The 57,671-nt window shown below is 34.2% G+C and carries 56 protein-coding genes and 2 pseudogenes (1 of these 58 running past the window's edge); 18 read left to right on the plus strand and 40 right to left on the minus strand.

The window, feature by feature from the left end:
• Positions 1 to 1,500, plus strand: a 1,500-nt coding sequence (locus tag ACUXEY_RS09070) for a Gly-Xaa-Xaa repeat protein (RefSeq protein ID WP_461300533.1), incomplete at its 5' end; no start/stop codon positions are given.
• A 79-nt stretch (positions 1,501 to 1,579) separates the two neighbouring features.
• On the opposite strand, the gene hfq is transcribed toward ACUXEY_RS09070, so the two are convergent.
• Positions 1,580 to 1,804, minus strand: coding sequence for an RNA chaperone Hfq (gene hfq, locus ACUXEY_RS09075; protein WP_000813896.1), 225 nt, complete (start codon positions 1,802 to 1,804; stop codon positions 1,580 to 1,582).
• Positions 1,805 to 1,825: 21 nt separating this feature from the next.
• Positions 1,826 to 2,779: a tRNA (adenosine(37)-N6)-dimethylallyltransferase MiaA gene (gene miaA / locus ACUXEY_RS09080; protein ID WP_461300534.1), complete on the minus strand. Its 954-nt coding sequence runs from the start codon at positions 2,777 to 2,779 to the stop codon at positions 1,826 to 1,828.
• Positions 2,780 to 2,961: 182 nt separating this feature from the next.
• Between miaA and ACUXEY_RS09085 the strand changes: the two genes are divergently transcribed.
• On the plus strand, positions 2,962 to 3,207 hold the full coding sequence (locus ACUXEY_RS09085; RefSeq protein WP_071757749.1) for a hypothetical protein: 246 nt from the start codon (positions 2,962 to 2,964) through the stop codon (positions 3,205 to 3,207).
• A gap of 62 nt (positions 3,208 to 3,269) precedes the next feature.
• Here the strand turns inward: ACUXEY_RS09085 and entD are convergent, their stop codons facing one another.
• From entD to gabP, 8 genes are all read right to left on the minus strand, one after another.
• Entirely contained in the window at positions 3,270 to 4,202 is a 933-nt protein-coding gene (gene entD, locus ACUXEY_RS09090) for a cell wall-binding protein EntD (protein WP_461300535.1), read from the minus strand.
• A gap of 347 nt (positions 4,203 to 4,549) precedes the next feature.
• Positions 4,550 to 6,406, minus strand: a complete 1,857-nt coding sequence (locus ACUXEY_RS09095) for a PTS fructose transporter subunit IIABC (protein ID WP_461300536.1) — start codon at positions 6,404 to 6,406, stop codon at positions 4,550 to 4,552.
• Positions 6,407 to 6,419: 13 nt separating this feature from the next.
• The gene (gene pfkB, locus ACUXEY_RS09100) at positions 6,420 to 7,331 is read right to left on the minus strand and encodes a 1-phosphofructokinase (protein ID WP_144614373.1); all 912 of its coding nucleotides are present in this window, start codon (positions 7,329 to 7,331) and stop codon (positions 6,420 to 6,422) included.
• Positions 7,328 to 8,080 (minus strand): DeoR/GlpR family DNA-binding transcription regulator, encoded by a 753-nt coding sequence (locus ACUXEY_RS09105; RefSeq protein ID WP_071757753.1) that lies wholly within the window; start codon positions 8,078 to 8,080, stop codon positions 7,328 to 7,330. Before ACUXEY_RS09105 ends, pfkB begins: the two co-directional genes overlap by 4 nt.
• Before the next feature lie 158 nt (positions 8,081 to 8,238).
• A complete protein-coding gene (locus tag ACUXEY_RS09110) occupies positions 8,239 to 9,402 on the minus strand; it encodes an iron-containing alcohol dehydrogenase (RefSeq protein WP_429599268.1) in 1,164 nt (387 codons plus the stop codon).
• Positions 9,403 to 9,518: 116 nt separating this feature from the next.
• The gene (locus tag ACUXEY_RS09115; RefSeq protein ID WP_000228316.1) at positions 9,519 to 10,061 is read right to left on the minus strand and encodes a DUF420 domain-containing protein; all 543 of its coding nucleotides are present in this window, start codon (positions 10,059 to 10,061) and stop codon (positions 9,519 to 9,521) included.
• Between the two features lie 318 nt (positions 10,062 to 10,379).
• Positions 10,380 to 10,718 (minus strand): hypothetical protein, encoded by a 339-nt coding sequence (locus ACUXEY_RS09120; protein ID WP_116746294.1) that lies wholly within the window; start codon positions 10,716 to 10,718, stop codon positions 10,380 to 10,382.
• Positions 10,719 to 10,851: 133 nt separating this feature from the next.
• Positions 10,852 to 12,246: a GABA permease gene (gene gabP, locus ACUXEY_RS09125; protein ID WP_151632465.1), complete on the minus strand. Its 1,395-nt coding sequence runs from the start codon at positions 12,244 to 12,246 to the stop codon at positions 10,852 to 10,854.
• Positions 12,247 to 12,516: 270 nt separating this feature from the next.
• Here gabP and ACUXEY_RS09130 point away from each other — a divergent pair, with 270 nt between their 5' ends.
• Positions 12,517 to 13,599 carry a chitinase gene (locus ACUXEY_RS09130; protein WP_166702099.1) on the plus strand — a complete coding sequence of 361 codons (1,083 nt, stop codon included), beginning with the start codon at positions 12,517 to 12,519 and terminating at the stop codon, positions 13,597 to 13,599.
• A 120-nt stretch (positions 13,600 to 13,719) separates the two neighbouring features.
• On the opposite strand, the gene ACUXEY_RS09135 is transcribed toward ACUXEY_RS09130, so the two are convergent.
• Positions 13,720 to 14,613: a metallophosphoesterase gene (locus ACUXEY_RS09135; protein ID WP_429599275.1), complete on the minus strand. Its 894-nt coding sequence runs from the start codon at positions 14,611 to 14,613 to the stop codon at positions 13,720 to 13,722.
• A 195-nt stretch (positions 14,614 to 14,808) separates the two neighbouring features.
• Here ACUXEY_RS09135 and ACUXEY_RS09140 point away from each other — a divergent pair, with 195 nt between their 5' ends.
• Entirely contained in the window at positions 14,809 to 15,624 is an 816-nt protein-coding gene (locus ACUXEY_RS09140) for a formate/nitrite transporter family protein (protein ID WP_166702097.1), read from the plus strand.
• Positions 15,625 to 15,766: 142 nt separating this feature from the next.
• The gene (locus ACUXEY_RS09145) at positions 15,767 to 16,039 is read left to right on the plus strand and encodes an HU family DNA-binding protein (RefSeq protein ID WP_001043904.1); all 273 of its coding nucleotides are present in this window, start codon (positions 15,767 to 15,769) and stop codon (positions 16,037 to 16,039) included.
• A gap of 83 nt (positions 16,040 to 16,122) precedes the next feature.
• On the opposite strand, the gene ACUXEY_RS09150 is transcribed toward ACUXEY_RS09145, so the two are convergent.
• The 6 genes and pseudogenes from ACUXEY_RS09150 to ACUXEY_RS09175 form a co-directional block, all read right to left on the minus strand.
• Entirely contained in the window at positions 16,123 to 16,539 is a 417-nt protein-coding gene (locus ACUXEY_RS09150) for a GNAT family N-acetyltransferase (protein WP_461300537.1), read from the minus strand.
• Positions 16,540 to 16,700: 161 nt separating this feature from the next.
• Complete coding sequence (locus tag ACUXEY_RS09155; protein ID WP_461300538.1) at positions 16,701 to 19,121, minus strand: heavy metal translocating P-type ATPase; 2,421 nt, start codon at positions 19,119 to 19,121, stop codon at positions 16,701 to 16,703.
• A 96-nt stretch (positions 19,122 to 19,217) separates the two neighbouring features.
• Positions 19,218 to 19,424 carry a copper chaperone CopZ gene (gene copZ / locus ACUXEY_RS09160; protein ID WP_166702093.1) on the minus strand — a complete coding sequence of 69 codons (207 nt, stop codon included), beginning with the start codon at positions 19,422 to 19,424 and terminating at the stop codon, positions 19,218 to 19,220.
• Positions 19,425 to 19,626: 202 nt separating this feature from the next.
• The gene (locus tag ACUXEY_RS09165; protein ID WP_000509876.1) at positions 19,627 to 19,929 is read right to left on the minus strand and encodes a metal-sensing transcriptional repressor; all 303 of its coding nucleotides are present in this window, start codon (positions 19,927 to 19,929) and stop codon (positions 19,627 to 19,629) included.
• A gap of 291 nt (positions 19,930 to 20,220) precedes the next feature.
• Positions 20,221 to 20,448: a hypothetical protein gene (locus ACUXEY_RS09170; protein WP_000849106.1), complete on the minus strand. Its 228-nt coding sequence runs from the start codon at positions 20,446 to 20,448 to the stop codon at positions 20,221 to 20,223.
• Between the two features lie 302 nt (positions 20,449 to 20,750).
• Positions 20,751 to 21,077: pseudogene (locus ACUXEY_RS09175) on the minus strand (helix-turn-helix transcriptional regulator); the annotation flags it as partial.
• Here ACUXEY_RS09175 and ACUXEY_RS09180 point away from each other — a divergent pair.
• Positions 21,068 to 21,298, plus strand: a pseudogene (locus ACUXEY_RS09180) (class I SAM-dependent methyltransferase); the annotation flags it as partial. The pseudogenes ACUXEY_RS09175 and ACUXEY_RS09180 overlap by 10 nt on opposite strands.
• 33 nt (positions 21,299 to 21,331) lie before the next feature.
• Here ACUXEY_RS09180 and ACUXEY_RS09185 read toward each other — a convergent pair.
• The 6 genes from ACUXEY_RS09185 to ACUXEY_RS09210 all read right to left on the minus strand — a co-directional run bounded on the left by ACUXEY_RS09185 (position 21,332) and on the right by ACUXEY_RS09210 (position 27,063).
• On the minus strand, positions 21,332 to 22,150 hold the full coding sequence (locus ACUXEY_RS09185; protein ID WP_461300539.1) for an alpha/beta hydrolase: 819 nt from the start codon (positions 22,148 to 22,150) through the stop codon (positions 21,332 to 21,334).
• A gap of 17 nt (positions 22,151 to 22,167) precedes the next feature.
• Positions 22,168 to 22,989 (minus strand): ABC transporter ATP-binding protein, encoded by an 822-nt coding sequence (locus ACUXEY_RS09190; RefSeq protein WP_166702089.1) that lies wholly within the window; start codon positions 22,987 to 22,989, stop codon positions 22,168 to 22,170.
• A gap of 14 nt (positions 22,990 to 23,003) precedes the next feature.
• A complete protein-coding gene (locus ACUXEY_RS09195) occupies positions 23,004 to 24,026 on the minus strand; it encodes a FecCD family ABC transporter permease (protein ID WP_166702088.1) in 1,023 nt (340 codons plus the stop codon).
• Positions 24,019 to 25,026, minus strand: coding sequence for a FecCD family ABC transporter permease (locus ACUXEY_RS09200; protein WP_078419143.1), 1,008 nt, complete (start codon positions 25,024 to 25,026; stop codon positions 24,019 to 24,021). Before ACUXEY_RS09200 ends, ACUXEY_RS09195 begins: the two co-directional genes overlap by 8 nt.
• 27 nt (positions 25,027 to 25,053) lie before the next feature.
• Entirely contained in the window at positions 25,054 to 26,019 is a 966-nt protein-coding gene (locus ACUXEY_RS09205) for an iron-hydroxamate ABC transporter substrate-binding protein (protein ID WP_461300540.1), read from the minus strand.
• Between the two features lie 285 nt (positions 26,020 to 26,304).
• On the minus strand, positions 26,305 to 27,063 hold the full coding sequence (locus ACUXEY_RS09210) for an exodeoxyribonuclease III (protein WP_461300541.1): 759 nt from the start codon (positions 27,061 to 27,063) through the stop codon (positions 26,305 to 26,307).
• A gap of 154 nt (positions 27,064 to 27,217) precedes the next feature.
• On the opposite strand from ACUXEY_RS09210, the gene ACUXEY_RS09215 reads away from it, so the two are divergent.
• Genes ACUXEY_RS09215 through ACUXEY_RS09225 form a run of 3 tightly spaced genes read left to right on the plus strand, consistent with a single transcriptional unit; the run spans position 27,218 to position 29,233 of the window.
• Positions 27,218 to 27,814 (plus strand): bifunctional transcriptional activator/DNA repair enzyme AdaA, encoded by a 597-nt coding sequence (locus ACUXEY_RS09215; protein ID WP_461300542.1) that lies wholly within the window; start codon positions 27,218 to 27,220, stop codon positions 27,812 to 27,814.
• Positions 27,795 to 28,325, plus strand: a complete 531-nt coding sequence (locus ACUXEY_RS09220) for a methylated-DNA--[protein]-cysteine S-methyltransferase (protein WP_461300543.1) — start codon at positions 27,795 to 27,797, stop codon at positions 28,323 to 28,325. Before ACUXEY_RS09215 ends, ACUXEY_RS09220 begins: the two co-directional genes overlap by 20 nt.
• A complete protein-coding gene (locus ACUXEY_RS09225; RefSeq protein ID WP_429599302.1) occupies positions 28,322 to 29,233 on the plus strand; it encodes a DNA-3-methyladenine glycosylase family protein in 912 nt (303 codons plus the stop codon). Before ACUXEY_RS09220 ends, ACUXEY_RS09225 begins: the two co-directional genes overlap by 4 nt.
• 37 nt (positions 29,234 to 29,270) lie before the next feature.
• Here ACUXEY_RS09225 and pepT read toward each other — a convergent pair whose 3' ends face one another.
• Positions 29,271 to 30,503, minus strand: a complete 1,233-nt coding sequence (pepT, locus tag ACUXEY_RS09230; RefSeq protein WP_461300544.1) for a peptidase T — start codon at positions 30,501 to 30,503, stop codon at positions 29,271 to 29,273.
• Positions 30,504 to 30,698: 195 nt separating this feature from the next.
• Here pepT and ACUXEY_RS09235 point away from each other — a divergent pair, with 195 nt between their 5' ends.
• Complete coding sequence (locus tag ACUXEY_RS09235) at positions 30,699 to 31,343, plus strand: YczE/YyaS/YitT family protein (protein ID WP_166702082.1); 645 nt, start codon at positions 30,699 to 30,701, stop codon at positions 31,341 to 31,343.
• Positions 31,344 to 31,433: 90 nt separating this feature from the next.
• Here ACUXEY_RS09235 and ACUXEY_RS09240 read toward each other — a convergent pair whose 3' ends face one another.
• The 4 genes from ACUXEY_RS09240 to ACUXEY_RS09255 all read right to left on the minus strand — a co-directional run bounded on the left by ACUXEY_RS09240 (position 31,434) and on the right by ACUXEY_RS09255 (position 34,040).
• Positions 31,434 to 31,751 (minus strand): hypothetical protein, encoded by a 318-nt coding sequence (locus ACUXEY_RS09240; protein WP_270672833.1) that lies wholly within the window; start codon positions 31,749 to 31,751, stop codon positions 31,434 to 31,436.
• Positions 31,752 to 31,977: 226 nt separating this feature from the next.
• Positions 31,978 to 32,586: a histidine phosphatase family protein gene (locus ACUXEY_RS09245; RefSeq protein WP_461300545.1), complete on the minus strand. Its 609-nt coding sequence runs from the start codon at positions 32,584 to 32,586 to the stop codon at positions 31,978 to 31,980.
• Positions 32,587 to 32,605: 19 nt separating this feature from the next.
• Positions 32,606 to 33,433 carry an alpha/beta fold hydrolase gene (locus tag ACUXEY_RS09250; RefSeq protein ID WP_461300546.1) on the minus strand — a complete coding sequence of 276 codons (828 nt, stop codon included), beginning with the start codon at positions 33,431 to 33,433 and terminating at the stop codon, positions 32,606 to 32,608.
• 217 nt (positions 33,434 to 33,650) lie between these two features.
• Positions 33,651 to 34,040, minus strand: a complete 390-nt coding sequence (locus ACUXEY_RS09255) for a VOC family protein (protein WP_166702079.1) — start codon at positions 34,038 to 34,040, stop codon at positions 33,651 to 33,653.
• 422 nt (positions 34,041 to 34,462) lie between these two features.
• Here ACUXEY_RS09255 and ACUXEY_RS09260 point away from each other — a divergent pair, with 422 nt between their 5' ends.
• The 3 genes from ACUXEY_RS09260 to ACUXEY_RS09270 all read left to right on the plus strand — a co-directional run bounded on the left by ACUXEY_RS09260 (position 34,463) and on the right by ACUXEY_RS09270 (position 38,888).
• Positions 34,463 to 37,186: a putative bifunctional diguanylate cyclase/phosphodiesterase gene (locus tag ACUXEY_RS09260; protein ID WP_461300547.1), complete on the plus strand. Its 2,724-nt coding sequence runs from the start codon at positions 34,463 to 34,465 to the stop codon at positions 37,184 to 37,186.
• Between the two features lie 147 nt (positions 37,187 to 37,333).
• Entirely contained in the window at positions 37,334 to 38,500 is a 1,167-nt protein-coding gene (locus tag ACUXEY_RS09265; RefSeq protein ID WP_429599318.1) for a DUF2515 domain-containing protein, read from the plus strand.
• Positions 38,406 to 38,888, plus strand: coding sequence for a CBO0543 family protein (locus ACUXEY_RS09270; protein ID WP_429599322.1), 483 nt, complete (start codon positions 38,406 to 38,408; stop codon positions 38,886 to 38,888). Before ACUXEY_RS09265 ends, ACUXEY_RS09270 begins: the two co-directional genes overlap by 95 nt.
• Positions 38,889 to 38,939: 51 nt before the next feature.
• On the opposite strand, the gene ACUXEY_RS09275 is transcribed toward ACUXEY_RS09270, so the two are convergent.
• Positions 38,940 to 39,695, minus strand: a complete 756-nt coding sequence (locus ACUXEY_RS09275) for an HAD-IIB family hydrolase (protein ID WP_000668602.1) — start codon at positions 39,693 to 39,695, stop codon at positions 38,940 to 38,942.
• Positions 39,696 to 39,773: 78 nt separating this feature from the next.
• Here ACUXEY_RS09275 and ACUXEY_RS09280 point away from each other — a divergent pair, with 78 nt between their 5' ends.
• The gene (locus tag ACUXEY_RS09280; protein WP_429599325.1) at positions 39,774 to 40,463 is read left to right on the plus strand and encodes a Crp/Fnr family transcriptional regulator; all 690 of its coding nucleotides are present in this window, start codon (positions 39,774 to 39,776) and stop codon (positions 40,461 to 40,463) included.
• Between the two features lie 60 nt (positions 40,464 to 40,523).
• Here ACUXEY_RS09280 and ACUXEY_RS09285 read toward each other — a convergent pair whose 3' ends face one another.
• The 8 genes from ACUXEY_RS09285 to ACUXEY_RS09320 form a co-directional block, all read right to left on the minus strand.
• Positions 40,524 to 40,949: a YfmQ family protein gene (locus ACUXEY_RS09285; protein ID WP_429599328.1), complete on the minus strand. Its 426-nt coding sequence runs from the start codon at positions 40,947 to 40,949 to the stop codon at positions 40,524 to 40,526.
• 13 nt (positions 40,950 to 40,962) lie between these two features.
• A complete protein-coding gene (locus ACUXEY_RS09290; RefSeq protein WP_461300548.1) occupies positions 40,963 to 41,640 on the minus strand; it encodes an LrgB family protein in 678 nt (225 codons plus the stop codon).
• 23 nt (positions 41,641 to 41,663) lie between these two features.
• Positions 41,664 to 42,020: a CidA/LrgA family holin-like protein gene (locus tag ACUXEY_RS09295; RefSeq protein ID WP_166702074.1), complete on the minus strand. Its 357-nt coding sequence runs from the start codon at positions 42,018 to 42,020 to the stop codon at positions 41,664 to 41,666.
• Positions 42,021 to 42,053: 33 nt separating this feature from the next.
• Positions 42,054 to 43,487 (minus strand): MocR-like pyridoxine biosynthesis transcription factor PdxR, encoded by a 1,434-nt coding sequence (pdxR, locus tag ACUXEY_RS09300; protein ID WP_461300549.1) that lies wholly within the window; start codon positions 43,485 to 43,487, stop codon positions 42,054 to 42,056.
• Between the two features lie 173 nt (positions 43,488 to 43,660).
• Positions 43,661 to 43,852 carry a hypothetical protein gene (locus tag ACUXEY_RS09305; RefSeq protein WP_166702072.1) on the minus strand — a complete coding sequence of 64 codons (192 nt, stop codon included), beginning with the start codon at positions 43,850 to 43,852 and terminating at the stop codon, positions 43,661 to 43,663.
• A 213-nt stretch (positions 43,853 to 44,065) separates the two neighbouring features.
• Positions 44,066 to 44,773, minus strand: a complete 708-nt coding sequence (locus ACUXEY_RS09310) for a GntR family transcriptional regulator (protein ID WP_461300550.1) — start codon at positions 44,771 to 44,773, stop codon at positions 44,066 to 44,068.
• Positions 44,774 to 44,803: 30 nt separating this feature from the next.
• Positions 44,804 to 46,213, minus strand: a complete 1,410-nt coding sequence (locus ACUXEY_RS09315) for a GH1 family beta-glucosidase (RefSeq protein WP_461300551.1) — start codon at positions 46,211 to 46,213, stop codon at positions 44,804 to 44,806.
• A 191-nt stretch (positions 46,214 to 46,404) separates the two neighbouring features.
• Positions 46,405 to 47,391, minus strand: a complete 987-nt coding sequence (locus ACUXEY_RS09320) for a phosphatidylinositol-specific phospholipase C (RefSeq protein ID WP_461300552.1) — start codon at positions 47,389 to 47,391, stop codon at positions 46,405 to 46,407.
• 333 nt (positions 47,392 to 47,724) lie between these two features.
• Between ACUXEY_RS09320 and ACUXEY_RS09325 the strand changes: the two genes are divergently transcribed.
• The 3 genes from ACUXEY_RS09325 (at position 47,725) to ACUXEY_RS09335 (ending at position 52,431) form a co-directional block, all read left to right on the plus strand.
• The gene (locus ACUXEY_RS09325) at positions 47,725 to 48,522 is read left to right on the plus strand and encodes a cell wall hydrolase (RefSeq protein ID WP_461300553.1); all 798 of its coding nucleotides are present in this window, start codon (positions 47,725 to 47,727) and stop codon (positions 48,520 to 48,522) included.
• A 255-nt stretch (positions 48,523 to 48,777) separates the two neighbouring features.
• Entirely contained in the window at positions 48,778 to 50,115 is a 1,338-nt protein-coding gene (locus ACUXEY_RS09330) for an NAD(P)/FAD-dependent oxidoreductase (protein ID WP_166702067.1), read from the plus strand.
• Positions 50,116 to 50,511: 396 nt separating this feature from the next.
• Positions 50,512 to 52,431: an LTA synthase family protein gene (locus tag ACUXEY_RS09335; protein ID WP_461300554.1), complete on the plus strand. Its 1,920-nt coding sequence runs from the start codon at positions 50,512 to 50,514 to the stop codon at positions 52,429 to 52,431.
• A 98-nt stretch (positions 52,432 to 52,529) separates the two neighbouring features.
• Here the strand turns inward: ACUXEY_RS09335 and ACUXEY_RS09340 are convergent, their stop codons facing one another.
• Entirely contained in the window at positions 52,530 to 55,343 is a 2,814-nt protein-coding gene (locus ACUXEY_RS09340; RefSeq protein ID WP_461300555.1) for a dynamin family protein, read from the minus strand.
• A gap of 453 nt (positions 55,344 to 55,796) precedes the next feature.
• Here ACUXEY_RS09340 and ACUXEY_RS09345 point away from each other — a divergent pair, with 453 nt between their 5' ends.
• Positions 55,797 to 55,982: a hypothetical protein gene (locus ACUXEY_RS09345; protein ID WP_000461128.1), complete on the plus strand. Its 186-nt coding sequence runs from the start codon at positions 55,797 to 55,799 to the stop codon at positions 55,980 to 55,982.
• 361 nt (positions 55,983 to 56,343) lie between these two features.
• Here the strand turns inward: ACUXEY_RS09345 and ACUXEY_RS09350 are convergent, their stop codons facing one another.
• Positions 56,344 to 57,330, minus strand: a complete 987-nt coding sequence (locus tag ACUXEY_RS09350) for a choloylglycine hydrolase family protein (protein WP_461300556.1) — start codon at positions 57,328 to 57,330, stop codon at positions 56,344 to 56,346.
• A 211-nt stretch (positions 57,331 to 57,541) separates the two neighbouring features.
• Positions 57,542 to 57,671 carry the 3' portion of an ATP-binding protein gene (locus tag ACUXEY_RS09355; RefSeq protein ID WP_461300557.1) on the minus strand. The gene runs 1,232 nt beyond the window's last position, so the window shows 130 of its 1,362 coding nt (coding positions 1,233-1,362); its start codon lies beyond the right edge, outside the window — the gene reads right to left on this strand; its stop codon occupies positions 57,542 to 57,544.

The raw sequence follows: 57,671 nt of genomic DNA on the forward strand, positions 1-57,671 counted from the left end.
CAAGGGGTTCAAGGTAACACGGGTGCTACTGGCGCTACCGGTGCTACTGGGCCTCAAGGTAACACAGGCGCTACTGGTGCTACCGGCGCTACTGGGCCTCAAGGTAACACAGGCGCTACTGGCGCTACCGGTGCCACTGGACCTCAAGGGGTTCAAGGTAACACGGGTGCTACTGGCGCTACCGGTGCTACTGGGCCTCAAGGTAACACAGGCGCTACTGGTGCTACCGGCGCTACTGGACCTCAAGGGGTTCAAGGTAACACGGGTGCTACGGGTGCTACTGGTGCTACCGGCGCTACTGGGCCTCAAGGTAACACAGGCGCTACTGGCGCTACCGGTGCTACTGGGCCTCAAGGTAACACAGGCGCTACTGGTGCTACTGGACCTCAGGGACCTCAAGGTAACACGGGTGCTACGGGTGCTACTGGTGCTACTGGTGCCACCGGACCTCAAGGTGTTCAAGGTAACACGGGTGCTACTGGTGCTACCGGTGCCACTGGACCTCAGGGACCTCAAGGTAACACGGGTGCTACTGGTGCTACCGGCGCTACTGGACCTCAGGGACCTCAAGGTAACACGGGTGCTACGGGTGCTACCGGCGCTACTGGACCTCAAGGGGTTCAAGGTAACACGGGTGCTACGGGTGCTACCGGCGCTACTGGACCTCAAGGGGTTCAAGGTAACACAGGTGCTACTGGTGCTACCGGTGCTACTGGTGCTACCGGTGCCACTGGACCTCAAGGGGTTCAAGGTAACACAGGTGCTACCGGTGCCACTGGACCTCAAGGTGTTCAAGGTAACACGGGTGCTACTGGTGCTACCGGCGCTACTGGACCTCAAGGCGTTCAAGGTAACACGGGTGCTACTGGTGCTACCGGTGCCACTGGACCTCAAGGCGTTCAAGGTAACACAGGTGCTACTGGTGCTACCGGCGCTACTGGACCTCAAGGCGTTCAAGGTAACACGGGTGCCACTGGCGCTACTGGGCCTCAAGGCGTTCAAGGTAACACAGGTGCTACCGGCGCTACTGGACCTCAAGGTGTTCAAGGGCCAACGGGCGCTACTGGTATAGGGGCTACCGGACCTACTGGGCCTACTGGACCTAGCTTCCCTGTAGCAACAATTGTTGTAACAAACAACATTCAACAAACAGTACTCCAATTTAACAACTTCATTTTTAATACCGCAATTAATGTAAACAATATTATCTTCAACGGTACAGATACAGTTACTGTTATCAACGGTGGTATTTATGTAATTAGCGTATCCATCTCTACAACTGCACCAGGATGCGCTCCACTCGGAATAGGAATTTCAATAAATGGAGCAGTCGCAACTGACAACTTCTCTTCAAATCTAATAGGCGACTCACTTTCATTTACTACAATCGAAACATTAACTGCCGGCGCAAACATTTCTGTCCAATCTACTCTTAACGAGATTACGATCCCCGCAACAGGAAACACTAACATTCGCCTTACTGTATTTAGAATCGCTTAAATTCACTATGTATTGTTTATGGCAAATAAAAAAAGAGCGAGAAAATCGCTCTTTTTTTGTTATGTACAATAATTCATTACTACTCTAATTCAATTGAAACATTTTTTTGTGGAACAAATGTAGAAATTGCATGTTTATAAATAAGCTGTTGCTTACCTTCTGTTTCCAGTAGGACTGTAAAATTATCAAATCCTTTAATTAATCCACGAAGCTGGAAACCATTTAATAAGTACAGCGTAACAAACGTATTCTCTTTACGGAGTTGATTTAAAAACTGATCTTGAATATTGATTGATTGCTTCATGTCGAATCCTCCTCTTTTTCTCTACTTACTATTATTCGACTTTAGTTGTAACTTTCCTTCTATGTATCGTAAAATTTCTGACGTTTTTTCACCGTCTGTAACATCAAACCATGTGACATCCATCTTATTACGGAACCACGTTAATTGACGCTTTGCATAACGACGTGAATTTGTCTTTAATTGTGATACCGCTTCTTCTAAAGAGACACGATCCTCAAAATAATCATATATCTCTTTATACCCAATCGCTTGAATAGATTGACAATCTCTTATCCCTCTATTATACAATCCTTCTACTTCTTCTAATAAACCTTGTTCCATCATTATATCAACTCGTAAGTTAATGCGATCGTATAGCATTTCTCGATCCATTGTCAAGCCAATCAAGGAAACATCGTATAATAACTCATTTTCTTGTTTTTCAAGCTGATCACTCATTTTTTCACCCGTCGTGTGAAAAATTTCTAAAGCTCTAATGACACGGCGGACATTATTTGCATGAATACGCTCAGCGCTTTCCGGGTCTACTTCTTGTAATTTTTTATGTACATATTCCACACCATGTTCTACTGCTACCTTTTCCATCTGTTCTCGGTATGTAGTATCACCAGCATCATCCGTAAACTGATAATCGAATAAAACAGATTGTATATACAGACCCGTTCCACCAACGATAATTGGCAATTTACCACGTTCTGTAATTTCTCGAATATGCTTACGAACACGTGCTTGAAATTCGGCAACAGAAAATGATTCTTCCGGATTTTTTATATCGACCATATAATGTGGAATTCCGTCCATCTCTTCTTCCGTCACCTTTGCAGTTCCAATATCCATCGTACGATAAATCTGCATGGAATCTCCACTTATTATTTCACCATTCAATGCTTTGGCAAGATCAATACTTAACTTCGTCTTTCCAACAGCAGTTGGTCCAATGATGACAGCAACTTTTTCACGTTGCACTTCTCCCATATCATTCAACTCTCTTTATGTGATGTACTCCATCTATTGATTATATCCAATCTTACCAATTTTAACGGCATGATTGCAAGTTCTTTCATTCCGGTACATGAAATTATAAACAAAAAAAGAACATAGTTTGTCCAATTCCGCATATACATGAGTAAAAATACCTTTGAGAGGATGAGTTGACTATGGAACAATCTGCCATCAATTTTTCATCATTAACAAAAGACCTTATTTTAGCTACTGCTACAAAAGAACAAAATTGTTCACAAGAAGAATTATACTTCGCCTTAAATTGTTTACTACGTTCTTTTCATTCTACTCTCCAAGAAACTACATTACATCCAGAAAATCAAAATACAGAGTATATACAAAATCAATTTTGCAGTGCATATAAAATTATTACAGGTAAAACGATTTATCCTTTTCAATAATTCATAAAAGGCGGTTGCTTACACACTTTCAAGCAACCGCCTTTTATATTAATACTTATACACTACTCTATAACTTTCACTTTTACAGATTTGCGCCCCCAGCTATTAGCACTACCGTCTGAACCTACTAAAACATCGATACGATTTCCTTTAATCGCACCACCAGTATCACCAGCAATCGCTTCTCCATATCCTTCTACCCATACTTTTGACCCAAGTGGAATTACTTTAGGATCAACAGCAATTACTTTCATATTTGGATTCGCTGTTAAATCATGCCCCATTGCAGTTAATACACGACCACCATACGTACCATTCTCACTTGGATGCGCTGTATACGCTGTCGCTTCTACTGTTATTTCACGTCCACCAGCAGGTGCACTTGTTTGAGTAGATTTCGCAACTTGTTTCGTAGTTGATCGCTGTTTTACCACAGGTTTATTTGATTCTACATTCTTAACAGACTCTTTATTCTTAACCACTTTATTATTCTTAACCGGCGTATTTACTCTTACTGGCGCTTCTTCTTGCGTTACAACTTCTTTCTTTTCAATTACAGGTGCCGTTCCTGTTAAAAATGGCACGTGAACATATCCTGTTTTTCCATTGTAGTCAAATTGCAACCATTCATTTTGAACTTGATTTGTTGTTTCAATTACATCATCTTTATTTAGTTTACCAAGAATTTCAGAATCAGTATTCGCTCCAGCCCGAACATTTAACACGCCCGCCGTCACATAATATGTACTTTTTGTAAATTCAGCACTTACAAACGCTTCTTGACCATTTAATTTAATTTTTGTCCATCCGTTTTCTGTATTTACAACATCTAATTTATTTCCACTTAACATTTTACCTACAAGCTTAGACTCTACAGTTGGGTTTTCTCTAACATTTAATACGTCTGTTGTTACAATCGTTTCTGCTTTCGCAGAACCTGCAAAAATCCCAAGACCAAAAACTGCCGCCGTTGCTATACCTAATAATTTTTTCATGAATAGCCTCCATTTGCTTTGTTTTCGTATTTTCATTATAGCAACAGATTTTTAGGATTTTTAGAAATCACACAATTACAAACCATTCGTAATATGCGATTAATGAGTTGTAACATAAATTTCCATATTAACGAATCTCATTTCCAATAGAATCCTCAATAGTTTTCATATATTTTCCACATACAAGCACCAGAATTTTTTCCAGAAAAAATTACAGTATTACTTTTTTGTTACAAAAAAATCATATTTCATTACATCTTTTACCAAAATTCATCATACTCCAATTATTAACCCCTTTTTTTGTAATAAAAAGGAGCAGCTAATAAAAGCTACTCCCTTTACATCTGTTATTTAACTTTCTTTTTCCAAATCCCCATCATAAGAGCTGAAACAACTGTCCCTATCAATATTGAGAAAATATAAAGCACTGGTTTATTTACTAATGCGATAACAAACAATCCACCATGCGGTGCTGGTAATGTAATTTGGAATAACATAGATAATGCACCCGCAATACTTGAACCAACAACACAACTTACTATTACTCGAATCGGATCTGCTGCTGCAAATGGAATTGCACCTTCTGTAATAAACGACGCGCCCATAATATAATTTGTTAAACCGGATTTACGTTCTGCTTCAGTAAACTTTGATTTAAATAAAGTAGTTGCGAATGCAATCGCTAACGGCGGTACCATACCACCAGCCATAACAGCAGAGTGAACGCCAAAGTTCTGCGCTTCTATTGCAGCAATACCAAATGTAAATGCAGCTTTATTGATTGGACCACCCATATCAATTGCCATCATGCCGCCTAAAATAAGACCTAATAATATAGCATTTGTACCGTTCAAACCATTTAACCATCCTGTTAACATTTCATTCAATGCTACTACAGGTGGGTTTACTACTTTTTGCATAACAACTCCTGTAATTAATAATCCAAAGACCGGATATAACAATACAGGTTTAATTCCTTCTAACTGTACTGGTAATCCTGAAAACAATTTTTTCAATCCTAAAACAACATACCCAGCTAAGAAACCAGCAATTAATCCACCTAAAAATCCAGCATTCGCATGTGCTGCTAAAAATCCACCGACAACACCAGGCATAAAACCAGGACGATCAGCAATAGAACTCGCAATAAATCCAGCTAAAATTGGTACGAGGAATAAAAACGCCCCTGTTTTACCTCCACCAATAGACATTAACAACTCGGCCAACGGTCCTTCTGCTTTTATACCACCAACCCAAAATGCTAGTGCAATTAAAATTCCTCCACCAACAACGAATGGAAGCATATTACTTACACCGTTCATTAAGTGCTTATAAATCCCTAACCCTTTTTCCTTCTCTGTGCTTTCCGTCTTTCCATCTTCTTTTATTCCTTTAAAGATTGGCGCGTCTTGTTTTACAGCTCGGTTAAGAAGCATTTCCGTCTTTCTAATCCCATCAGCGACTGGTACTTGAATGACATGTTTCCCAGCAAAACGGTTCATTTCTACTTGTTTATCTGCCGCAACAATTATAGCTGTTGCTCGTTCAATATCCTCTTTCGTTAAACCGTTTTTTATACCTGTTGATCCGTTCGTTTCAACTTTAATCGCTATACCTAGCTCTGTTGCTTTTGCTTTCAAGCTATCCGCAGCCATATACGTGTGAGCGATTCCAGTTGGGCAAGCTGTAACAGCTAATACGTACGGTTCATTCCCTTCTGGTTTTGCAACTTCAACCTCTTCCTCTTTATCCTTCTCTTTTTCATCAAATAAACGAAGAAGTTCCTCCTCATCCTTTGCTTCTAATAATTGCTTACGAAACGCTTCATCCATTAATAATGTAGATAGGCGCGATAACGTTTCTAAATGAGTATTATTCGCCCCTTCACTTGCAGCAATCATAAAGAATAAATGTGCTGGCTGTCCGTCAAGCGATTCATAGTTGATACCGCTTACACTTCTACCAAAACAAATCGCTGGTTGCTTAACAGCTTTTGTTTTCGCATGAGGTATTGCAATCCCTTCCCCTATTCCAGTTGTACTTTGTGACTCCCGCTTTAAAATCGCTTCTTTAAATTCCGCTTTACTATTTAAACGGTTTGCGCCGGCTAATTTCTCAACTAATTCATCTATGACAGCTTCTTTATTTGAAGCTGTCAAATTCATAATAACTGTATCCCTTTTTAATAGTTCTGTAATTTTCATATGTTGCTTCCCCCTATCGCTTAGCTACAATTACTTGCGACAACAATTCTTCTACGTTTTCCTTTTCACATAAATCAGCTGAAAATGCTGTTGCACTCCCTGTTGCAACGCCATATTGAAATGCTTTTTCAATATCTTTTGTCTGTTCATATTTACCTACAAATCCTGCAACGAGAGAATCTCCAGCCCCAACCGAATTAATTACAACACCTTTTGGAACAGTTGCTTCATATATACCTTCTGCCGTAAATAATAAAGCTCCATCTCCTGCCATCGATACGATAACGTGTTCTACACCTTGTTCGATTAATTTTCTTCCATATGGTACAACATCTTCTACTGTCGAAATCTCCACTCCGAATAACTCACCAAGTTCATGATGATTAGGCTTTATTAAGAATGGCTTATTTTTAATTACGTGTTGCAGTGCACTTCCGCTCGCATCGACTACTATGCGAATACCTTTTTCAGCTCCAAACGCTGCGATTGATTCATAAAAGGTAGTTGGGATAGATGCAGGTACACTTCCAGCTAGTACAACACAATCTCCCTGCTTCATACTTTCGATTTGTTTCATTAATTGTTCAAATTGATCATTTGTCACACTAGGTCCTTGCCCATTTAATTCTGTTTCTTCTTGCCCTTTTATTTTCACATTGATTCGAGAATCTTCATCTACTTGGACGAAATTTGTTGTTACACCTTCCGCCTGTAATACATCTTTAATAAATTGACCAGTAAATCCACCAATAAATCCAAGCGCTATATTTTCAACACCTAAACGATGGAGAACGCGAGAAACATTAATCCCTTTTCCACCAGGAAATTTCATATCTTTCTCTGCTCGATTTACTGCGCCTAAATCAAAGGAATTCACTTGTACTACATAATCAATAGATGGATTTAAAGTAACTGTATAGATCATTGTTTATCAGCCTCAATTACATTGGTTTGTCTTTTATATTTTTCTAAATCAATTTCTAAATGGTTTGTAATAATATTTGCCTCTTCAACATTGGCAATTTTCGCAAATGCAACTTCCGAAAACTTACTTTCATCAATTAAGAAATATCCTTCGTTCGCTAATGTTAGTGCCATTTGTTTTAAAAGTGCCTCTTCTGGATCCGGTGTTGTAAAACCCAGTTGTTCATGGACACCATTCGCGCCTAAAAAACATTTATCAAAACGATACTTTTGCATACTTTCCTGTGCCATAGCACCGATTAAAGCTTTCGTCCTACTTTTCATCATTCCACCTAGTAAATATGCACGAATATTATTTTCAACTAAAGCTTCAATATGCATAAGTCCATTAGTAACGACAGTAACATCTTTATTTATTAAAAATGGAATCATTTCAAATGTCGTACTTCCCGCATCTAAATAAATACAATCACCTTGTTCAACAATGCTAGCGGCATACTTCGCAATTTGTTGTTTTATTTGAATGTTTTTGGATGATTTTTCAACCATCGTCGGCTCCTGTCCTTTTCCCGTTAAAACAGCCGCACCACCGTGAACTCTTTTTAGTAACCTTTGTTTTTCCAATTGCGCTAAATCACGACGAATTGTTGATTCAGAGCTTTCTGTGCTTTCCACTAATTGTTGTAATTTAACAACCTTCTGCTCTTTTACAAGTTGCAATATCATTTGATGACGTTCAGGAGTTAACATTTCATTCACCTCTTCTTTGATTACAGTATAATGAAAACGATCACAAAAATCAACCATAAACATTCATAAATAATCAAAATCAACCACAAACAGTTATAAACAGCAAAAAAGAAACCCATTTGATATAACAATCAAATGGGTTTCTTTGCTCGATTCACTTATAAAGAAGCTTTATATATACTTAAAACATCGTCTTTATTTAATTTTTTAAAGTTACCAAATTCACCATAAGCCATCGCTTTATCCGCCATTACATCAATTTCATTTTCTCCAATAGCATAATCAGCTAATGTTACCGGCGCCTCAATTGAAGTCCAAAATTGACGTAACGCCTCAATTCCTTCTAACGCAATTTCTCGATCAGTCTTCCCATCTGTTTCTACATCGAATACACGAATAGCAAACTGTTTAAAACGACTTACATTTTCATCTACAACATGCTTCATCCAGTTCGGGAATAGAATTGCTAAACCGCCTCCATGTGGTATATCATGAACCGCAGAAACTGCGTGCTCAATATTGTGAGTTGCCCAGTCTCCTTTTACTCCCATCGCTAAAATGCCGTTTAGCGCCATAGTACCGCAATATAAAATAGTTTCTCTATGCTCATAACTTTCTAAATCACTTAAAAGCTTAGGAGCGGTTTCAATTACTGTTTTTAAAACAGACTCACAATAACGATCTTGTAATTCTGTATTTGTTCCATGATGGAAATATTGCTCTAATACGTGCGACATAATATCTACCATACCGTAAATTGTTTGATTCCTCGGCACAGACTCAGTATGAACGGGATCTAAAATTGAAAATTGCGGGAAAGTAACTGGACTACCCCAGCCATATTTTTCATTCGTTTCCCAGTTTGTAATAACAGAACCAGCATTCATTTCAGATCCTGTTGCCGCAAGCGTAAGCACCGTACCAAACGGTAATGCCTCACTAGCAAATGCTTTTTTCGTTACAATATCCCATACATCTCCATCGTACTTACTACCAGCAGCAATTGCCTTCGTACAGTCGATTACACTTCCTCCACCAACTGCTAAAATAAATTCAACACCATTCTCTTTACAAATTTGAATTCCTTTCTTTACAGTTGATACACGTGGATTCGGTTCAACACCTGTCAATTCGAATACTTCTGCATTTATATCTTTTAAAATAGAAAGTACATTATCATAAATACCATTTCTTTTAATGCTGCCTCCCCCATATACGAGTAGAACTTTTTTACCGAACTGTGGAATTTCAGCTTTTAACTGTTCTAATTGACCTTTACCGAAAATAAGTTTCGTTGGATTACGAAATACAAAATTTTGCATATCCCTTTACCATCCCTTCTATATGAAAAGCAACTATACTTTTGTATAACATATTTTTTTCATTTCACAAAAATATTTGCCTAACAAAAAAATCTCAGCCTGCAGGCTGAGATTTTTTATTGATAATAAGGTGAGATCATTAAGTAAACAATAACACCAGACAAACTTACATATAACCAAATCGGCATCGTCCAACGTACAATTTTACGATGACGTGTTAATTGATTTGTAAAACCAAATACAAGTGCAAACAATGCAAGCGGTACAATAATTGCTGCCAGGATAATATGTGTAATTAAAATGATGAAATACACATATTTAATGAATCCTTCTCCGCCAAAATGTGTTGCCGGCGCCAAGTAATGATACGATAAATAAGAAACACAAAATAGCAACGTTGTTGTAAATGCTGCCAGGATGAAACCACGGTGCATTTTCACATTCTTCTTAATAATAGAGTATAAAGCTGCTAATAAGAATACGAACGTAAAGCTATTAAAAATTGCATTTAACATTGGTAAAATTGTTACATCAAAATGTACTTCTCCTTCATAGCCAACAGGTCCAAAGAACAAAAATAAAATAATCGCATTTACAATTACAGAAAGCGTTATCACAATAGGAGCATAGCTTTTCTGATTTGTTGATTGATCCACCAAAATGGTCACTCCCTCTTCCTTCAAATATGTATACGTAACCTCACTATTTTAACATACTATTCACAGTGTAAATGTGACAATAGTTTGACACAGTAAGACAGAGCAAAGAAAAAAATCCTTCTTAATAAAACTTCTTAAGAAGGATTTTATCGCTTTATTATTTAAATAGCAATGTAATTAGTTTTTGTTGAAAAACATATTGCTATATGCTTGAAAAATTTCAGACACTTGATATCCCATTAATGAAATTGCTGTTAATGAAAAGAAACCAATCATAAGAAATCGAAACCACATATAAATCTCCTCCTTGTATTTAGCTTAAAAAACGTTCGCTATATTACAAGTTGAGTGGCACTCTTCATCATCACTTTCCTTTTTCTTTACAATTGCAGTTATAAATCGAATCATAAAGAATATAACAAAAGGAAAATGTTCGTAATTCACATTGGCATAGTTTAGCAACGGCTCGCGCTGCACGTCGAACGAGGATGAGAAGGAATAGAACATACCTTGCTCTTCCATATATACAATTACAATTTTCATACAAAACATTATTCCTAGAAACGAAACAATATCTTGCCATTCTGTCGTATATAACAGGTTATACAGCTCTAATACGTACTCTTCCATCGTCATCCCCCCTTCCTTTTTTACCATTTTGCTCGCCTTCGTATAAAAAGTCAAGAAAAAAGTTTATATTCACTATGACAATAGTAATTACTTGTTTCTATGATTATATATGATTCTTTTATAGCAATGATTAGGTGTAACTCTATTCTAAAACAAGAAATTAGAATCGAACAGATTCCTCATTCTTACTTTTAGGATTCAACACTGTACTATTCTTATTTCTAATAAAAATAAAATAAGAAATTATTATAAGAACGGTAACAAGCATCGTTAAAAGCGCCTGCGAACGTAAAGATTCGATTGCAAGCATGGCAACTAAAACTGCTATAATAGCGGCAATTGTAACATACGTTACATACGGGAAAAGCCACATTTTCACTTTCAAATTTTGTTGTTCTACTTTCCCCATTTTTTTACGCATCTTTAAATGTGAAACCGCTATAACGAGATAAACGAGTAGCGCAATCCCGCCAGATGCATTCACTAAAAATAAAAAGACTTTATCTGGAGATATGTAACTAAACACAACTCCAATATAAGCAAAGAACGTTCCAAATAATACTGCCCGAACTGGAACACCACTACTATTCAATTTCAAAAATGCCTTTGGAGCATCTCCTCTTTCTGCCATCGAAAAAAGCATTCTTGAGTTCGTATATAAACCCGAATTTAAACATGAAAGTACGGCTGTTAAAACGATAAAATTCATAATTTGTGCTGCCGCTGGTATCCCTATATGTTCCAGTACCGCTACAAACGGACTTTTTAGTATGTTCGCTGAATTCCATGGAAGAAGTGTAACAACTACAGCAATCGATCCAATGAAAAATACGAGAATACGCCAAATTACACTATTTGTTGCTGTTTTGACTGCTTTTACAGGTTCGGCAGACTCTCCAGCGGCTACTGCAACAATCTCTGATCCCATAAATGAAAATATAACGACGGTAATTCCAAGTAGCACCGAACTTATACCATTTGGCATAAATCCTCCTTGCCCTACTAAATTCGAAGTGCCAGGCGCTTCCGTTCCTGGTACAAATCCTAGAATAACAGCGAGTCCGAGACAAAGGAACAAAACAATACTTATTACTTTAATAAATGAAAACCAATATTCAAACTCTCCAAATGATTTCACTGAAAAAACATTTGTCAACGTTAATAAAATCGTTAATATTAGGCTTAATAACCAGAGTGGGATGTCTGGAATCCAGTATTGAATAATACCAGCACCTGCTGTAGCTTCTATTGCAATAACAATTACCCAGAAAAACCAATATAGCCACCCAATTGTATACCCCGCCCATGGACCAATTGCTTCTCTTGCATATGTTGCAAATGAACCACTTGTCGGATTAATAGCTGCCATTTCTCCTAGCATTCTCATAACGAAAATGACTAGAAGTCCTGCTAATGCATATGAAACGATAGAACCTGGTCCTGCTGAATGCACAACCGCACCACTTCCAACAAACAAACCAGCTCCTATTACGCCGCCAATTGAGATCATTGTAATATGGCGTATTTTGAGGTCTTTCTTAAGATTTTTATCCAACTCTTGTACATCCCCTTCCAAACATAATTTTGAAATTTATGTAAGAGTATTATGCGAAAAACCTTGTCCTATACTTTAAAATATATCAAAATATTCTGAATTTAACAATCGTAATGCAAGCTTCTAATGAAATTATTACATTCGGTTTAATATTTTTCCATACACAATTGTTGAGAAAATTATAATCACCTTACAAAAGAATGAATTTTCAGATATCATTAAATGAACAAGATTATACATCTAGACAACTTTTTGTATAGGAGTGTTGATATGTTAAACAAGTTCAAATTCATTTGTTGTACTTTAGTAATTTTCTTACTGCTACCACTAGTCCCCTTTCAACCACAAGCAGCAACCAATTTAGGATCAAAACTACTCGTTGGATACTGGCATAACTTCGATAACGGTACTGGCATTATTAAATTAAAAGACGTTTCATCAAAATGGGATGTAATCAATGTATCTTTCGGTGAAACTGGTGGTGATCGTTCCACTGTTGAATTTTCTCCTGTGTATGGTACAGATGCAGAGTTCAAATCAGATATTGCTTATTTAAAAAGCAAAGGAAAAAAAGTAGTTCTTTCAATAGGTGGACAAAATGGGGTCGTTTTACTTCCTGACAATGCCGCTAAGCTACGTTTTATTAATTCCATACAATCTCTAATCGATAAATACGGTTTTGATGGAATAGATATTGATCTTGAATCAGGAATTTACTTAAACGGAAATGACACTAATTTCAAAAACCCCACGACTCCTCAAATCGTAAATCTTATTTCAGCTATTCGGACAATCTCAGATCATTATGGTCCAGGTTTTCTATTAAGCATGGCCCCTGAAACAGCTTATGTTCAAGGGGGTTATAGCGCATACGGAAGCATCTGGGGTGCATATTTACCGATCATTTACGGAGTGAAAGACAAACTAACATACATTCACGTTCAACACTACAACGCTGGTAGCGGGATTGGAATGGACGGTAATAACTACAATCAAGGTACAGCAGATTACGAGGTCGCTATGGCAGATATGCTCTTACATGGTTTTCCCGTAGGTGGTAATGCAAATAATATTTTCCCAGCTCTTCGTTCGGATCAAGTCATGATTGGACTTCCTGCAGCACCAGCAGCCGCTCCAAGTGGCGGATATATTTCTCCAACTGAAATGAAAAAAGCTTTAGATTATATCATTAAAGGAATTCCTTTCGGAGGAAAGTATAAACTTTCAAATCAGAGTGGCTACCCTGCATTCCGCGGCCTAATGTCTTGGTCTATTAATTGGGATGCAAAAAACAACTTTGAATTCTCTAATAACTATAGAACATATTTCGATGCGATTCCCTTGCAAAAATAATAAAAAACATCAATGGGTTATTTAACCTATTGATGTTTTCTAGTCAGAGTGTTGGGAACCCCTACAGGGTTCCCAACACTCTGACTTTCTTTGAAAGCCCTCCTACTAATCTAAAGTAGTCTAGCTACTATTTTGCTTCAATACAAATACTGAAAGTTCAGGTACACTCCAAAATCTAACAGGCATTCGTGTTGTCCCAATACCACGATTTACGTATAAATGTAACGACTTATTCTTCCCTTCTAATTCATACATACCTTCCACATAGCTATCAGCTAATTTTGTAGTAATTAATGGACCTATAAAAGGAATTTGAACTTGTCCTCCGTGACTATGTCCTGACAATTGAAAATCAACTGGGTAACGAGCTACTTTGTCTACAACATCCGGCTCATGTACTAAGAGCATATTGAAATCTTGTTGCCTTACTTGTTTTAAAGTCGCGTCTATTTGTGGCTTCCCTAATAAAAAATCATCCAAACCTGATATTGTAATATAATTGCCGTTTTCCACTTTAATTTTCTGCACTTCATTTACCAACACAGAGAAACCAGCTTCCTCCATATATTTTTTATAAAATAAACTACCTCCCCCGCCCCTATCATGATTCCCAAACACTGCAAATTTCCCTAAAGGCGCATGTATTTTCCGCAAAATACCTTTCGCTTCTTCTCTTTCTGCCTTATACGATCCAAACTTATCTATTAAATCCCCTGTAAAAACTACTACATCCGGATGTAACGCATTCATCTTCTCCACCAAATTTTCTAGTTGTTTTAGTGTAAATTCTGGGCCTAAATGCACATCCGAGAATTGTAATATCTTCTTATTATTAAATTCTTTAGGAATTGTAGAAGCTTCTATTTCATTCCACGTAACAGTTACTAGTTTTCGCTCTATTTCTGTCGCATAGAAATACAAACTTATTGAAATCATTACTATACTTATGAAACTGATTATACATATCTTGACAATTGATTTTTTTTGTTCTTTTTTTACATGATGCGTATTCATGTTCTCACCTCTAGAAGTACTTTAAAGCTTTATTGTGACATTAATGTGACAACATGAACTATGTTAGTTATATCCAATTCCACTCTACTCACTTTGACAAATTTATACAGAAGTCATAACATATTTTTATAATACATAGATTCTTAAAAATGTTCCATCTATTCATTTCATCATTTTATTAAGGAGAGATTATTCATGTCTGTATTTACACCAGAAGAAATTACGGAACTTGCTGCGAATTCCGGAAGAAAAAAAGCTCATTTATCATTACTCCCTATGTTAATTCTCGGTTTTTTTGGTGGTGCTTTCATAGCGTTAGGGTATTTACTCGATATTCACGTTATTGGAACAATGCCAAAATCGTGGGGATCATTTGCTAGTTTTCTAGGTGCAGCTGTATTCCCTATCGGTCTTATACTCGTTATTCTTGCAGGTGGTGAATTAGTAACTGGCAATATGATGACTGTTTCAATGGCGTGGCTTCACAAGAAAATCGACTTATTTCACTTCATTCGAAATTTAGTTATTGTTACGTTTAGCAACTTCATAGGTGCTATATTCGTTGCTTATTTTTTCGGTCATATCGTCGGATTAACAGAAGGCGCTTTTTTAGCGAAAACAGCTTCTATTGCGCAAGCTAAACTACAAGATACACCAATGCAAGCCTTCATTTCTGCTATCGGATGTAATTGGCTCGTTTGTTTAGCTGTTTGGCTTAGTATGGGAAGTAAAGAATTTATCGGAAAGATTCTCGGCATTTGGTTCCCAGTTATGACTTTTGTTGCGATTGGCTTCCAACACGTTGTAGCCAATATGTTTGTCATCCCAGCTGCAATTTTTGCTGGTCATTTAACTTGGATTGAATACTTTCCAAACTTCATTTTCGTTTTCTTCGGAAACTTAGTAGGAGGTATGTTCTTTGTAGCATTACCTTATTTCATATCTTATAATAAGAAACTACCTTCCAATAAAGAGCAAACCGAATTAAAGAAAAAATCTGTATCCGCTTAAATGAACCGTCTATACAGACGTATCTAAAAAATATTACAAATTTCATTTTTTTTACGAATATATGTGCGTACACTTGTTCTCGAATGTTTTATACGTTATAATAACAACTTAAATAGCATTATTTACATATGAGGTGAAAAACATGAACAAAACAGAATTAATCAAAAACGTAGCACAAAATGCTGAGATTTCTCAAAAAGAAGCTACTGTAGTTGTACAAACTGTAGTAGAATCAATCACTAACACTTTAGCTGCTGGTGAAAAAGTACAACTTATCGGATTCGGTACATTTGAAGTTCGCGAAAGAGCTGCTCGTACAGGCCGTAACCCACAAACTGGTGAAGAAATGCAAATCGCAGCTTCTAAAGTACCTGCTTTCAAAGCTGGTAAAGAACTTAAAGAAGCTGTAAAATAATGAAAAAATAGCCTTCTCGTTTACGAGAGGGCTATTTTTTTCATTACATAATTAATAAAAATCTGACCGTTATGCTGTTTCTTTTATTCCTTTATGCAAATAAAACCTTTATTTTCAAAGAAAGGTTTTGCTGTAACACTCGCTTCTGTATATATCTCCCTATGCCCCAAGTTCACTGCTTCTTTTTCTAACTTCTGTAGTATGTAGGAAGCTATCCTTTTCCCTTGATAATCTTTATGCGTAAATAAGCGATCTACGTAATGATCTTCATTATAATCTCCAAATCCCACTATCACACCGTTATGATCCGCTACATAACTAATATTCCTCTCTAAAGAATGTAACCAACTTTCTCTATCTAGTGGATCCGGTGCCCACGCCTGTAGCTGTAACACGTTATAATCTTTTGCATTAATTGTATGAACTGTTTCATAGAACAACTGTAATACTTGTTCTAAATCCTCTTTATGGAAAGTTCTAATGATCGTGTCTTTTAACATATATGAACCTCCTTACTAAACTATTATTTAACTTTTTTACCATCTAGTATTCAATATTTCTGCTTTATTATATCTTTTTTCTTTCTATACAAACAAAAAACAATACTTATTTCAAAGTATTGTTTTTTGTTTGTAAGCATATGCAATTACTCTATAGATTTTTATTTTTTTAATTTCACTCTTTGCAGTCGTAATGCATTTAATACAACGGATACAGAACTAAATGCCATCGCGGCTCCAGCAACCCAAGGTGCTAAGAAACCGAACGCTGCAATCGGGATGCCTAAGCCGTTATAAGCTAATGCCCAGAATAAGTTTTGCTTAATATTTCTTATTGTCATCTTACTCATAAAGATTGCATCAGCAATACTATTTAAATCACCACGGATTAACGTAATATCTGCCGCTTCCATCGCTACATCCGTTCCTGTTCCAATTGCCATACCGATATCCGCCGTAGCCAGTGCAGGAGCGTCATTTATTCCATCTCCAACCATTGCTACTTTTTTACCTTGCGCTTGCAGTTTTTTCACTTCTTCTGCTTTTCCTTCTGGTAATACTTCTGCAATTACGTGATCAATACCAACTTGCTTAGCGATTGCCTGAGCAGTTTGTGTATTATCTCCTGTAATCATAACAACGTCTAGCCCCATTTTCTTAAGTCTTGCGATAGCTGCTTTTGAAGTATCTTTTACAGTATCCGCAACGGCTACTATTCCAGCATACTCCTTATCTATTGCTATTAACATTGCTGTTTTTCCTTCTCGTTCTAGCGCTTCCATCGATTTAGAAACTTCTTCAATATCAATATCGAATTTCTTCATTAATCGACGTGTACCAATTAATAATTGTTTCTCTTCTACAACTGATTCGATGCCGAATCCTGGAATTGCTTCAAATGTTTCTGAACTTGGGATATCAATTTTCTTTTCTTTAATTCCTTCTACAATCGCTTCTGCAAGTGGATGTTCAGAATTTTTTTCTGCCGCACCTACTAAACGTAGTATTTCTTCTTCGTGGAATCCATCTGCTACAATTACATCTGTTAGCACCGGCTTCCCGTTTGTCACAGTACCTGTTTTATCTAAAATAACTGTATCTAATCGGTGCGTTGCTTCTAAATGCTCCCCGCCCTTAAATAAAATACCATACTCTGCTGATCTTCCTGATCCCGCCATAATAGATGTAGGCGTTGCAAGCCCTAATGCACACGGACAAGCGATAACAAGTACGGCGATCATTTTCTCAAGTGCTCCGCCAAAATCACCAGGTGTAACAAATAGCATCCATACTGCAAATGTGATAATTGCAATCACAACTACAACCGGTACGAAAATACCTGAAATTTGATCTGCTACCCTTTGAATAGGAGCTTTTGAACCTTGAGCCTCTTCTACTACTTTAATAATTTGAGCTAATGCAGTATCTCTTCCTACCTTAGTTGCTTTAACTTTTAAAAACCCATTTTTATTTATTGTAGAACCGATTACTCCATCCCCAATTGTTTTATCAACTGGAATACTTTCACCTGTTAACATCGATTCATCTATCGCTGACTTTCCTTCTACAATTTCCCCATCTACTGGGATTTTTTCACCAGGCTTTACATAAACGATATCACCAGTTACCACTTCTTCGATTAAAATTTTTATTTCTGTTCCATCTCGTACAACAGTAGCGGTTTTCGCCTGTAATCCCATTAATTTTTTAATTGCTTCTGACGAGCGTCCTTTTGCTTTCGCCTCAAATAATTTACCTAAAATAATTAATGTAATAAGTACTGCACTCGTTTCAAAATACAAGTCTGTCATATGTTCCGAAGAACCAATCGACTTAATACTTAAATACACACTGTAGAAATACGCTGCAGACGTTCCAAGTGCCACGAGAACATCCATATTAGCGCTTTTATTTCGTAACGCTTTATAAGCTCCAACATAAAACTGCCCACCAATGATAAACTGAACTGGAGTTGCAAGAGCTAGTTGTACCCAAGGGTTCATAAGCATATCAGGTAAATAAATAAATGATGTAAATGAGAAATGACTTACCATTGCCCAAAGTAACGGGAATGATAAAATAAACGAAATGATAAATTTCTTCTTTTGTCGCTCAATTTCTTGTAAGCGATGATCAGTTGATCCGTCTTGCTCATCTGATTTCACTTCCAATTTATATCCTAATTTCGTAATTGCACTCTTCATTTCATTTACATTAATTTCATCAGGATTAAAATCTACTGTAGCCGATTCCAAAGCGAAATTTACTGTCGCTCCGTTCACACCTTGTAACTTATTTAAACGCTTTTCTACTCTATTCGCACATGCTGCGCATGTCATCCCTGAAACAGTAAACTCAGCTTTATCACTTACAATTCCATATCCTAACGATTCAACTTTTTCCTTAAATTGTTGCGGATTTGTTTTTTGAGGATCATACATTATTTTTGTTTTTTCAAGTGCAAAATTTACATTTGCATCATGAACACCGTCTACTTTTTTCAGACCTTTTTCAATTCTATTCGCACATGCCGCACATGTCATTCCTGATATTTGAAGATTGGCCTCTTTCTGTTCATTCATGTCTCTCACCTCTACATACCCTTATGAGGTATAATTATTAGCAAAATAAATCGTACTTCCTATAAAGTACGATTTATTTCCATATCTAAAAAATAATTATTGAACATCGTATCCTTGATCTTCAATTACAGCAACGATATCTTTTAACGTTACAACTGATGAGTCGATCGTAACTTCAACAGTGCCTTCTGCTAATTGAACTTTCACTTGCTCAACACCGTTTAGTTCTTTCACACTGCTTTCAATAGAATTTACACAATGTCCACAAGACATACCTTCAACTTTTAATGTTAACTGTTCCATTTAAAATCCTCCTCTTGTTTCTTCATTGTTTGTTAATCACAATCACATCTTACCATACCCCCCTAAGGTAATCAATGGTTTTATATCATGATTTTTCAATTATTTTCTAAAAGTTTATTTTACATACACTTTTTTACATCAATACCCCGAAACCTTATATGAAAGTAAACAAAAAACAAGCCAGTTACATACTAGCTTGTTTTTACGCTTTTGAAAAACGTTCAAATACAGTCATTAATTCTTCAATTGCTTCGTCACCATTGCCATCTTTAATAGCGCCTGAAACGCAATGACTTGTATGGTTTTTTAATACACCCATTCCTACTTTTTTCATCGCTGCATTAATCGCTGAAATTTGCACTAAAATATCCACACAATAGCGATCATTTTCAATCATATTTTGAATACCGCGGACCTGTCCTTCAATTCTCTTTAATCTATTTATAATTTGTTCTTTTTCTTTTTCTGATCTATGTGTTACCGCTTCATGCTCTTTATGACCCATATTATCACCTTCTTAAAGTTTCTCTTCATCCAATAAAACAATTGCTTTTACGAGTATACCAATTATAGCATTAATTATCTATGCATGATACCCCATATGAGTATATTTCCGCTCTAAGCTTATTCTTAACAATTTATTAGCTTCTCAGTCTCAATTTTCATGATACCCTTTCCTTTTTTCAAAAAAGAATAATAAGCGTAGATTAACTATCCCCGCTTATTATTCATCCATAAATATAAAAGTCTCAATTTATACATGTATAAATTGAGACTTTTTTCTTCCTATATATAATTACTGCTGATCACATACTTTTGTATCATTCACTACTGAAGTTCCTTCAACAGTTACCGTATGAAAACAGTCATTTACACGAACTGTCACAACATTATCTTGCCGATCGATAACGTGATATTCATTAAAATTTTTGTTCAGAGCACTGCGAATTTGTTCTCCTTCATAAATTGGAATGCCATGTGATAAAACCCAAATAAGCCCAGCGATAGCAAGAATAGTTTTCATACGATCTACCTCCTTGAAAATATAGTGAACTTTTAATCCATGCTTTTGCAGCTCTACGAATCATGTTTGGAATGAACTAAGCCTTTTTGGAAATAAGTTCATTTCGTCTATTTTATGTTTATGCTAATTGTGACCGAATTGTGACAACTTTTTGTCTCTTTAGACGAAAAGTTGAAACAAAACTTTCAAAAAGGACAATTCTACATACGAAAAAGGTTATGGAATGTTTCATCCATAACCTTTTTTCAGCCCTATTCTACAACTCATCCACTGTACTTCACTTGATTTTTTTAGACTTATTTTTATTCATCAACATCAAAACAAAATCTCGAAAAAACTTCCCACACGAGTTCATTTCTACTACTTACCCCAGTCTTTTCAAAAATAGATTTTAAATGATCTTGTACCGTGTATATAGATATACAAAGTTCTTGGGCTAATTCCTTTTTCGACATACCGGTAAGAATTTTACGTATTACTTGCTTCTCACGTGTTGTAAAACTATAACCTTCCATAATAAGCGGAAAGATTTCTTCTGGTCTTGCTCTTTCGAATAGAACAACATAACCACCTTGAAAACTACTTGTACGTTCTAACTTACTGGCCCGAATGATTAAATATACCCCATATAAGTATGTTTTCTGCACAATTAAATGCTTGGCGCAACCATATGATGCAAAATCAAATTCCATTAAAAGATTGGAACCGATTTGAAAATTCTTTTGAAACGGAAATATTCCCTATTTCCGAAACAAATCTACTAACTATTATGGAGGAATGTGGCTTCACTCAAATTACTCGCTTTTTCACTAGTTTTTTAATTGATGGATATGTTGCCTTTAAACAATAATAAAAAAAGGTAAGCAATTGCTTACCTTTTTTCCTATACGTAACTAATAAATCTTAACCCTTTACTTAAAGAAGTCGGTACAACAGATGCATGGTTCTCCCCTTCAGCTTCATAAAACGCAAATCGAAACTGATCATGTTTTACTTGGAGAAGACGCTCTGATAACTCATTTGCACCTACAACCATATGCTCTCGTTCTAGTGATCCAACTGTAAGGAACACTCCCGTTTGAAACTTGGCACTGTTTAATTCATTTATAAGATTCTCTTCTTTTTCAAGCACAGATTGGTTATTCCACCAAATAGATGGACTACTAATAAAATAATTTTGAAAGGCATTTACGTTTGTAAATAATATATGTAATGCAAATAAACCACCTAGCGAATGCCCAAACAACGTTTGCTTTCCTTTATCAATTTCAAAATTATTTTCAATCTGCGACTTTAATTCTTCTTCAATAAAAGTAATGAAATTATGTGCTCCTCCTGTTTTAGGCCACGGTTTACCGTCTGGTTTTAAAGGCGCATCTTTTGAAATTACGCTAGGCGTAAAATCATAGCATCTTTCTTCCCCTGAAAATGCCCCTTCAATTGGATATCCAATACCTACTATAATGGCTGGTGAAACACCTGTTTTTTCTGCTCTAACTGATTGTATTTTAACCGCTTCATGGAATGTTTGAAAAAAGGCATTTCCATCTAATACGTATATAACAGGATATCCTGACTCTGGTGCTGGTTGTCTCGGCTTTGAAATATGAATTTGATATTCCTTACCTTCTATTTTCGAATACATTTTCCACTGCTCTGTATTAGATGTTATAATCTGCTGTTTTTCAATCGTACTATTCATCTTATATTCCCCCCTTTTTAACTTGTTACATATATTTCTACTTTCTCTTCTTGAAGTGCAACGCTATCGTAGCCGAAACAAACAGGAGACCCATTATACGGATCAATCATGACACGCGCATCAATATGAAATACTTCTTTTAACACTTCATTTGTAATGATTTCTTCTGGGATACCAGTTGTAACGATTTCCCCTTCCTTCATTGCAATAATTTCATCTGAAAACCTTGCTGCATGGTTAATATCATGTAGTACCATTACAACTGTACAATCATGTTCTTGATTTAACTTCTCCACAATTTGTAATACATCTAATTGATGAGACATATCAAGGTATGTCGTTGGTTCATCTAGTAGTAATACTTCTGTCTCTTGTGCTAAAGCCATCGCTAACCATACCTTTTGCCTTTGACCACCTGATAAATTGGCAATTTGTCTCGTTCGAAATGCAGATGTTTTCGTTATATCTAATGCCCAATCAATCATCTCTTTATCTTTTGAAGTTAACTTATTTACGTTATTTCGATGTGGATAGCGTCCATAAGAAATTAATTCTTCTACTTTAAGCTCTCCTGGCGCAATTGGAGTTTGCGGTAGTAATGCTAGCTGCTTTGCAATTTCTTTCGTTGGAATTGTATTTAAATCCTGTCCTTGTAAATATACTTTACCACTCTTTTGCTTTAAAATTCTTCCCATTGTTTTTAACAATGTCGATTTACCGCACCCGTTTGGCCCTATAATTGTCGTTACTTTTCCTTCTTGTATTTCCACATTTAAATCGCGAAACACTGTAAGCTTTTCATAACTCGTTTCTAAATTTTTTGCACTTAAAATACTCACTTTTATTCCTCCTCTTACGCTTTCGCCTTATAAAGTAAATATAAGAAATACGGTACACCGACAATAGAAATAACAATTCCAACTGGTAACTCTACAGGTGTGAAAACTGTTTTTGCAATAAAGTCTGAAGCAATTACAAGAAACATTCCGATTACCCCGCACGTAGGAATGATATGCTTATGCTGAATACCGACAAGTCTTTTCGCTATATGCGGTGCCATTAGTCCAATGAAACCGATACTTCCAGAAACTGCAACACAAGCGCTCACAAGTCCGATACTACTTAATAGTAAAATAGATTTCTCTCTTTCTACTGAAACTCCTAAACTTGTAATACTTGTTTCTTCCAATTGAAATAAATCTAATAAATAAGCTTTCTTTTGTATAAGCGGAATTAATATGATAAGCCACGGCAACATTGCAATAATATACTTCCAGTTTGCATTATATATACTTCCTGATACCCAAACTGCAGCCATCTCGAAATCAGTTGACTTCATTTTGAGTGATAGGTACATAGAAAATGCCCCAAATCCTGATCCAATCGCAATCCCTGTTAATAAAAGACGCTGCGAATCTAACTTACCGTTTTTCCAAGAAAACAGATAAATGATAATAGCTGCACCTAATCCGCCGACTAAACCAAACATCGGCATCATCATAATAGACATCCAGTCTGTGCTCTTTAATTGTCCTTGAAAGAAAAACATAAAGATGACGATTGCTGTTCCTGCTCCGGCATTTACTCCTAAAATACCTGGATCCGCCAGTCCGTTTCTCGTAATTCCTTGAATTACAGCACCTGCCACGCCGAGGCCCAATCCTACTAATCCAGCAATTACAATGCGCGGGAGACGAAACTCAAAAATAACTAAATCATGATCTGGTACTGGATCTATTCTAAGGAGTGTTTTAAATACATCTGTAATCGTAATATCAAACGTGCCATTCGTTAAACTAATATAAATAGCACATAGTATTAAAAATATAATAATCCCCATCGTCATTCCAAAACGTTGCCTCGAACTATTAAGCATGTCTCTCTCCTCCTCTTGTACGAATTAAATAAAGGAAGAAAGGAATTCCAATTAAGGAAGTAACGACTCCAATTGGCGTTTCAAATGGATAATTTACAAATCTACTTAAAACATCACATAATGCTAAGAAAACCCCACCAATAACGCCTGCACATGGCAATATCCACTTATAATCTACCCCAATTATAAAGCGAGTAATGTGCGGAATAATTAAACCTACAAAACCAACTTTCCCCACTAAAGCAACTGCTGTTCCTGTTAAGAAAATAACTGATAAAATAGACATCGCTTTAACTAGTTTTGTACGTTGCCCTAAATTAATAGAAACTTCTTCTCCTAAAGAAAGAATCGTAATAGATTTTGATATTAACAGTGCTAAAACTATTCCAATTATCCCAAATGGTATCGTAATTTTAATAATATTTGGGTCCACTTGATCTAACTTTGCATTAAACCAAAAACTAACATTTTGAGAAATTTGGAAATACGAAGCCATCGCGGCAGATACACTACTTAAAAATGTTCCAATAACTGTCCCGATAATTGCTAATCTAACTGGTGATAAGCCATTTTGAAGGAGCGAACCAAAACCAAACACAATACCTGCTCCTAGCGCAGAACCAATCATTGAACATACAACCATACCAATTGATGACATTCCCGGAAGAAAAATCATACAAAGTGTAATAACAAAAGCTGCCCCATCCGTCACACCCATAATAGAAGGGGATGCAAGATAGTTTCTTGTCATCCCCTGCATAAGTGCTCCTGATATGGCTAGAAATGCTCCAACTAAAAGAGCTGCAACTACCCTTGGTAAACGTGAAGTAATAATAATATTATGATTTACATTACTTGAATCAAAATGAAATAATGCATTCCACACTGTTTGAGCATCAATACTTTTGGCCCCATACAAAATAGATAGTATCACTGTAAATAAGATGAGTATGGGTGCAATACATAATATAGTCACTGGTACTGCATTTGTTTTCTGCATATCATTCAACGCACCTTACTTATTGTATTATTTAGATAAATTTTTCACTGCTTCTTTTAAGAATGCTGTTTTACTCCAAGCTGTACCACCTTGTGCCATTGGATCTACAATGTTTACAAATACTTTCTTTTCTTTCGCAGCGTTCATACTTTGCCAAATTGGATTCTTTTCAATCTCTTCTAGTACTTTCGGATTTTTATTTTCAGTTGTCTCATATTGTAAGAAAATATAATCTGGGTTAAGTTCAGCAAGTTTTTCAAATGAAATTTTCTCTTGTGCTTTTACAGTTTTCAATTGTTCTGGAGCAGTTAGCCCAAGATCTTTATAAATTACAGGGTTGAAATATACTCCTTCTGGATATAGGAATAATTCGTTTGCTCTTAGTCTAATGACAAGAACTTTTTTGTCTTTTAACTTATCTCCTAGTTTTGCTTTTGCTTTTTCAGCATCTGCATTGTAATCTTTAATAATTTTTTCTGCTTTATCTTTTTTACCTGTTAATTCTCCCATTAACTTTAAGTTATCTTCCCAATTTGTTGAAACGTGTGATACCGGGAATGTAGGTGCTACTTTCGTAAATTTTTCAGCTGTTTCTGCTGGGAATTTCGTACTTGATGTAATAACATCTGGTTTTAATTGAAGTAATGTTTCAAAATCCGGCTCCATTTTCTCACCAACAGATTTCGCACCCTCTAAATCTTTCTCAAGATACTTCGGTAATTTACCACCTACAGTAATGGCACCGACTGGCTTAATACCAAGTACCGCGGCATCTTCCATTGACTCTAAACTAGCTGTCGCAATTTTATCTACTTTTGCTGGCACTGTATATTCTTTACCTAAATATGTAATTTTTCTTTTTTCGTCTTTTTTCGTTTCCGTTGCTTTTGTCTGTTGCTTTTGCTCTCCTGAAGTTTTATCCGCACTATTGCATGCTGCTAGTCCTACACTTAATACTGTAACCATCCCTAAAGTAAATAACTTCTTGTTCATCTTTATATAACTCCTCTCGAATTTTCAATAAAATTTAACTATATGAAACTTGTCTTACATATATATTTCATTAGATTAATAATTCTATCCAGAACTCATTCTCGTTCACTTCCCCTAAACTATGATTCTTTTACACCTCATCCGTTGATAATCTTTCCCATTGATAATGATTATCGTTACTAAGTATATATTTAATACGAAATAATTTCAAGAATGATTTGAAAAATTTTAACAAACTGAATCAAAAAAGAAGTACCTCCTATTATCAGGGAGATACTTCTTTTTTTAGAAATTTATATGTAATTCAACTGGGCAATGGTCTGATCCCATTACTTCACTATTAATTTTCGCTTCAATTATTTGGTTTTTCATTCTTTCAGAAATAACAAAATAATCTAAACGCCATCCAATATTTTTTGCTCTCGCTCCCATACGATACGACCACCATGAGTATGCGCCTTCCTGATCAGGATACAGATAACGATACGTATCAATAAATCCTTCTTCTAAAATACGTGTAAACTTTTCTCGTTCCTCATCAGAGAATCCAGGATTTTTACGATTACTTTTTGGATTTTTTAAATCGATTTCTTTATGAGCAACATTTAAATCTCCACAAAAAATAACCGGTTTCTTCTCATCTAATTGCTTAATATGGGTCCGAAAATCATCTTCCCATTTCATTCTGTAATCTAATCGTTCTAATCCACGTTTTGAATTTGGTGTATATAACGTGATCATATAAAAATCTTCGAATTCTAAAGTGATAACTCGTCCTTCTTGATCATGCTCTTCAATACCTAAACCGTATGTAACAGAAAGCGGTTCTTTTTTCGTGAAAATAGCTGTTCCTGAATAACCTTTTTTCACGGCATAATTCCAGTATGTATAATATCCCTCTGGATTTAAATCAATTTGTCCATCTTGTAATTTAATCTCTTGTAGACAAAATATATCAGCACTTGATTCCTCGAGATATTCTAAAAATCCACCTTTTGCGATAACAGCTCGCAAGCCATTTACATTCCATGAAATTAACTTCACTTATAGCCCTCCTCTTGATGTTTATTTCCAAATTTCATGCTATCACAAAATAGAAAAACAATCATATTTTCACCTTTGTAATCTTGCTCTTACATTTGTGAATACATACATACGCACTTTATTCAGGTTATACTAATTTCAGAGGTGATGTTCTTTGCACAATGAAGGAATTACGTTAACAAATGAGCATTGGCAAGCAATTATTCAGAATGATTCTTCCTATGATAGCAAATTCTTTTATGCCGTGAAATCAACCGGAATCTTTTGTAGACCGTCATGCAAATCAAGAATACCGAATAGAAACAATGTACGAATTTTTCATCATGCAGAGCAAGCATTAAGTGAAAACTTTCACCCGTGCAAACGTTGTAAGCCAAATGGACTAACTTTACCTAATGAAGAATGGGTAAAACAAATTAAAGATTATATAGAAAGGCACTTTAACGAATTATTAACTCTCGACATACTTGCGGAAATGTGCCATGGTAGCCCATTTCATTTACAACGCACTTTCAAAAAAATGACAGGAATAAGTCCAATAGAATATATACAACAGTTCAGGATTGTTAAAGCGACAGAACACCTTTTACAAACAAATCAATCCATTAAAGAAATTAGTACTGCTATCGGGCTAGAAAACCCTGAGTATTTTGCAACTTTATTTAAAAAGAAAACCGGATTTACTCCTACTGAGTATCGAAAAAAGAACGAAATGAAAGAGGGATACAATAATGAATTCCTGCAACAATAAATTTATGTATTGGACGCTACTTACACATAAGAATTGGCATTTTCATATTGCTGCAACTGAAAATGGACTATGTTTCATCGGCTCGCAAGACGACAACTTTGAAGAATTAAATATATGGGCTAGAAAAAAATTGCCACAACATATATTGATCTGTAATCCCGATTATCTACAAGCATATAAGAAAGAAATTATCGAGTATTTAGAGAGCAAGCGAGAGACTTTTACATTCTCTATCTATGCTTACGGTACTGACTTTCAATTATCTGTTTGGAATGCGGTACGTGAAATTCCTTATGGGAAGACATATTCTTATTCAGATATTGCTGAAACAATACAAAAACCTACTGCTGTGCGTGCTGTTGCTACCGCTATTGCTGCCAATCCCCTTCTCATTACAATTCCTTGCCATCGTGTTATTGGAAAGAATGGTAAACTAACCGGCTTTAGAGGTGGATTAGAAATGAAGAAAGAATTGCTAACATTAGAAAAGTCGCAGGTAGAATGCATATGACAGCAAACTATACTAGCGCATTAACTTTAGCAGTTCCAACAGAATTTAGTTTCCAAGAAAATTTGCGCTATCTATCACGTTCTAACAATGAATGTATGTTCCACATTGAAGATAATAAAATTTATAAAGTGATTGCTGTTCATGATGTAAATCCTTTAGTTGAAATCAGTATCAACTCGGATGATAATATTCAAATACGTTTTTTAGAAAAATCATATACATCTGAAAAATCGATATGCGAAGCTGTCGCTCACTATGTGAAAGAGTGGTTTGATTTAACTACTGATTTAGCTCCCTTTTATACATTAGCTAAACATGATGTACTCCTTCAAGGACCAATTGAACAATATTATGGGCTTCGTACTTTAGGTATTCCAGACTTATTTGAGGCACTTTCCTGGGGAATTATCGGTCAGCAAATTAATCTCACATATGCTTATACGCTAAAAAGACGATTAGTCGAACACTTTGGAAGTTATGTAGAGTGGAACGATAGAAAACATTGGATATTCCCTTCTCCTGAAACGATTGCACATTTACACGTAGACGATCTCAAAAAATTAAAAATGACGACGCGAAAATGTGAATATTTAATCGGTATTGCAAAGCTTATTACAGAAGGAAAACTATCAAAAGAATCTTTACTGCAAATACAAGACTTGAAACAAGCTGAAAAACAATTAACTGCTATACATGGTATAGGACCGTGGACTGCCAATTACGTTTTAATGCGCTGTTTACGATTTCCGTCCGCTTTTCCAATTGATGATGTTGGCTTACACAATGCAATTAAATATATAACAGGTTCTGAAAGTAAACCGACTAAACAGGAAATAAAAGATTTTGCGACAAATTGGACCAACTGGGAGTCTTACGCAACTTTTTATTTGTGGCGAGTATTATACTAAAAAACCAAGTAGTACATTTGCACTACTTGGTTCTTTTTTAAGCTTGTTCTTCAAATCGTCTTACAATCTCTATAATAACTTGAACAGCTTTTTCCATAACATCTACCGAAACATACTCAAATTTACCGTGATAGTTTTCACCACCTGTGAAAATATTCGGCGTTGGTAATCCCATATACGATAATTGTGATCCATCTGTTCCACCACGTATTGGATGAATGTTTGGTTCGATATTTAAACTTTTCATCGCTTCATATGCAATATCAACAATTTCTCTCACTGGTTCAATTTTTTCAAGCATGTTGTAGTATTGATCATTCATTTCTAAAACGACTGCATCTTGTCCATACTTCTCTTGCATTTGCTTCACAATATTTTCAACGTTATGTTTACGCGCTTCAAAATTTTCACGATCAAAATCTCGAATAATATAATACGCTTTACTTTGCTCAACATCACCATTTAATGAAAGTAAATGATAGAATCCTTCATAGCCTTCAGTATATTCTGGTGCCTCTTCTACCGGTAAATAGCTATTAAACTCCATAGCAAGTTTAGTTGCGTTACGCATTTTATTTTTCGCTGTTCCAGGATGTGTATTCGTTCCATTAAACGTTAGCTTAGCGCCTGCAGCATTAAAGCTTTCATACTCTAGACCACCTAATGGACCTCCATCCATCGTATAAGCACATGATGCACCAAACGCTTCTACATCAAAATGCGCTGGTCCACGGCCGATTTCTTCATCCGGCGTAAATGCCACTCTAATTTTCCCATGCTTAATTTGCGGATTATGTATTAAATAGTTCATTGCAACCATAATTTCAGTCAAACCAGCTTTATCATCTGCTCCTAGAAGTGTCGTACCATCCGTTGTAATAATTGTATGTCCTTTATATGATGGTAACTCTGGGAACTGCTCTGGCGTTAACACAACATTTAACTCTTCATTTAACGTAATCGCATTTCCGTCAAAGTTTTCATGGATTTGTGGTTTTACGTTTTTCCCTGTAAAGTCTGTTGCCGTATCTAAATGTGCTAAAAAGCCGATTACAGGAACATCCTTATCCGTATTAGCAGGAAGTGTTGCCATTACATAACCGTTATCATCCATCGTTACTTCTGTTAACCCAATTTCTTTTAGTTCTTCCACTAATAACTTACCAAATTCAATTTGTCCAGGTGTTGTTGGTACTGTATGACTTTCTTCATTTGATTGCGTATCAATTTTTACATATCTCGTAAATCTTTCAATAAGTTCTTGTTTCAAACTCGTTCACTCCCTTTTATATTTCTTTCTCTATTATAATCCTTTAAACGAAATATTTTAACTTTTTTGACTGTGAATGCATATATTTCATTTGTATTTTAGCTATTATAAATAACAACTAAAAAGTCGTAATATTTGTACATTAAAACTGTTACATGTAATATACATAATTATACAATATGGGAGGTTTTAAAGATGAGGCTAACTCTCTTTCGCTATTTTCTTTTTTTCTTAGGATTAATTTTTTTCGGCCTTGGAAATGCTCTTGCAGTCAAAGTTAAATTTCTCGGTTTACATCCTTGGGAAGTTTTAAACATGGCTCTCTACCAAAGGTTTGGTTGGACCATTGGTACGTGGAGTGTCATATGTGGATTATGTCTCGTTCTCATTTCTTTACTAGTAGATCGAAAATATATAAATGTGGGTACATTTTTAAATGCACTACTTATCGGTCCCATTATGGACTTTTTCTTACAATCAAATATCCTTCCAAACGCTAGTGATTATTTATGGATAAACTTACTCATTTTATTTGCTGGTATTGCAATTACAGGTATTGGGGGAGGGATGTACGTTGCGGCTGGGATTGGTGCTGGACCTCGCGATGGATTCATGCTTACTATTTCCGACAAAACAGGACTGTCTATTAGCCGTGCTAGAATTATAGTAGAATGTGTTGTACTAGTTATTGGATTTATACTAGGAGGTCCTGTTTTCATCGTAACTTTTCTGTACACCTTTATTCAAAGTCCAATCTTTCAGCAATCATTTAAGATGTTTCAAACACTTTTACATACTTTACATAGCAAAAACAAAAAGCAAATTAATGAAAATTTATAAAACATCACTTAATACAAATGAATTCACCCTATTTACGATTCTCACCGCAAATAGGGTGGGGTTTTTCATCTCACAATTTAAGAATATATACTACTCATTCACAATAAAAGTATATACATCGTTATAAATACAACCATTTACCCTAATAACATACTTCCCTGGTTTACTAAAACGAATTGTGTATTTATTTAGCTGAATGGCTTCTTTATCTCCAGAAAGAATATCAATACTTCTACCACTCAATACATAAAATTCACTTTGATTCATCGATACATCAATTGTATTGAAATTCTCCTCTTTCACTTGCTGTGCTTCCGCAGCACTTACACTTGGTTCTAAAAACAGTAGTCCACTTAATCCAATCGTCCCCGCTAAAGCAACTCCCGCAAACTTTTTAATCTTTTTCATTACAATGACCTCCTTATAGATTTTGCGTAAAGGTAATGTCCCCCCTTACATCACAAAGCCTATATGTAATGAAATGAAAAGTAAACGGGGACCGTAAGACAAAATTTTACATATTTTTCTCCAATTGAATAGAAATCCAACGTTTGGAGTTTTGTCATATTTAAAATAGTTTCCCTAAGCCAACTTCTATTTATATTATTCAGAATTTGTATAATTACTTATTGATTTAAGATTCTAAAAATAGTTGATAAAGATTCTTTCTATCTCCTATCCATAATCTTTCTACATTCATTAATTGCTCATCTTTAAACTCCATCTTATATATATCTGGTTTTGACATATTCATTAAAAATTCAAAACCATATTGTTTATCAAAATAGTTCATCATTAATGTCATGACAAACCCATGTGTACCAATTACAATTTTTTGTCCTTGAAAATCCATTAATATTTCTTTTAACACTTTCACTACTCTTCTTTGGCAACCCGTATATGACTCTCCTTCCGTTCGTACAAAGTCCGGATTAGAGAACATCTTCTTTACAAGTGGATACAATTCTTTATCTGATATAACTTGATCTCCACTAGAAAACATACACTCTTTAAGATTTTCATATATTACTATTTCTTTTTCATAGAAATTGGCCGTTTTTTCTATCGTTAATACAGCTCTCTTATACGGACTTGAAATGAAAGTATCGATTCCTTCTGTTTTTAATATATCTGTTACTCTATGAGCGTCTAAACTTCCCTTTTCAGTTAAACCACGCGTTCTTTCACCCTCTTCTAATTTTGGTGATTCACCGTGCCTAACCATATAAATATATGTATTCATACTTCCTCCTTGAAAATATTCATTCATTTTTTATAAATTTTTGTTGTTTTGTTCGTGTAATCCATTCTCCTACTAAACTCTCGAATAATTTAGGTTGTTCAATTTGCAAATTATGTCCCGCCATATCTAACACCGCTAATGTCGCTCTTGGGTAACCATCAATAATTTCTATAATATCTTGATAACCTACCGATATATCTTGTTTTCCGGCTAATAAAAGAACAGGTTTCTCATATTTCTTCCGGTGAAACTCCATAGTAAGAGAGAATTTTTTTTGCAACATTTCAATAAACTCATAATTAGCAACATCTAACCCCGGTTTAATTTCTTCTTTAAATCGCTTATATGTATATTCATTTGCTATCACTGCTAACTCACAAAATTCCTCTCTTTCCGTAGAAGTGAGCTTATTTAAAAATTCCTCATCTTGTAAAATTACCTGTTTATCTGGAAGAGTCCTTTTTTCGGGATCCGCTACAACAACAGGACATACTAATAGTAATCCGTTAACTCTTTCAAACAGATTTGTGAGTATTCCTCTGGCTAAATAGCCTCCATATGACTCGCCTACCAATAAAAATTCTTCAGTAGCAATGATTTTCTTAATAAATGTGATAAGCACTTCTACTATACGATCTGAACTATTTATCCAATGTGGAGCATTCGATTTTCCCATTCCAGGTAAATCAATATATATTCTCTTATAACCTTCATATTTCTGAAATACCGATTCCATACATTTCATCATTAACCTATGGTCAGGAGCGCAACCATGTATAATAATGACTGGTTTGCCTTCTCCAACGATTTCATAATATATTTCTGCATCTTCAATTCGAAATAACATAAAAAATCCTCCCTATTTATACACTCCTTTTGAATGGCAACACTATCAAACTTATAAAAATACACGTTCTCAATTTACATCTCCTACAATTGATTGTCAAATCTAAATTTTCAGACCACAAACAAAAAGCTTCCTTCTATTTTTTTCCTAGAAGGAAGCTGATCTATTTTTACCCTATCATAATTTGAAACCTTGTTCTTATTAGTTTCATTACCCCTTATTCCTCTAGTTTCATCAACACAATTCTCCAACCATCTGGATCCTCTATCGTTATCCCCTTTTCTTTCCAGTATGGGTTTTCAGGTTCGACCTCGTCATAACCCAATGCATGCAGCCTTTTACTCACCTTTTTCATTTCACTATCTTCACTCATATAAAATACAAGTAAATTATCTTTTGTCGGAGCTGGACAAGGACTCCCATCTATATGTCTTGTAAATTCTAAATGATACTCTTCCTCTGGGAGTCCAAACATGACCCCATCATAGCCTTCATGATTGTAGAATTCACCTATACGTTTTAAGCCTAATCCTTTTTCATAGAATTCTATAACCTTTTCAAATCGGTCAGTTGGACGTGCTATTCGAAACTTTACCCAATTCTTCATGCTCTTCCTCCCATACTAAAAATTTTATACATGCTTACGTATTATTGTATATACGCAACACCTTTTTGAACTCCCTCATTAGTATGAGAATAAATACATACAAAAGTTTAGTTCATACTTTATAACAAAAACATTTTATATAAAATTGAATGTTTTATCTTTATGCAATTATGCATATTTACTTGCGAACTATTAAAAAACCTATAGAATTCAAAAGATGACTAAATATACAATTCCAATTTAAAATTTTGATGAAGTACACATTATTAAAAACATTACTTTTTTAATTCTAAGAATTATTTCACTTTTCAACACTTTCCTTATAAACATGATTTTTATAAGGAAATCTGATACAATTCTTAAATAATATTATTATGTATAGATATTACGAATAAAGTGCATAATTAAAGAAGGTGATTTTATTGAAATTAAATAAAAATTTACAAATATGTATATTAATTGCGACATTGATATGCTATTCCATCTATTTTATATTTTTTTATCTGTTCCCTACTCATTTTTCAAATTCTGATGTACGCTTCGCTTCACTTATCGTTGAAGCCATTACATTTGTATCACTCATTTACTCTATATATTCTAAAAAAGTTAGTTCAAATCCGTTTTGGATATGTATCACAATAGCAATCGGTAGCTTTTTATTAGGGAAAATAGTATATACATATCAAGATAGCTTCTTCGAAATTCCAATACATCAATTTACTATTTCTGATGTATTTTACATGTTTTTTCTACTCTTCTGTCTTATCGCTTTCTGCTATAAAATTTTAAAAGAATGTGATAAATGGGAAAAAGCGTTCTTTATTTGTGATATATGCATCGTACTTACTTCCATATTCACATTGGAGTGGTATTTATTTAATCAACCAAATTTAAATATATTCTCTCTTTCACTAGGAGATGTTTTCCTTTCATTTCTATATCCAATTGCAGATTTATTATTTCTTCTACTAGGTGTTAGTCTTTTTTTCCGTCCAACAATTTTTAATTCCAAACGGAAAATTTACATCTTTATTTTTGTATTAATAAGTTCTGCAACTTTTAACTATATTTATTTTTACTTAAATAATCATTTATCAACTGAAACGATAACATTATTACGTCTTTTATATAGAATACCTATATTATTTATTGCAATAGCTGGATCTATTTCAGAAGATCATAATAGCCATAAAAATTATTTCATTGTAAATCCTCTAATAGGAAAAAAGGCTTTAGTTGTATTTCCCTATCTTGCTGTTGCGATACTAATCGGGTTTACATTAAAAGAACAAACAGCATCTTCAACTCTCATTACAGGAAATTGTATTGCTTTTATTTTCGTACTCATTCGTCATTCTATTGTACGTATGCACAACAATTCCCTAACCAAACGTTTACAGGCATTTAATGCTCAACTAGAAGAAAAAGTGACTTTACGAACTTCTGATTTAGTTTATAAATCAGAGGCTTTATCTCAAAAACAACAAAAATTCAAATCACTATATGAATATCATCCTGACCCTATTTTTACGATTGATTTAAATGGAATCTTCTTAAATGTAAATAAAGCTGGGAGTATGTTACTGGGAGCACCAACGAATGAGTTACTCGGTGAAACTTGTTTTTCGATTATTTTAGAAGAAGATAAACATAAACTAGCATCTGCATTAGAAAAAGTGAAACAACAAGAATCGGCATCCTTACAACTTAGTTCTCAATATAAAGATGGCTTTACTTATTTTTTATACGTTACCATCGTTCCTATTATGATAGACGGACAAATTTCAGGAAGCTATATTATGGTGAAAGATATTACTGCACTAAAAAAACAGCAAGAAGAAATAAAATATTTAGCATTCCATGATACTGTAACGAAAATTGGGAACCGTGCCTTTTTCCATAGGAAATTAAAAAGGGTTATAAAAAATGCGAAAACAACAGACAGTGAGTTCGCATTATTATACTTAGATTTAGATCGCTTTAAAGCAATTAACGATACACTTGGACATTCGTCAGGAGATTACATATTAGAAGAAGTAGCAAAGCGATTTCAATCCTGCCTTCCATCACATACTCATTTGTCAAGAATCGGTGGTGATGAGTTTACAATCTTAATTGAAAATTATACTGACGAAGATTCCTTATTCGAGTTATGTAACCAATTATTTGAAAGCATAGAAAAACCGTTTGTCATACATGAGCATACATTAACTTTATCACTTAGTATCGGTATCGCTATTTATCCACATTCTGGAATCGATACAGCTACACTTCTGAAAAACGCTAATGTTGCAATGTATGATGCGAAAGCAAAAGAACTTAACTCTGTCTCTATTTATGATGATGTTATTGCTAAGAAAATTGAAAGACGATTAAGATTAGAAAAAGATTTACCAAATGCAATTCAAAATGAAGAATTGTTCCTTTTATATCAACCTCAAGTTAATAGCGAATCTAACAAAATTATCGGTGCGGAAGCTTTAATCAGGTGGAATCATCCTGAATTAGGCGTTATTTCTCCATACGAGTTTATTCCGATTGCAGAAGAAACACTGCAAATTATTCCAATAGGAAAATGGACATTAGAGCAGGCTTGCGTGCAAATGAAACGTTGGCATGCACTCGGATATTCTCATTTGAAAATAGGCGTAAATTTATCTGCTAAAGAATTTGAACAAGACGATTTTGTAAAGTCTATTTCTTCTACTTTAGCAAATACAGGTTTACCAGCAAGTTCTCTCGATCTTGAGTTAACAGAGCGAATTGCAATGATGGATGAGCGAGAAACATTGATAAAATTGCGCACACTAAAAAGTTTAGGGATTCACATTTCAATCGACGACTTTGGTACAGGCTATTCTTCACTAGCGTATTTACCTTTATATCCAATAGACACGTTAAAAATCCCAAGGGAGTTTATTACAATGTCTGAAACGTGCGAAGATGGAATGGAAATTATTAAAACGATTATCACATTGGCACATACATTAGAAATGTCTGTCATTGCTGAAGGGGTAGAAACGAAAGAACACGTGCATTTCCTTCAAAAAAATAAATGTAAATTTATTCAAGGTTACTATTACAGCAAACCTATTCATGCTGATTCATTTTCTACTCTGCTCAAAAAAGGTGTTCATTCTCTGTAGCGTAAATATATACAAGAAAAGGAAAGAAGAGACGGACTCTTCTTTCCTTTTTTTGTACTTTGCAACTTTTCATTTCCTTCACATATCATTTATGTAAGTAGTTACTAATACATTTATGATAACAGACTTAAAATAGGAGGGATTTATATGCACCACGACAATCCAAATAATAAACATTACAAAAACATTCCTCTATCCCTCTTCTCAATAAAAAATGAGTTAAAACAAAAATGCACCAACGTAAATGGCTTTCTTTACCCCCTTTCGAAAGAAGAAGAAGTATTCATACATATAATTAAAGAAAGAACAAAATTATTAAATCAAAATAATGTTACAAGAACTCGTGCTTACTATCAATTTTACAAAAGATACCCTGAAATACATTGGGCATTGCTTGGACATATGGTATCGCGTAACGGCGGTTGGAACATGACAGATTTAAAGGGGGATTTATATACGAAGTTGTTATCTGAGAAAGATCAATTTACTTTCTTTTCTTTTTTAGAACGGGGTAATTGGCTTATCTTTCAAGATGTGTATCCACAATTTTTATTATATGAACAGAGTGTTAAAAAAAACAAAAATCTTTTTCATCTCCTCCCTCACCTCAATGTGTCAACATTTATGGAAACTATGTGGAACTTTTTTTGGAAAACTGGAAACAAACAAATATTAACGATTGCGACTATTATTAATGAACAAAACTACTTAGAAAAAAGATTGATTCAAAATAAACACTTCAAAAAAAATGTACTAAATAGTATTGGATTTAAACTCTTTGATTTCTTTCAATTTAATCATATTCTCTTCCCTTTCTCTGAAGAAAATGTTATGCAAAAAACTATATTAATCGGTGATACAATGCAACATTTCACCTCCTTACACGAACGAATTTTGCTTGGAAAACGATTATATGCATTATTGTTTCATGATGAACACGTTTTATCTCGTATACTACAATGGGCTGATACGCATCCACATACCGGATCACGAAAAGATTATTGGCCACATTTATTTTCAAGTGTAAATGAATCCTTTTCAAGAGAGTTTTATAAACGAAGAATAAAAAAATGCCAATTAAAAAGTGATGCCTACCGTATATATAGCCCTGCACTTATGTATGCATGGAAAAATATGAAACATGAAGAAACAGAATATGAAGATTGGTTTAACGACTGGCAAGTCATACATTATTTAACCGATAAGGAGGAAAGGATACATGGACAAATTACAGAAGACTATTGTAAAACGCTCGAAAAAATTGAACTCGCCATTCTTGCAAAGAAAAACGTCCTTCTTCGAGAAGAAGAATAACCTTTTCGCATTAGTTATTACAATCTTATTCTCTTCTATTATCGGAACTTGCTTAGATGCTTTCTTTGTTGCGAAACAAATATATTCTTTCCCAGTTAGGCCATTCTCCTCCATATTTTCAGTTAACATCGGCTTTACTTTGTTTGTACTACCAATTTTAACAACGATTTTCATACAAATTTCAAAAACATTATCTGCAGTTTCTAGAATTCTATTTATTATTTCAATTGGTATTTGCGCTAGCATTTTTGAGCAGGTTGCTGAAAGATTTGGTTTATTTATTCATAGTGTAGATTGGAATCATACATATTCTTTATTTGGCTATATGATTTTCTTTTCTTTTATTTGGAAACTATATCATTTCATGATTAATAAAAAAGAGTACTAAAAGCTAGCAAACCTTTTAGTACTCTTTTTATTATGTTTCACATATATACCATTACGCATATAAATCGGATAACTCAATTATTTTATTAACAATACTTTGTTCATCTGTTTTTAAACATGTGGATGCATGGCCCACTAATACTTCATGACTCCCAACACAAATACTTTCCTTAGCGTGTATAAACATTGATAAATCGTTTAAATCATTACCAAACACTACGAATTCCCTCTCTTTTATGCCTAATCGTTGTAACCCAATCCATTTATCAATATTTTCAGGGCTTATATCCACGATTCCCTCATTATCATGTTCATAAATACGTATAGGAAGTTCTTTCAACATATTCATAATATATTCTTTTTGAACATTATCAGGAAATAATACCACTTTTACTATTTCCTTAATTTCATCAATATGTACATTATTAGCCAATTGATTAGGATCTATGTTTTTGTAGATAGGGTGATTCTCACTTCCTGTATAAGAATAATTCCAATGACTATCTATCAAATATGAAAGACTATGTTTCTCTATTATTGAATGTATAGCACTTACCGTTCCCGGATCAAAAGTTATAACTTCAATAGTCTCCTTTTCCTTTGCAATAAATGCACCATTCCCACCAATCATCGAATAATGATGCATATGATTTGGTAGTACCGGTAATAAGTCCCTAATCGGTCTAGCTGATGCAAATATAATCTCATGCCCTTTACTTTGACATACGTCTAGTGCCTGAATTATCCCTTTCGTTACTGCGTTCCCTTTAAAACAAATAGTACCATCAATATCAAAAATAAATTTCATATACATCACTCCTTTCTTTTTAATGTATATGAATTATTTTATAATAGACAGGACAGATGTCCCAAAAGGAGAAACATTATGCAAAATATTGTAGATAATACCTTATTATTAAGCTACTTAAATAACGAGTACATAAAGAAGCTATTCCAACAATTCAATCATCCATTTGAGATCCGTAGATATGAAGCAAAAGAAACTGTATTACACGAAGGCGAAATGATTGATGGCCTATATATTCAAATATCGGGGCGTACAAAAATAACTTCAAGTGTAATTACAGGCAAAGCATTATTACTAAGATTTTGTTCTGCCGTTTCTATTATGGGAGATATTGAATTAATTCAGTCCGTAGACATACAATCTCATGTAACCTCCGAACAACAGACTGATTTTCTTTTTATCGATAAAAATTATGTAACAAATTACTTATTACACGATGTAGTCTTCCTTCAAGAGCTCATTCATCACGTCACTTATAAACTACAAACTTGCACAACAGCTTCACGTATCAATTTACTAGCTCCTGTGGAAACACGCTTTGCTAGTTATTTATGTACAGCCCGAAATCCATCTCATTTATTTGGGCGCGAAATTCATACTAAAGATCATCATGAAATAGCCTCATTAATCGGGACAACTACCCGTCATCTTAATCGAGTCATTGAAAAACTAATAGCTAACAACATAATTCATAAAAATAATAAACAAATTGTTGTTGACGATTGGAAAGCGATTAATACCCTTTCAAATGGACTGCGATATGAATAAAAATTTAATAATTATTTAGCCCACCTTTAATAAAAAGACCGTTTTTATAACGATCTCTTCCTAGGCATAATCTTCAGTTATTACTAATGATGTAGGATTTTGAAGGCTTTTTGAACGTAAACGGTAGGCAACGATTTTCTTCTTATATTGCTTAATTACATCCACATGTTCCTCGTTGCTATATAGAGAAAATCGAATCTCTTTATTCCCTTTCTTCGTGTTAATAACGATCGGTGTTCCTTCCCCGTGCGGCGGGAAATAATGTTTATCTAAAAATAAAGCCTCATTAAATTCATGAATAACTTGTAGTTTCATTTCTCCCTCTATATTCTTGCTATCTATCGATATAGAGGTATTCTCTTCCTCAAGTTTTTGATGTAATTCAAATCTACTAATAATTGATTCTACAACAGAAGTTGGCATACTAGAAACAAGTACTTTAAGAGCGCCAAAAATAAATAATGTAACTATAAACCATGTTGTCATTTTCTCATCTCCATTACATTTTAAATATAAATTTCGTTCCATAAGGTATAAATATACTAATGAGTATTCCAGTTACAATCATCGTTACCGAACCGATTGTCGCCTCTTTCTTGCCTTCTTTCACGAGACTGCTCACACCGATAATATGTGATGCACATCCCATCCCCACTCCTTTTCCAATCGCACTTGTTATTCGGAAAAATTTAAGTACTGTCGGTCCGATCATAGCACCTGTTATTCCTGCAACAACTACAAAACTAGAAGTCATAGATGGAATACCACCAATTTGATCTGATAATGAAATAGCAATTGGCATCGTCGCTAATTGCGGCAGTGTCGTTACTATGAGCTCCCTATCTATATTTAACATCCCGCCAATCACTACATTCATACTCGTTAAAGCCACTATACCTACTGCTACGCCGATAAGTATCGACAAAAAGTTTTTCATAAGTATGTTTCGTTCCTTAAATAAAGGGATTGCTAACGCTACAATTGCAGGACTCAATAAACTGGAAAGAATATCTCCTCCATTTTCTCTATACTCATGATGCGAAATACCTAAAATCAAAAATAAGCAAATCATACTTGCTGTAACTGTTAACACCGGTAACGTAAAGGGAAACGGGAATTTTTCATATAACTTTGTCGCCAATACATACATTACTACAGTAATAATAATTAAGACCATTTACACATTGCACCTTGTCGATTTTATTTTTTTGATGTTACTAATAATTGACTTATATACCCTGAAACAACTAAAGTTACTGCCGTGCTTGCAACTACTAAAAGGAATATAATACTCCCCTTACTGAAAAGAAAAGACCCGTATTCCATCAAACCTGTTGTCGAGGGAATTAGAAATAACGGTAAAAATATGATTAACTTTTCCGCACCTTCCTCAAACCACTTTAATGGTAAAATACGAGCAGAAAGGAGTAGAAACAGCATTAACATCCCTATTAAACTTCCTGGCATCGATACATGGAATACTCCTTGAATCCACGTACCAACTAAGCTAAATACATATAGCACGCCTACTTGAAGTAAAAGCGTCACGTACTTCATTTCTTTCCCTCATTTCAATATTACACATCACTATTATGAAATCTCATTTAACGTTTCCGCAAATCTCGTCATTCCTAAGTGAATTTGTTCGGCATTTACTCTCCCAAAAGTAAAACGAATATATTCACTTTTAGTACCTAAAACACTTCCCGGAACAAACGCTACACCATTTCGTATAGATTCACCTAATAAATGATATTCATCAAACGTTCCTTGCACTTTGCACCATAAATGTATTCCACCCTCTGGAACAAAAAAATCAACCTGGTCCCCTAATACTTCTTCAAGCTTTCTAATTAACACATCTCTTCTTTCTTTCAATTGTCTACGGAGCATTGTAATATGTGCATGAAAATCTTCTGATTCTAAAAACTGATTTGCCACCCACTGCGTAAATACACTATGCCCAAAATCAACTTGCTGCTTCGCATCCGCTAAGCGTTCTATTACACGCGTAGGACCAATTACCCAGCCAATACGTAATCCTGATGCAACAATTTTTGATAATGAACTTATATAAAGAACATTCCCGTTTTGATCCATTGATTTTAATGTTGGATTCACTTCTCCATTAAATGACGTTAAACTATATGGATCATCTTCTACAATCGGTATACCAAATTCAGAAGAAAGTTCCAATATTTTTTTACGCCTTGCTAATGAAAGCACAGTTCCCGTTGGATTTTGATAATCTGGATTCAAAAACACCATGCGAATACGATGTTTTCTATGCAAATCAATTAAATCATCTGGATTCATTCCATGCTGATCAACAGGTAAATGGAATATTTTTAGGCCAGCAGATTTAAACATTGGCAATGAAAAACAATAAGAAGGGGCCTCAATTGCAATCGCATCTCCTGGTTTTAATAAGCATTGAACGATAAGATTAAGTGCCTGTTGTGCGCCCGATGTAATAAGGATAGAATTCGAATTTGCTTCAATTTGTTTATATTGCTGAACATGTGCTGCAATTGTTTTTCTCAACATTTCATTTCCAAGTGGATGGTCATAACCGAGATTTCCCATAAATGTTTTCTCCGACAAAATCGTTCGGAATCTATCGCTCGGAATCAATTCTGGTGACAATTCACCACTCGCTAAATTAATTAAGTCGTCTTTTTGTGTTTCCGTTCTAATTTGTTGAACGAGTGGTACATTAGGTAAAAACGATCCATCCTCAACGTACCTACCCCAGTTCGGTATTCGTTTATGTGAAACACCCCATATGTCTGTATTCACCCGTGTCCCGCTTCCTTTTTGCCGTTCTACTACTCCAAGTGATTTTAATTCTTCATATGCAGCTACTATTGTACTTCGGTTCACCTGTAATTCTTTCGCTAACATACGCTCAGAAGGTAACTTACTGTCAGAAGGAAACTCACCTGAAGAAATACCCCTTTCAATATAATCCGCTATTTGTTTATATACAGGCGTCTTATCTGCACGATTTGGTTTCCATTCCACCTTGTTGCCTCCTCTCAAAACGAACTATCCCTTATTTAAGTAATAATAGTATGAATCAGTCACATTTTCTTATCCTTAAATGGATATATCCAAAACGGTTCTTCCTCTAACTATTCAACTGTTTCTTGCACCCCTTCTTCATACACAATGTTAACCTTTTCCTTTCAAAACTATTAAATCACTACTGCATACCACGTTACCCCAATAAGTAGTACGAAAAGAAGAAGAATATAAATAGTTGATAAGTTTTTCACATTTCTCTTTGTAGATTTTCCGTAATTCTCCTCCACATTTCGTGCAACTAGCACGGTCCCAAACAGCGATCCAATTACAATAATAACCACTAGTGAAATTGCAAAAATCATTGTATTTTCACCTCTCTAAAGACAAGCTATTTTAATAAAGAAATTCCTCTTTAAAACGTTAATAACATACTACCTTTCTTCTCTTATCATAATGGATGTTCGCAAAAAACGGACCAACCACTTTCGTGTTTTTTTGCTCATCCACTTTGAAAATAAAAAGCAACTGATCCCTTATGATCAGTTGCTTTTTAGCAAAGTTAATTATATTCATTTTCACTTGAAATTGATCCGATTTAAAAGTTTAGTCTTTTCATAATGAAACATCGATTGAGATAATTCGAAAATTGTCCCGTTTACAAGACAAACTGTATTTTCAATAAGAAGCGCGGGATCACCTTCATTTAATTCTAAAAGCTTTGCATTTTCTTTATTTACTTTTTCACAACTAATTACTTTATCGGCAAAACCAATGTTTAATCGTAAATCTTCAATAAAATAACTGTATACAGAGCTTAATGCTATTTCTTCATTCAAATATGGAATAATATCCTTTTTGAAATAACTTACTTCAATAGAGAATGGTTTTCCATCTACAATTCTTAAACGCTTCAAAAAATATATCCTAGTTCCAGCTTCACATTGCATCCGCTTTGCGATCTCTTCGTCCACACCTATTACTTCAAGTTCTAACACTTTCGTTTCAATATTTTGCGAAACGAGATTTTTCGTTAATCCACGCAAACTTCCTAAATTAATATAATCTGTTACAGAAGTTTCGCGTAAAAACATGCCACTGCCTTGCACTTGAAAAATATAACCTCTATTCACAAGCTGACTAATTACTTTACGTATCGTATTACGGCTTACTTCAAATCGATTCATCAACGCTTCTTCTGTAGGTAGTTTTTTCGTTTCATTAAAAAGCCCGTCTCGAATGTTTTGCTCTAACACATCTGCAATTTGTTTATACTTTACACTCATACACTGTCTCCTAAAATACTCTTTTATCTGTTATAACTCTTCTCCTCTCGTTTCGATTACATGTTTATACCAATGAAACGAAAGTTTCTTCTTACGTTTTAAGTTATCATTATGATCGACAAAAATAAAGCCATATTGCTTTTTGTATCCATTTAACCAACTTAAAAGGTCAATCACTGACCATGCATAATAACCTTTTAAATTGATTCCCTCTTCAATTGCACGCTTTATTACTTTTAAATGCTCTTCAATAAATTTAATTCTCGGAACATCTACAATTTCTCCGTCAATGATTGGATCTTCATCACCAAGTCCATTTTCCGTTACATACATCTTTATGTCACCGTAACGCTCTTTCAACATGTGTAATCCATCTAAGAAACCTTCGGGAGATATTTCCCATCCCCATTTCGTATATGTTTTATCATCCATTTTAATTGTTCGATAAAAACCATCAAAAGAAGGATTACCTGGAGCAAGTGTTGAGTTTTCTCGAGAATGCTCCCCGTCATTTATATCCATATCGTATCTTTCTACTCGTATTGGTTGATAATAATTTAAGCCAATAAAATCATTCTTTTCAGCATTTTGTTTAATGATTTCTAATTCTTCAACCGTCCAATTAGGAGTCCATCCTTTTTTCTTTAATTGTTGTAAAACATAAGACGGATACTCACCTTTTAAAACTGGATCATAATACCAATACGTTTCATATTCATTCGCATGCTTTGCTGCCAGTATATTTTCTTTTTGACCATCCACACTATAAGCAGGTAAGAAAACGTGTGTAATTCCAATTTCCCCATATTGTTTCAGCTGCTTGTACACCGCAACTGTTTTCGCATGCGCATAAAATACATAATGCGTCGCTTGAAAATACTTTGGAACATCATTTTGTATTCCTGGTGGATGTGCACCTTTTAAATAACCTAATCCACAAAACATTACTGTCTCATTAAAAGTAATCCAATGTTTAACTCTATCACCAAATGCCTTAAAACAAATTTCTGCGTATTTTACGAAAGCTTCTGCTGTTCGTTTATTCGTCCATCCACCATCTTTTTCTAACTGTAATGGTAAATCCCAATGATATAAAGTGACAAACGGTACAATCCCATATTTTAAACATTCATCAATTAAGTTGTTATAAAATTCGATTCCTTTTTCATTTACCTCTCCATCTCCAGTCGGCAATATTCTCGCCCAAGAAATAGAAAAACGATATGATTCTAACCCCATTTCAGCCATTAAACGAACATCTTCCTTATATCGATGATAATGATCAACAGCTACATCACCATTTGTTCCATTGTATGTTTTGCCAGGAATTTTGGAAAACTCATCCCAATTCGTAACACCTTTTCCATCTTCATTCCATGCACCTTCTACTTGATAAGAAGCTGAAGCAGCTCCGAATAAAAAATCATGTGGAAACTTCATATTATATACCTCCATTTCATTACAACAAATCAAATTTATATATATATATAAAATTTATAGGTACAAATTTTATATGTATGATTATATCGTATATTTTTATTTTTTTCTATCATGAAAGTATGATATCTAATGTTGGATTTTGGAAAACAAAAAGAAGCGACGTATTTTATCGCTTCTTACTCTCATCATTTTTATTCTTTTATAAGTGACTTATTCGCTCTTATAACTTCTTGATACAGCAATGGTGACCAATTTTCATTTATATAGTCTTGAATGATCCACCCTACTCTTGTAGGATTCTTTTGTTTTATATGGTTTGCAATTTCAGGGTTTATATAAGAGGCGTAGTAATATGGACTATTCCATGCTGTACCACCAGAAGACAAGCTTGTAAAATTAATATATAGATCATTTAAATCCTCACTATTGTTAATCGTTTCATTTATCGTATCTTTAATAGATTTTATCTTTTCATCATAACTCACTTTATATTTATCTTGCACTGTTACATTTACATTTTGATTTACAGTTGTCGTAAATGTCTCATTATCTGGCCAATAAAAATTATTATATCCTCCTGTTTCATTACTACTATACCTTTTTAACAACACAATTTTCCCACGAGCATCTCCCAACTTTATATTTCCTTCTGTTTTTAAAAAGATAGGATCAACAAAATAACTTTTTTCAAACGTATTACTAAAGGAACCTTCTGCTCCTTTCATATCCTCATACTCTTTTTTTAAAGACATAATAATTGTTTCACTTGGGTTATCTTTTAAAAAATGTTTCGCTTCGTTTATGAATTCATGCAGTGTTACATAAAGATATAATGGCCCATGATGAAGGACTATCGTATTATCATCTGTTAAACGTCCTCTTATATCAAAAATACGAGCTCCATGATCCATTTGGTAACGAAAATCATATTCTTGCGTCATTCCCCATACTTGCTTTATTGGATTTTGTAATTTGAACGTCCCGCTATCATGTGTTCCTGGAATTGAAATTCGTACTAATGGGATATTATCAGGTATAGGTTGCATCCACTTTGACCAATTTTCAAGCTCATTAACAGGGCTAGCTGCAACGACTCGCTTATCATGTAAAGCAAATACAAATGTGATAAATATCATACTACATATGAATAATTTCAAAATAAAATTATTATTGCTCACTATTATTCCTCCTTTTTCTGTTTTACATCAAACTTATTGAATATAATATAAGCTAGTTCATAAAAAATAAATAACATTTCATCATTATGAAATATTGCATAGAAGTAAAGTTAAAAAATCATTCACATATATTAAATTAGAAAAATTCACAGGAACTTCAATGTATTTTCGTATGCAATATTTCATATTCGGACTCTACACTAAATAAATAAGAAACTTATAATGATTATTTATTTTATATGTGCTAATATACTTACATTAAAATATTACATATAGACATTCTGAACTACATTACTTAACCGTTTCACCTTAATTTTTCTAGGAGGATTTACAATGAAATTATTAAAAATAAAGCATATAATACCTTTATCTGCAGCTGCAATTACATTCGTATGTAATCAAGGCACAGCTGAAGCATCTACCATTCATACAGTAAAAAAGAATGATACACTTTGGGGCATTAGTAAACAATATGGAATTTCCATACAATCCATTAAACAGGCTAACAATAAAGGAAACGATCAAACTTTTATTGGTGAACAGTTACATATTCCAGGGTCCACGAATTCAAAAGAAATCATCGTTCGTCAAAACGCCAAACCTGCGAACATTTCTGGACAAATTATTTATCAAGTACAACAGGGAGATTCATTAGAAACGATAGCAAAGCGTTACAACGTTACCGTTCAATCTATAAAACAAATTAATAATACAATCGGAAACAAACTTTATACAGGACAACATTTAAAAATTAATTCAAGCATTTCAGAAAAAGAAAAAGACTTAATGGCGCGCTTAGTTACCGCTGAAGCAGGTGGCGAATCCTATAAAGGTAAAGTAGCTGTAGCAAAGGTTATACTAAATCGTGTAAACGCAAAAGGTTTTCCAAATACAATAACAGGTGTTATTTATGAACCTATTAAACACGGCTATGCATTTACTCCTGTTACAGATGGAAGAATTAATCATCCTGCAAGTCCAGAAGCAAAAATGGCAGTAGAAGAGGCTATCTCCACAAATGGAATACATTCTGACTGGCTTTATTTCTATAATCCGAAAACATCAACAGACAAATGGATTACGACACGTCAAACAGTAGCAGTAATTGGTAACCATGCGTTTGCTAAATAAGAGTTGCAATCATTAACAGACCTCTTTACTTAAAAGGTCTGTTTTTTTATATGTAAAAATTTATTTATCATATGACATAGTGATTTTTAAAAACTATTCTTTCAAACATTTGTATTTACTCCACCACTTTGAGAAATTAAAAAAGCATCAGGTTCAAAAACTACCCCTTTATTAATAAAAGCTATTTCTTAACTTCATAAAATTGTTATACACTAGAGAAATAAAAACAAACTATTCGTTAGCAGGTGAAAGAATATGTATGATGTTACAATTATCGGAGCTGGAGTAAGTAGCATTTTCATGGCTTATTCACTAGCTAAAAGTAACAAAAAGGTTTTAATTCTTGATAAAGGTAAAGCGCTAGAAGATCGCCATTGTCCTTTAGACGAGGGAAAAGCGTGTACTTGTACTACATGTGCTAAATATTTCGGGTTTGGTGGTTTAGGAAAATCTGAAGGGAAATTTAATTATACAAACGGATTTGGCGGCGAACTTGAGCAAAAAGTCGGTAAAGAGGGCTTTATACAGCTCATGGCTGAAGTAGATGAAATTCTATGTCTGTTCGGAGGAAGTTCTGTTTCAAAATATTCTACGGAAAATCCAACTCTCAATAAGAGAGCTGAATCGTGTGGTTTGCAAATGCTAACGACAGAAGTACGGCATCTTGGCACTATCCTTTCAAGTGAGATTTTTCAGCAACTCTATGAATTTTTACTTACAAAAATAAATATACAATTTCTTATAGATGTGCAACATATTATGAAACAGAAAGATCATTTTACAATAGAGACAAATGAAGGAACAGTTCAATCTAAGCAACTAGTATTTGCAACTGGACGTTCCGGAGCGGATTGGTTAAAAAAAATGTGCACTTCTCTCAATATTTCTCAGGAACAAACTCGTGTAGATTTAGGTATTCGAGTAGAGATGAAAGAACACCAATTACGTTCTATATTAAAAGATACATTTGAGACAAAACTTTCTTATGAGCATGAACACTTCACTGCAACTACGTACTGTATGAATCCAAAAGGACGTATCATTAGAAAGTACGAAGAAGGTTTAGTTATGCCTGACGGTCAAAATTTTCGAGAGAAAGGAACTGGCACACCTAACTTAAATTTCACTTTATTTATTCCACGCTATTTTTCAACTCTCAAAGAAGCAAATATATACGCAAGTTCAATCATTAAAAACATTAACCAAGGACGAGATCGGATTGTTATTCAGCGCTTAGAGGACTTACTAAATGAAAAGCCCACAACAGAGGACGGCATGAAACATAACCGTATACATCCTACACTACAAGGAGATTATGGCGATTTGCATGCAGAAATTCCTCCATTATATATTGAAGGGCTTAAAGAGTTTTTATTACGCTTAGAACAATTTATCCAAGAACCGATTGATAAAGATACTTTGTTATATGCAATTGACGGAAAGTTCTATGCTCCTACGATAAAAATCAATAACTTTTTTGAAACAAGTGTACATGGACTATTTTTAGTTGGAGATTGTTCCGGTGTCACTCATTCCTTATCTCAAGCTGCTGCAAGTGGGTTGTATGTTGGAAAATATTTATCTCACATTTAATTTCCATAGTAATAGCTTACTATTTCCCCACAAAGAATCAGGATTTTACGAGATACATATTTAACATAACTATTGACATTCAATTCTAACAAATTGAATGTCAATAGTTTTAAAAGCCTCTATTCATTTCCACTTTCATTTGTTCGATATTTTGTAACATCATCATAGTGTTTAATATGTTAGGATGTCTATAAGTATTTTTTACTACAACTATGACTTTTTCTGTTCTGTTTCTAAAAAATAGATTTATGCTTTAAAATTCCCCATTGTACGTATATGAATACTTCATATTATGACCTTTAGAAAGCATAAGCTGAATGGTTCATTATACTCATATAGTTATAAAAATATAATATATAACATAAGTTAAATAAATTGTATAAAGAAGGTGTAACAATGAAAAATAAAATTAATTTACAAATGCAAAATATAAGCTTTGTTTTAATAATTGCTTTAGCAGTATGGTTAAAAACATATCTTATTACAAGATTCAGTTTTGATTTAAAAATTGAGTCTTCTACACAAGAGCTTATTTTATTTATTAGCCCACTCGCTACATCATTAGCTTTTGTCGGATTAGCATTATTTGCAACCGGTGAAAAGCGAAATTATATAGCGCTATGTATTAATTTCTTATTAACAATCGTACTCGTTGGGAATGTAATGTTCTATGATTTTTATAGTGATTTCGTAACGTTACCAGTACTTGGGCAAACATCAAACTTTGGTCAATTAGGCGGCAGTATTTTAGAAATATTGAACTATAAAATTATACTCGCTTTCGTAGACATTATTTTCTTCTTTATTTTGTTAAAGAAGAAGGCACTAGTCTTCCAAACAGGACGTGTAACTCATCCGGCACGTTTGTTATATTTTCTCTTAACGATTGGTGTATTTTTTGCAAATCTACATCTTGCAGAAAAAGAACGACCTGAACTGTTAACGAGATCATTCGACCGAGTTATGCTTGTTAAAAATTTAGGACTATACACTCATCAAGTATATGATTTAACACTGCAAGTAAAAGCAGGATCACAAAAAGCACTTGCTGATAGTAGTAAATTACAAGAAACTGAAAACTACGTAAAGGCAAACCAAAGTGAGCAAAACCCTAATATGTTTGGTGCAGCAAAAGGAAAAAACGTAATTGTCGTTACTCTTGAATCCTTGCAAACCTTCTTAATAGGCGCATCAGTTAACGGTCAAGAAGTTACGCCATTCTTGAATGAATTCATAAATGAAAGCTATTACTTCGATAACTTTTTCCACCAAACTGGGCAAGGAAAAACATCCGATTCTGAATTTCTAATTGATACGTCGTTGTATCCATTAAATCGAGGAGCTGTATTTTTCACGCACGGTAACAATGATTATACTGCGACTCCGGAAATTTTACGTCAGCAAGGCTATTTCACTTCTGTATTCCATGCGAATAACGCAACATTTTGGAATCGTAATATCATGTACTCTGCTCTTGGTTATGATCGTTACTATAACGAACTTGATTACAAAATTACGCCCGAAACACATTTAAATTGGGGATTAAAAGATATTGAATACTTCGATCAATCAGTAGATATGTTAAAAACCGTTGATCAACCATTTTACGCTCGTTTCCTTACGTTAACGAACCATTATCCATTTACGTATGATGAAGATACAAAATTCATTGAACCATATAACTCTGGTAATGGCGTATTTGATCGTTATATCGTAACGGCACGTTACTTAGACGAATCCATTAAAAGATTTATTGAGCGTTTAAAAGCAGAAGGAATGTATGATGATTCTATTATTGTGTTATACGGTGATCATTATGGTATTTCTGAAAAACATAATCGTGCAATGGCACAGTTTTTAGAAAAAGATCAAATAACAGAATTTGATACTTTAAATTTACAACGCACACCTTTATATATTCATATGCCTGGACAAACAGAAGGTCAAACGATTTCAAAGCCTACGGGACAAATCGATATGAAGCCTACGATTCTAAATTTATTAGGGATTGATACTACGAACGATATCCGTTTTGGTCATGATATGTTTTCAAATGAATATACCGGTTTTGTCGTTTTACGTGATGGTAGCTTTATTACAGACAAGTATGCATATACAAACAATACTTTTTATGACCGCATAACTGGTGAAATTGTAGATTTACCAAAAAAAGAAGCACAAGCACTCATTAACCGTGCACAAAATGAATTACGAATGTCTGACAAAATTATTGAAGGCGATTTATTACGTTTCTCAGAAAGTAATAAAATGAAAACTGGCGAAGTACAAACTAAAATTAAAGAGACTGAAAAATAATATAAATATGAAAAGGGAGCAACTCATTAAAGTTGCTCCCTTTTACTCTCTTATAACATATAATGCAATGTCATATAAAAACCTCATATATTTTACTTTTATTCTACGCTTGTTTCTAAAGTTACATCTGTATAGGTATAATCATCACCAATATTTAAAATTACTTCACATTGACGTAATCTCAATTCAAAGAGCATGATAGAATCATGGTAGACTTCAGGATTTGATTTCATTTTATGTAACATCTCTTGTTTTTCTTGTATTTCTAAACGAGTGTTTTCTACAACTCGTTTCAAGGAGTTAAATGGATTCCTAAAGAATATATGAATGTCCCTCTCTTGCGTGTTTTCAAATAGCTCAAATTGCAAGAAAAATTTCTTCATAATAGAAGTTGTTACCTCATTATAATCTTCATTTTCTACATACTGTTTATATTTGTTATATAGCATGCCTTTGTTTTTAGGAAGAACTCCAAATAATTTACCGGCACTTTTCAGTAAAAATTGCGCTGGTGTAAATCGACGTAAAATATTTACTTCATCCATTTGTATTCTAGTCGTCATTCTGTCAGCATCTCTGCTCCAGTCATCAAGCACTTTAAAATCACATGCTAACTGGATTCGATTTTCTCCAAATAAAGAATTAAGTCCTTCACTCAGTTCTTCAAGATATGATTGACTTTGAAGGAGCTCATTATTAGAAGTTTCAATCCAATTTTGCATAGAAAGAGCAAGTTTAGGTAATACCGTTTGTTCTAAGTATTTATGCACCCTCTCATTCATTGCTTTATTTAGTTCCGTATCCATGTGCCCGAAATCGCTTTCTTCACTAATTAAATCCGAACAACTCTGTAATATCTTCGGAATATTTTCAGTAAGATCGTTCATAATTTCCGTTTTCATTGTGCGATATGACTGTGTAATGAAATGAATTTTTTCCTTCTCAAAAGCAGTAAGATTATTAATGCTACCATTTAGTTTCACTAGCATATCTTCATTCCAATTAATCGCATCCACCAAATTATTTTCTTTCTCAACGCGTTTATCCAAAAGATATGTAATTGTTTTTCGAATGAAGAACAATAGCTTTTCAGTACGTTCTGCATTGATATTTTTATGATTAAAGTTAAAATGAATAAACTCAGTTAACTCATTTAACTGTTGACTACTTGTATATAGCGAAGAGTAAGGGAAAATTCTCGCTTGCGGGAAATATGTGTTTATTCTCGCTTGCGTATCATATAATACTCTTTTCACTTCTGCTTCACTGTATATGTTATCGATTTTATTTAATAAGAAATGAATTTGTAAATTTGGTGTATGTTCTTGAATGCTTAATAGAATGTCACGTTCTTTGTCAGTAAAAGGTGAATCCGCATTCAATACGAATAGTAATTCGTCTACAGAGTTTAAATATTCGAATATCTCATCTCTAGTGTCGTTATTCCTATTAAAGCCAGGTGTAACTACAAATGTAAGTTTATTTTCACTTAAAAATTTGCATGGTAATTTAAATTCAACACATGCTCTATCTCTATATGTTTGATGGTGTTGAGACATCATATTATGGTAATCAGAGATATCTTCCGTTGTTGTAATTGCAGAGTCTGTTATGGCGTTAATTTCTGTATGAGCATCATTTTTTAAAACTACTACATTCGAAATTGATTTTTCTACTATATTTTCTCCTAATATAGAGTTAATAAATGTAGTTTTTCCGTTCCCTGAAGTTCCTGTTACTAAAATGCGGTTTGTGCTTAAATCTGCGAGTTCACCAACTAACCATCTAAATCGGTGACCTATTTCTATATTATGCTCTTGTGCCCACTCTGTAATAGATTCAAAAAGATGTAAACTATACTCTAAGCCATTCACATGATTAATAGAATATAACAACAGGTTTTCCGCATGTTTTATATCGTCTGAATCTATTTTGGAAGGGAAAATCTCATCCCATGCCAATATAGCTGCTGATGGGAATACAGCATAAGATGGATTGACTACCTTTAACCAATTTGTTAACAAGTTTGGAATGATGTCGTGCAATTGTTTAAGCATATATTGACCTTGAATTAATTCAAAGTACGTTTCTTCGTAAAGAGAAGAAATTTTGTCCCATATATCGGACGAATGTATTTCAATATGTAAGAAAAATTCATTTATTGTGTTAAGCCATAATAAGTAATTTTGTTCATTTTTATAACTGTTCCAAAGTGATGAAACCATTTGCGTAAATTGTACTTGATCTACATTATTTAACGTAACTAATACTTCATAGAAATAATCTGGTGCAATATGTTTAGTAAATCTTTTATCGATATATCCTTTTAAAACCTCAAACCACGGATAAGATTCTGTTCGAATTAACTCATTCACAGCAAGCTCTACTGCACTATCAAAATCTTGCTGCTCCTCATAAAAGGAACGGGCAATTTTTGTGACATTTGGATAATCCGGATTTAAAGAAACTGCTTCTTTAATAACAGCGAAAGCTGAGTCAACATTATTTTGCTCTATGTAAAGAGAAAGTAATTGTAGTCTAATTTCCGTCATCAATATTATATTATCAGTAGTAATGGAAGTATAAACATTTTCAGCAACTTGTAATTGATTAAGCTCGAAATAAGCATCCGCAATATTTTTTTGTGCCCATGGTGCTAATTCATTATTAACTTTCTCCCATTTAAAAATAGCTGCTTCAAAATCTTGATGCTGATAATAAAACTCACCTTGTGCAAAACGAATGTAAGATCCATCAGAAATCTCATTTCTTTCTTCGTTTACATAAACTTCTCCAAGTACGTCAAGAGGTGGTTTTGTTTCATTCTCCATTAGGAATGTTTCATAATACATCTTTTTTATTAATTGTTTTTCTACTCTCATCTTTTCCCCCACTATATCTTGAAAATACATTTTTAAGATATGTCAATACTTTTTGTATGTATGCTTTTTATCTTAACAAAGAATATCTTTTGGAAAATTTCATTTTCCTTTCATTTTTCAAGTAAGATTGAATTTTTATGAGAAAAGTTTCAGTTTTTTTTCAATTCCCTTTCAGTTATGAAACAGCATTAAATGTTCCTAATAACCTAATAACACTATAATCACCCGCATTATATTATCAGGAAAAACCTATATAAACCATATTATAAAAACAATTTATAGAGAATATATATGCAACATTCTCTTCACGAACACATAAAAGAAATCATTATCATACATTTCTCACATTGTTTTTCTTTGAAATATTTCAGTAAGTACGGAATTAAATTCCATTAACCTATATAAATAACTAGTCCAAAAAAAATCTATATGCATATCATGTTATAGTAAAGAACTCAGGAAATCCTAAAAGGAGGCATTTTCATGTTTGAAGATAAATCTAAAATAAACTACCCATATGAATTTACGGAAACTACAACAATTCCGCTAAAAAATCCCATCAATAAAAACTTCAAAAACGGCTCTGGTACACATACTTTCCCAATTAAAAAACACTATAAAGAACAGGTGTTATATACGGAAAAAATTAATAATAATAAAAACAAATAATCTGATAAGCTCTTAAGCAATTAATCAAATAAGTGTCTATATATTAGACCTTGCATAGTTATAGGTATAAATTAATCTTTCTTATACAATTCATGTACTTTTAAAAAGTGCTGATATACAGCGCTTTTTTATACATAGATAATGGAAGAACAAAAAAGGTATGGATAGTTTCCATACCTTTTTTGTTCTTTACTATTTATAAATGGCGTACGTTCATGTTTATTTCACTTAATAGCACTTTAATGGCCCTTCTAGAAGTCATTGGATTAAATTTATATCCCTTCTGATTCCTACTTTCTATAAGCTATTATTGCTCTATTATATATATTTTAAAATTTACCAAACGCAGTTTCAAAGCTAATTAGTTTTCATAAAATATTTTTTGTTTTCGTTGGAACGGATAGGCTTTAATCTCATCTGTATCTAAATTTTCATGAAATAAATGAATGGCTATAATTTGTCTACAATCGTAGGTATGATAATAATATGTTCCGGACTCCATACACATTACGCTTGTATAAATGGTATTATCTAATGCACCTTCTTCTGTTATTACTCCACCTTTAGGAACCTCGCAATTTGATAAAATATGAAATAGGGCTGATACTCCCTCTTCTTCACTATCTATACCTTGAATGTTTTGTTTGCCATATGCTGCCCGCACAAACCTTGATGGTGGGGTGAAATCTCCTGGAAGTCCCATTGAGCCTGAGCCCTGACCAAAAGCACTTAATGGTAAGTTACTCCACTCAGTTGGCGCGAATGGCCGCGATTTAAGGCCTATATATTGTCTTAAATTTTGTAAATGCCAATTAAACTCCGGACTATTCGTCATCACTCCTAGTGGGTTATCATACAATTTTAATCCTTCACTTGTCGGCTCCAGTACAATGCAATCTCCCCATTTATCCGCTAAAATCCAATGTAGTGGTGGCGTAAGTCCTAAATCCGGTAATGGTATATCCAAAAAGGTAAGGCTATCTACAGATTCCTTTAACTCTTTGACAGAATTGAATTGTGTTAGACTCCAAGTTACAAAATCAAATGGAGCCAAATTCGTTTTGTTGTCATCTATGCTTTGACTATAAGTAGCGAATCCTGGAAAATAGAGTGTTGCACATGTCATACCTGCTTCATTTACTCCGTCCGCCATAATGATCCTTCCTTGATGATTAATCCCCATTCCGACCGTAGCATGTTTCGTATTAATGATTTCACCCGTTATATTATTCCACTGATAATGTCGAGGAATGATTATTACTTCTTGATTCATATCTAATGTGAAGTCCATCGTTCTTGCAAAAAGATGCTGACCGTTTTTTGTCTGTAATGTCAAACTCGTACACATAAAGAACACCCCATTTTATGGTTTTATCTACACTTTACATAATTCTGATAAGTCTGTAAATTAAAACCTCTTTCCTTACCAAAAATTGATAAAGCATATACAAAGTACAAATAGGTTGAGGTTATCTCTAGTTTATAAAAAAATTTAAAAATATAGTTGCAAAAGAATTATATGAAAAAGGAGCGACTTGTTATAATCTGTACCCTCTGTACTACACTGATATTTCCAAAATAACTTTTGCACCTCGCAGCTTTTCCGAATTGCTTAAGTGAAGGTTTCCACCGTGTTGCTTTGCAAAATTTTTAGCAATGTATAAGCCCATTCCATGATGATTTTTAGAG

It is taken from the genome of Bacillus sp. F9_6S_D1_P_5, from assembly GCF_054823925.1.

What these genes read in the sequence shown, in the direction of transcription:
- hfq (WP_000813896.1), bottom strand. Translation starts at nt 1,804, where the DNA reads ATGAAGCAATCAATCAATATTCAAGATCAGTTTTTAAATCAACTCCGT.
- miaA (WP_461300534.1), bottom strand. Translation starts at nt 2,779, where the DNA reads ATGGGAGAAGTGCAACGTGAAAAAGTTGCTGTCATCATTGGACCAACT.
- ACUXEY_RS09085 (WP_071757749.1), top strand. Translation starts at nt 2,962, where the DNA reads ATGGAACAATCTGCCATCAATTTTTCATCATTAACAAAAGACCTTATT.
- entD (WP_461300535.1), bottom strand. Translation starts at nt 4,202, where the DNA reads ATGAAAAAATTATTAGGTATAGCAACGGCGGCAGTTTTTGGTCTTGGG.
- ACUXEY_RS09095 (WP_461300536.1), bottom strand. Translation starts at nt 6,406, where the DNA reads ATGAAAATTACAGAACTATTAAAAAGGGATACAGTTATTATGAATTTG.
- pfkB (WP_144614373.1), bottom strand. Translation starts at nt 7,331, where the DNA reads ATGATCTATACAGTTACTTTAAATCCATCTATTGATTATGTAGTACAA.
- ACUXEY_RS09105 (WP_071757753.1), bottom strand. Translation starts at nt 8,080, where the DNA reads ATGTTAACTCCTGAACGTCATCAAATGATATTGCAACTTGTAAAAGAG.
- ACUXEY_RS09110 (WP_429599268.1), bottom strand. Translation starts at nt 9,402, where the DNA reads ATGCAAAATTTTGTATTTCGTAATCCAACGAAACTTATTTTCGGTAAA.
- ACUXEY_RS09120 (WP_116746294.1), bottom strand. Translation starts at nt 10,718, where the DNA reads ATGGTAAAAAAGGAAGGGGGGATGACGATGGAAGAGTACGTATTAGAG.
- ACUXEY_RS09130 (WP_166702099.1), top strand. Translation starts at nt 12,517, where the DNA reads ATGTTAAACAAGTTCAAATTCATTTGTTGTACTTTAGTAATTTTCTTA.
- ACUXEY_RS09135 (WP_429599275.1), bottom strand. Translation starts at nt 14,613, where the DNA reads ATGAATACGCATCATGTAAAAAAAGAACAAAAAAAATCAATTGTCAAG.
- ACUXEY_RS09140 (WP_166702097.1), top strand. Translation starts at nt 14,809, where the DNA reads ATGTCTGTATTTACACCAGAAGAAATTACGGAACTTGCTGCGAATTCC.
- ACUXEY_RS09145 (WP_001043904.1), top strand. Translation starts at nt 15,767, where the DNA reads ATGAACAAAACAGAATTAATCAAAAACGTAGCACAAAATGCTGAGATT.
- ACUXEY_RS09150 (WP_461300537.1), bottom strand. Translation starts at nt 16,539, where the DNA reads ATGTTAAAAGACACGATCATTAGAACTTTCCATAAAGAGGATTTAGAA.
- ACUXEY_RS09155 (WP_461300538.1), bottom strand. Translation starts at nt 19,121, where the DNA reads ATGAATGAACAGAAAGAGGCCAATCTTCAAATATCAGGAATGACATGT.
- copZ (WP_166702093.1), bottom strand. Translation starts at nt 19,424, where the DNA reads ATGGAACAGTTAACATTAAAAGTTGAAGGTATGTCTTGTGGACATTGT.
- ACUXEY_RS09165 (WP_000509876.1), bottom strand. Translation starts at nt 19,929, where the DNA reads ATGGGTCATAAAGAGCATGAAGCGGTAACACATAGATCAGAAAAAGAA.
- ACUXEY_RS09170 (WP_000849106.1), bottom strand. Translation starts at nt 20,448, where the DNA reads ATGAAAACTATTCTTGCTATCGCTGGGCTTATTTGGGTTTTATCACAT.
- ACUXEY_RS09185 (WP_461300539.1), bottom strand. Translation starts at nt 22,150, where the DNA reads ATGAATAGTACGATTGAAAAACAGCAGATTATAACATCTAATACAGAG.
- ACUXEY_RS09195 (WP_166702088.1), bottom strand. Translation starts at nt 24,026, where the DNA reads ATGCTTAATAGTTCGAGGCAACGTTTTGGAATGACGATGGGGATTATT.
- ACUXEY_RS09200 (WP_078419143.1), bottom strand. Translation starts at nt 25,026, where the DNA reads ATGCAGAAAACAAATGCAGTACCAGTGACTATATTATGTATTGCACCC.
- ACUXEY_RS09205 (WP_461300540.1), bottom strand. Translation starts at nt 26,019, where the DNA reads ATGAACAAGAAGTTATTTACTTTAGGGATGGTTACAGTATTAAGTGTA.
- ACUXEY_RS09220 (WP_461300543.1), top strand. Translation starts at nt 27,795, where the DNA reads ATGAATTCCTGCAACAATAAATTTATGTATTGGACGCTACTTACACAT.
- ACUXEY_RS09225 (WP_429599302.1), top strand. Translation starts at nt 28,322, where the DNA reads ATGACAGCAAACTATACTAGCGCATTAACTTTAGCAGTTCCAACAGAA.
- ACUXEY_RS09235 (WP_166702082.1), top strand. Translation starts at nt 30,699, where the DNA reads ATGAGGCTAACTCTCTTTCGCTATTTTCTTTTTTTCTTAGGATTAATT.
- ACUXEY_RS09240 (WP_270672833.1), bottom strand. Translation starts at nt 31,751, where the DNA reads ATGAAAAAGATTAAAAAGTTTGCGGGAGTTGCTTTAGCGGGGACGATT.
- ACUXEY_RS09245 (WP_461300545.1), bottom strand. Translation starts at nt 32,586, where the DNA reads ATGAATACATATATTTATATGGTTAGGCACGGTGAATCACCAAAATTA.
- ACUXEY_RS09250 (WP_461300546.1), bottom strand. Translation starts at nt 33,433, where the DNA reads ATGTTATTTCGAATTGAAGATGCAGAAATATATTATGAAATCGTTGGA.
- ACUXEY_RS09255 (WP_166702079.1), bottom strand. Translation starts at nt 34,040, where the DNA reads ATGAAGAATTGGGTAAAGTTTCGAATAGCACGTCCAACTGACCGATTT.
- ACUXEY_RS09265 (WP_429599318.1), top strand. Translation starts at nt 37,334, where the DNA reads ATGCACCACGACAATCCAAATAATAAACATTACAAAAACATTCCTCTA.
- ACUXEY_RS09270 (WP_429599322.1), top strand. Translation starts at nt 38,406, where the DNA reads ATGGACAAATTACAGAAGACTATTGTAAAACGCTCGAAAAAATTGAAC.
- ACUXEY_RS09275 (WP_000668602.1), bottom strand. Translation starts at nt 39,695, where the DNA reads ATGAAATTTATTTTTGATATTGATGGTACTATTTGTTTTAAAGGGAAC.
- ACUXEY_RS09280 (WP_429599325.1), top strand. Translation starts at nt 39,774, where the DNA reads ATGCAAAATATTGTAGATAATACCTTATTATTAAGCTACTTAAATAAC.
- ACUXEY_RS09285 (WP_429599328.1), bottom strand. Translation starts at nt 40,949, where the DNA reads ATGACAACATGGTTTATAGTTACATTATTTATTTTTGGCGCTCTTAAA.
- ACUXEY_RS09290 (WP_461300548.1), bottom strand. Translation starts at nt 41,640, where the DNA reads ATGGTCTTAATTATTATTACTGTAGTAATGTATGTATTGGCGACAAAG.
- ACUXEY_RS09295 (WP_166702074.1), bottom strand. Translation starts at nt 42,020, where the DNA reads ATGAAGTACGTGACGCTTTTACTTCAAGTAGGCGTGCTATATGTATTT.
- ACUXEY_RS09305 (WP_166702072.1), bottom strand. Translation starts at nt 43,852, where the DNA reads ATGATTTTTGCAATTTCACTAGTGGTTATTATTGTAATTGGATCGCTG.
- ACUXEY_RS09310 (WP_461300550.1), bottom strand. Translation starts at nt 44,773, where the DNA reads ATGAGTGTAAAGTATAAACAAATTGCAGATGTGTTAGAGCAAAACATT.
- ACUXEY_RS09315 (WP_461300551.1), bottom strand. Translation starts at nt 46,213, where the DNA reads ATGAAGTTTCCACATGATTTTTTATTCGGAGCTGCTTCAGCTTCTTAT.
- ACUXEY_RS09325 (WP_461300553.1), top strand. Translation starts at nt 47,725, where the DNA reads ATGAAATTATTAAAAATAAAGCATATAATACCTTTATCTGCAGCTGCA.
- ACUXEY_RS09330 (WP_166702067.1), top strand. Translation starts at nt 48,778, where the DNA reads ATGTATGATGTTACAATTATCGGAGCTGGAGTAAGTAGCATTTTCATG.
- ACUXEY_RS09335 (WP_461300554.1), top strand. Translation starts at nt 50,512, where the DNA reads ATGAAAAATAAAATTAATTTACAAATGCAAAATATAAGCTTTGTTTTA.
- ACUXEY_RS09340 (WP_461300555.1), bottom strand. Translation starts at nt 55,343, where the DNA reads ATGTATTTTCAAGATATAGTGGGGGAAAAGATGAGAGTAGAAAAACAA.
- ACUXEY_RS09345 (WP_000461128.1), top strand. Translation starts at nt 55,797, where the DNA reads ATGTTTGAAGATAAATCTAAAATAAACTACCCATATGAATTTACGGAA.
- ACUXEY_RS09350 (WP_461300556.1), bottom strand. Translation starts at nt 57,330, where the DNA reads ATGTGTACGAGTTTGACATTACAGACAAAAAACGGTCAGCATCTTTTT.